Origin of the sequence: Moorena sp. SIO4A1 (assembly GCF_010672065.1) — a bacterium.
Taxonomy (GTDB): Bacteria; Cyanobacteriota; Cyanobacteriia; order Cyanobacteriales; family Coleofasciculaceae; genus Moorena.
Genome location: NZ_JAAHHX010000036.1, coordinates 1 through 57,671, shown reverse-complemented (window position 1 = coordinate 57,671; position 57,671 = coordinate 1). Strand labels below are relative to the sequence as shown.

Annotated in this window: 55 protein-coding genes and 2 pseudogenes (1 of these 57 running past the window's edge); 29 read left to right on the top strand and 28 right to left on the bottom strand. The window is 43.8% G+C overall.

Annotated features, from left to right (window positions below; genetic code table 11):
* Positions 1 to 442: the 5' portion of a peptide deformylase gene (def, locus tag F6K53_RS22490; protein WP_293025277.1), read on the bottom strand. It extends 122 nt beyond the left edge of the window; the window shows 442 of its 564 coding nt (coding positions 1-442); the start codon lies at positions 440 to 442; the stop codon falls past the left edge of the window.
* 413 nt (positions 443 to 855) lie between these two features.
* Here def and F6K53_RS22485 point away from each other — a divergent pair, with 413 nt between their 5' ends.
* From F6K53_RS22485 to F6K53_RS22475, 3 genes are all read left to right on the top strand, one after another.
* Positions 856 to 1,767 (top strand): ABC transporter permease, encoded by a 912-nt coding sequence (locus F6K53_RS22485; RefSeq protein ID WP_293025279.1) that lies wholly within the window; start codon positions 856 to 858, stop codon positions 1,765 to 1,767.
* Positions 1,768 to 1,891: 124 nt separating this feature from the next.
* Positions 1,892 to 2,746, top strand: coding sequence for a DUF3598 family protein (locus F6K53_RS22480; protein WP_293025281.1), 855 nt, complete (start codon positions 1,892 to 1,894; stop codon positions 2,744 to 2,746).
* A gap of 542 nt (positions 2,747 to 3,288) precedes the next feature.
* Positions 3,289 to 4,122 carry a phytoene/squalene synthase family protein gene (locus F6K53_RS22475; RefSeq protein ID WP_293039323.1) on the top strand — a complete coding sequence of 278 codons (834 nt, stop codon included), beginning with the start codon at positions 3,289 to 3,291 and terminating at the stop codon, positions 4,120 to 4,122.
* Positions 4,123 to 4,899: 777 nt separating this feature from the next.
* Here F6K53_RS22475 and F6K53_RS22470 read toward each other — a convergent pair.
* Positions 4,900 to 6,072 (bottom strand): pyridoxal phosphate-dependent aminotransferase, encoded by a 1,173-nt coding sequence (locus F6K53_RS22470; RefSeq protein ID WP_293025285.1) that lies wholly within the window; start codon positions 6,070 to 6,072, stop codon positions 4,900 to 4,902.
* A gap of 586 nt (positions 6,073 to 6,658) precedes the next feature.
* Positions 6,659 to 6,808 (bottom strand): hypothetical protein, encoded by a 150-nt coding sequence (locus tag F6K53_RS22465; protein WP_293063779.1) that lies wholly within the window; start codon positions 6,806 to 6,808, stop codon positions 6,659 to 6,661.
* Positions 6,809 to 6,981: 173 nt separating this feature from the next.
* Here F6K53_RS22465 and F6K53_RS22460 point away from each other — a divergent pair, with 173 nt between their 5' ends.
* From F6K53_RS22460 to F6K53_RS22420, 9 genes are all read left to right on the top strand, one after another.
* Positions 6,982 to 7,413, top strand: a complete 432-nt coding sequence (locus F6K53_RS22460; protein ID WP_293025287.1) for a hypothetical protein — start codon at positions 6,982 to 6,984, stop codon at positions 7,411 to 7,413.
* On the top strand, positions 7,410 to 9,080 hold the full coding sequence (locus F6K53_RS22455; protein WP_293039317.1) for an ATPase domain-containing protein: 1,671 nt from the start codon (positions 7,410 to 7,412) through the stop codon (positions 9,078 to 9,080). Before F6K53_RS22460 ends, F6K53_RS22455 begins: the two co-directional genes overlap by 4 nt.
* Before the next feature lie 66 nt (positions 9,081 to 9,146).
* Entirely contained in the window at positions 9,147 to 11,327 is a 2,181-nt protein-coding gene (locus F6K53_RS22450; RefSeq protein ID WP_293063782.1) for an ATPase domain-containing protein, read from the top strand.
* 590 nt (positions 11,328 to 11,917) lie between these two features.
* Positions 11,918 to 12,286 carry a hypothetical protein gene (locus F6K53_RS22445; protein WP_293063784.1) on the top strand — a complete coding sequence of 123 codons (369 nt, stop codon included), beginning with the start codon at positions 11,918 to 11,920 and terminating at the stop codon, positions 12,284 to 12,286.
* Between the two features lie 53 nt (positions 12,287 to 12,339).
* Entirely contained in the window at positions 12,340 to 12,939 is a 600-nt protein-coding gene (locus tag F6K53_RS22440) for an IS607 family transposase (RefSeq protein ID WP_293082244.1), read from the top strand.
* The gene (locus F6K53_RS22435; protein ID WP_293063788.1) at positions 12,917 to 14,044 is read left to right on the top strand and encodes a transposase; all 1,128 of its coding nucleotides are present in this window, start codon (positions 12,917 to 12,919) and stop codon (positions 14,042 to 14,044) included. Before F6K53_RS22440 ends, F6K53_RS22435 begins: the two co-directional genes overlap by 23 nt.
* Before the next feature lie 137 nt (positions 14,045 to 14,181).
* On the top strand, positions 14,182 to 15,378 hold the full coding sequence (locus F6K53_RS22430) for a GNAT family N-acetyltransferase (protein ID WP_293082241.1): 1,197 nt from the start codon (positions 14,182 to 14,184) through the stop codon (positions 15,376 to 15,378).
* A 294-nt stretch (positions 15,379 to 15,672) separates the two neighbouring features.
* Positions 15,673 to 16,137 carry a GIY-YIG nuclease family protein gene (locus F6K53_RS22425; RefSeq protein ID WP_293025295.1) on the top strand — a complete coding sequence of 155 codons (465 nt, stop codon included), beginning with the start codon at positions 15,673 to 15,675 and terminating at the stop codon, positions 16,135 to 16,137.
* Between the two features lie 135 nt (positions 16,138 to 16,272).
* Positions 16,273 to 16,851 carry a PspC domain-containing protein gene (locus F6K53_RS22420; RefSeq protein WP_293063791.1) on the top strand — a complete coding sequence of 193 codons (579 nt, stop codon included), beginning with the start codon at positions 16,273 to 16,275 and terminating at the stop codon, positions 16,849 to 16,851.
* A 135-nt stretch (positions 16,852 to 16,986) separates the two neighbouring features.
* Here F6K53_RS22420 and F6K53_RS22415 read toward each other — a convergent pair whose 3' ends face one another.
* Entirely contained in the window at positions 16,987 to 17,709 is a 723-nt protein-coding gene (locus tag F6K53_RS22415) for a TPM domain-containing protein (protein ID WP_293063793.1), read from the bottom strand.
* A gap of 142 nt (positions 17,710 to 17,851) precedes the next feature.
* On the opposite strand from F6K53_RS22415, the gene F6K53_RS22410 reads away from it, so the two are divergent.
* Entirely contained in the window at positions 17,852 to 18,598 is a 747-nt protein-coding gene (locus tag F6K53_RS22410; RefSeq protein WP_293063408.1) for a Uma2 family endonuclease, read from the top strand.
* A 92-nt stretch (positions 18,599 to 18,690) separates the two neighbouring features.
* Here F6K53_RS22410 and F6K53_RS22405 read toward each other — a convergent pair whose 3' ends face one another.
* From F6K53_RS22405 to F6K53_RS22395, 3 genes are all read right to left on the bottom strand, one after another.
* The gene (locus tag F6K53_RS22405) at positions 18,691 to 20,949 is read right to left on the bottom strand and encodes a PBP1A family penicillin-binding protein (protein WP_293025298.1); all 2,259 of its coding nucleotides are present in this window, start codon (positions 20,947 to 20,949) and stop codon (positions 18,691 to 18,693) included.
* A gap of 112 nt (positions 20,950 to 21,061) precedes the next feature.
* Positions 21,062 to 21,514, bottom strand: a complete 453-nt coding sequence (locus F6K53_RS22400) for a DNA-binding protein (protein ID WP_293063797.1) — start codon at positions 21,512 to 21,514, stop codon at positions 21,062 to 21,064.
* A gap of 84 nt (positions 21,515 to 21,598) precedes the next feature.
* Positions 21,599 to 21,865, bottom strand: coding sequence for a hypothetical protein (locus tag F6K53_RS22395; RefSeq protein ID WP_293063800.1), 267 nt, complete (start codon positions 21,863 to 21,865; stop codon positions 21,599 to 21,601).
* A 305-nt stretch (positions 21,866 to 22,170) separates the two neighbouring features.
* Between F6K53_RS22395 and F6K53_RS22390 the strand changes: the two genes are divergently transcribed.
* A complete protein-coding gene (locus F6K53_RS22390) occupies positions 22,171 to 22,434 on the top strand; it encodes a DUF4278 domain-containing protein (RefSeq protein WP_293063803.1) in 264 nt (87 codons plus the stop codon).
* 480 nt (positions 22,435 to 22,914) lie between these two features.
* Here F6K53_RS22390 and F6K53_RS22385 read toward each other — a convergent pair whose 3' ends face one another.
* Entirely contained in the window at positions 22,915 to 25,584 is a 2,670-nt protein-coding gene (locus tag F6K53_RS22385; protein WP_293063804.1) for a hypothetical protein, read from the bottom strand.
* An 820-nt stretch (positions 25,585 to 26,404) separates the two neighbouring features.
* On the opposite strand from F6K53_RS22385, the gene F6K53_RS22380 reads away from it, so the two are divergent.
* On the top strand, positions 26,405 to 26,620 hold the full coding sequence (locus tag F6K53_RS22380) for a hypothetical protein (RefSeq protein WP_293063806.1): 216 nt from the start codon (positions 26,405 to 26,407) through the stop codon (positions 26,618 to 26,620).
* A gap of 116 nt (positions 26,621 to 26,736) precedes the next feature.
* Here the strand turns inward: F6K53_RS22380 and F6K53_RS22375 are convergent, their stop codons facing one another.
* Positions 26,737 to 27,189, bottom strand: coding sequence for a DNA-binding protein (locus tag F6K53_RS22375; protein WP_293063808.1), 453 nt, complete (start codon positions 27,187 to 27,189; stop codon positions 26,737 to 26,739).
* Between the two features lie 586 nt (positions 27,190 to 27,775).
* On the opposite strand from F6K53_RS22375, the gene F6K53_RS22370 reads away from it, so the two are divergent.
* Entirely contained in the window at positions 27,776 to 27,982 is a 207-nt protein-coding gene (locus tag F6K53_RS22370; protein ID WP_293063810.1) for a hypothetical protein, read from the top strand.
* Positions 27,983 to 28,138: 156 nt separating this feature from the next.
* Here F6K53_RS22370 and F6K53_RS22365 read toward each other — a convergent pair whose 3' ends face one another.
* On the bottom strand, positions 28,139 to 28,726 hold the full coding sequence (locus F6K53_RS22365) for a hypothetical protein (RefSeq protein WP_293063812.1): 588 nt from the start codon (positions 28,724 to 28,726) through the stop codon (positions 28,139 to 28,141).
* Between the two features lie 124 nt (positions 28,727 to 28,850).
* Between F6K53_RS22365 and F6K53_RS22360 the strand changes: the two genes are divergently transcribed.
* On the top strand, positions 28,851 to 28,997 hold the full coding sequence (locus tag F6K53_RS22360; protein ID WP_293054676.1) for a hypothetical protein: 147 nt from the start codon (positions 28,851 to 28,853) through the stop codon (positions 28,995 to 28,997).
* Between the two features lie 150 nt (positions 28,998 to 29,147).
* On the opposite strand, the gene F6K53_RS22355 is transcribed toward F6K53_RS22360, so the two are convergent.
* A complete protein-coding gene (locus F6K53_RS22355) occupies positions 29,148 to 30,035 on the bottom strand; it encodes an NAD(P)-dependent oxidoreductase (RefSeq protein WP_293082253.1) in 888 nt (295 codons plus the stop codon).
* A 177-nt stretch (positions 30,036 to 30,212) separates the two neighbouring features.
* On the opposite strand from F6K53_RS22355, the gene F6K53_RS22350 reads away from it, so the two are divergent.
* The gene (locus F6K53_RS22350; protein WP_293063819.1) at positions 30,213 to 30,377 is read left to right on the top strand and encodes a hypothetical protein; all 165 of its coding nucleotides are present in this window, start codon (positions 30,213 to 30,215) and stop codon (positions 30,375 to 30,377) included.
* On the opposite strand, the pseudogene F6K53_RS22345 reads toward F6K53_RS22350, so the two are convergent.
* From F6K53_RS22345 to F6K53_RS45970, 14 genes and pseudogenes are all read right to left on the bottom strand, one after another.
* Positions 30,374 to 30,637, bottom strand: a pseudogene (locus tag F6K53_RS22345) (DUF2237 domain-containing protein); the annotation flags it as partial. The gene F6K53_RS22350 and the pseudogene F6K53_RS22345 overlap by 4 nt on opposite strands.
* Positions 30,610 to 31,860, bottom strand: coding sequence for a transposase (locus tag F6K53_RS22340; protein WP_293063822.1), 1,251 nt, complete (start codon positions 31,858 to 31,860; stop codon positions 30,610 to 30,612). The pseudogene F6K53_RS22345 and the gene F6K53_RS22340, both read right to left, overlap by 28 nt.
* Positions 31,861 to 31,994: 134 nt before the next feature.
* Complete coding sequence (locus tag F6K53_RS22335; protein WP_364300532.1) at positions 31,995 to 32,111, bottom strand: DUF2237 family protein; 117 nt, start codon at positions 32,109 to 32,111, stop codon at positions 31,995 to 31,997.
* Between the two features lie 50 nt (positions 32,112 to 32,161).
* A complete protein-coding gene (locus F6K53_RS22330) occupies positions 32,162 to 32,821 on the bottom strand; it encodes a DUF4230 domain-containing protein (protein ID WP_293082237.1) in 660 nt (219 codons plus the stop codon).
* 312 nt (positions 32,822 to 33,133) lie between these two features.
* Positions 33,134 to 34,273, bottom strand: coding sequence for a Gfo/Idh/MocA family oxidoreductase (locus F6K53_RS22325; RefSeq protein ID WP_293063827.1), 1,140 nt, complete (start codon positions 34,271 to 34,273; stop codon positions 33,134 to 33,136).
* A gap of 31 nt (positions 34,274 to 34,304) precedes the next feature.
* Positions 34,305 to 34,772, bottom strand: coding sequence for a DUF4870 domain-containing protein (locus F6K53_RS22320; RefSeq protein ID WP_293026201.1), 468 nt, complete (start codon positions 34,770 to 34,772; stop codon positions 34,305 to 34,307).
* Positions 34,773 to 34,832: 60 nt separating this feature from the next.
* Positions 34,833 to 35,816 carry a glutathione synthase gene (gene gshB / locus F6K53_RS22315; protein WP_293063830.1) on the bottom strand — a complete coding sequence of 328 codons (984 nt, stop codon included), beginning with the start codon at positions 35,814 to 35,816 and terminating at the stop codon, positions 34,833 to 34,835.
* A gap of 154 nt (positions 35,817 to 35,970) precedes the next feature.
* Complete coding sequence (gene grxC, locus F6K53_RS22310) at positions 35,971 to 36,234, bottom strand: glutaredoxin 3 (RefSeq protein ID WP_293063832.1); 264 nt, start codon at positions 36,232 to 36,234, stop codon at positions 35,971 to 35,973.
* A gap of 344 nt (positions 36,235 to 36,578) precedes the next feature.
* Entirely contained in the window at positions 36,579 to 37,130 is a 552-nt protein-coding gene (locus tag F6K53_RS22305; protein WP_293037796.1) for a YqeG family HAD IIIA-type phosphatase, read from the bottom strand.
* 671 nt (positions 37,131 to 37,801) lie between these two features.
* A complete protein-coding gene (gene mltG, locus F6K53_RS22300) occupies positions 37,802 to 38,881 on the bottom strand; it encodes an endolytic transglycosylase MltG (protein WP_293063834.1) in 1,080 nt (359 codons plus the stop codon).
* A 66-nt stretch (positions 38,882 to 38,947) separates the two neighbouring features.
* Entirely contained in the window at positions 38,948 to 39,526 is a 579-nt protein-coding gene (locus tag F6K53_RS22295; RefSeq protein ID WP_293026211.1) for a DUF3727 domain-containing protein, read from the bottom strand.
* A 751-nt stretch (positions 39,527 to 40,277) separates the two neighbouring features.
* Entirely contained in the window at positions 40,278 to 40,778 is a 501-nt protein-coding gene (locus tag F6K53_RS22290) for a hypothetical protein (protein ID WP_293026213.1), read from the bottom strand.
* A gap of 24 nt (positions 40,779 to 40,802) precedes the next feature.
* Positions 40,803 to 40,934 (bottom strand): YqaE/Pmp3 family membrane protein, encoded by a 132-nt coding sequence (locus F6K53_RS22285; protein ID WP_293026238.1) that lies wholly within the window; start codon positions 40,932 to 40,934, stop codon positions 40,803 to 40,805.
* Between the two features lie 288 nt (positions 40,935 to 41,222).
* Positions 41,223 to 41,339: pseudogene (locus F6K53_RS45970) on the bottom strand (YqaE/Pmp3 family membrane protein); the annotation flags it as partial.
* Positions 41,340 to 41,681: 342 nt separating this feature from the next.
* On the opposite strand from F6K53_RS45970, the gene F6K53_RS22270 reads away from it, so the two are divergent.
* Positions 41,682 to 42,665: a 3'(2'),5'-bisphosphate nucleotidase gene (locus F6K53_RS22270; protein WP_293026216.1), complete on the top strand. Its 984-nt coding sequence runs from the start codon at positions 41,682 to 41,684 to the stop codon at positions 42,663 to 42,665.
* A 125-nt stretch (positions 42,666 to 42,790) separates the two neighbouring features.
* Here F6K53_RS22270 and F6K53_RS22265 read toward each other — a convergent pair whose 3' ends face one another.
* The gene (locus F6K53_RS22265) at positions 42,791 to 42,982 is read right to left on the bottom strand and encodes a hypothetical protein (RefSeq protein ID WP_293037782.1); all 192 of its coding nucleotides are present in this window, start codon (positions 42,980 to 42,982) and stop codon (positions 42,791 to 42,793) included.
* 91 nt (positions 42,983 to 43,073) lie between these two features.
* Between F6K53_RS22265 and F6K53_RS22260 the strand changes: the two genes are divergently transcribed.
* The 5 genes from F6K53_RS22260 to F6K53_RS22240 all read left to right on the top strand — a co-directional run bounded on the left by F6K53_RS22260 (position 43,074) and on the right by F6K53_RS22240 (position 48,547).
* Positions 43,074 to 45,452, top strand: a complete 2,379-nt coding sequence (locus F6K53_RS22260) for a transglycosylase SLT domain-containing protein (RefSeq protein WP_293082234.1) — start codon at positions 43,074 to 43,076, stop codon at positions 45,450 to 45,452.
* Positions 45,453 to 45,589: 137 nt separating this feature from the next.
* Positions 45,590 to 46,567: an ABC transporter ATP-binding protein gene (locus F6K53_RS22255; RefSeq protein WP_293063840.1), complete on the top strand. Its 978-nt coding sequence runs from the start codon at positions 45,590 to 45,592 to the stop codon at positions 46,565 to 46,567.
* 254 nt (positions 46,568 to 46,821) lie between these two features.
* The gene (locus tag F6K53_RS22250; protein ID WP_293037767.1) at positions 46,822 to 47,073 is read left to right on the top strand and encodes an AbrB/MazE/SpoVT family DNA-binding domain-containing protein; all 252 of its coding nucleotides are present in this window, start codon (positions 46,822 to 46,824) and stop codon (positions 47,071 to 47,073) included.
* 9 nt (positions 47,074 to 47,082) lie between these two features.
* Entirely contained in the window at positions 47,083 to 47,514 is a 432-nt protein-coding gene (locus F6K53_RS22245) for a putative toxin-antitoxin system toxin component, PIN family (RefSeq protein WP_293037763.1), read from the top strand.
* A gap of 196 nt (positions 47,515 to 47,710) precedes the next feature.
* Positions 47,711 to 48,547 carry an Rpn family recombination-promoting nuclease/putative transposase gene (locus F6K53_RS22240; protein WP_293063843.1) on the top strand — a complete coding sequence of 279 codons (837 nt, stop codon included), beginning with the start codon at positions 47,711 to 47,713 and terminating at the stop codon, positions 48,545 to 48,547.
* A gap of 247 nt (positions 48,548 to 48,794) precedes the next feature.
* Here F6K53_RS22240 and F6K53_RS22235 read toward each other — a convergent pair whose 3' ends face one another.
* Together F6K53_RS22235 and F6K53_RS22230 are read right to left on the bottom strand one after the other, a co-directional pair.
* Positions 48,795 to 53,147 (bottom strand): caspase family protein, encoded by a 4,353-nt coding sequence (locus F6K53_RS22235; protein ID WP_293037756.1) that lies wholly within the window; start codon positions 53,145 to 53,147, stop codon positions 48,795 to 48,797.
* A gap of 158 nt (positions 53,148 to 53,305) precedes the next feature.
* Entirely contained in the window at positions 53,306 to 53,434 is a 129-nt protein-coding gene (locus tag F6K53_RS22230) for a hypothetical protein (protein WP_293037752.1), read from the bottom strand.
* A gap of 538 nt (positions 53,435 to 53,972) precedes the next feature.
* Between F6K53_RS22230 and F6K53_RS22225 the strand changes: the two genes are divergently transcribed.
* The 5 genes from F6K53_RS22225 to F6K53_RS22205 all read left to right on the top strand — a co-directional run.
* Positions 53,973 to 54,206 carry a hypothetical protein gene (locus F6K53_RS22225; RefSeq protein WP_293037747.1) on the top strand — a complete coding sequence of 78 codons (234 nt, stop codon included), beginning with the start codon at positions 53,973 to 53,975 and terminating at the stop codon, positions 54,204 to 54,206.
* A gap of 861 nt (positions 54,207 to 55,067) precedes the next feature.
* Positions 55,068 to 55,394 (top strand): tetratricopeptide repeat protein, encoded by a 327-nt coding sequence (locus F6K53_RS22220; RefSeq protein ID WP_293082231.1) that lies wholly within the window; start codon positions 55,068 to 55,070, stop codon positions 55,392 to 55,394.
* A gap of 920 nt (positions 55,395 to 56,314) precedes the next feature.
* Entirely contained in the window at positions 56,315 to 56,629 is a 315-nt protein-coding gene (locus tag F6K53_RS22215; protein WP_293037735.1) for a hypothetical protein, read from the top strand.
* A gap of 3 nt (positions 56,630 to 56,632) precedes the next feature.
* Positions 56,633 to 57,157 carry an ATP-grasp domain-containing protein gene (locus F6K53_RS22210; RefSeq protein WP_366511361.1) on the top strand — a complete coding sequence of 175 codons (525 nt, stop codon included), beginning with the start codon at positions 56,633 to 56,635 and terminating at the stop codon, positions 57,155 to 57,157.
* A gap of 219 nt (positions 57,158 to 57,376) precedes the next feature.
* Positions 57,377 to 57,671: filamentous hemagglutinin N-terminal domain-containing protein (locus tag F6K53_RS22205; RefSeq protein WP_293082247.1), on the top strand; the 295-nt coding region annotated here is incomplete at its 3' end.

Genomic DNA, 57,671 nt, shown 5'->3' with positions numbered 1-57,671 from the left:
GAATGACGCGAGATAGTAATCCATTCGCCTTTAAGGTTCTAGGGCGTCCGTTCTCATCCTTGTAGGCTACTTCAATGTCGTCTGGACGGGTGACATCTAAATATACACCGGGGATGCTCAAACAACCTTCCTGGCCATCACACGGGGTGCTACCAAAACTCTTGATTTCTGGGTTAATTAACACCAGCGGTGGGTTATCTTGGTTATTAGGTTCACAGTCAACCACAATTATTTGCTTATTAATCCCGACCTGAGGGGCTGCCAAACCGATACCATCTGCACTGTACATGGTTTGCAGCATTTGCTCAGCTAATTTTCGGATGTTGTGGTCTACTTTAGCAACCCGCTTGGCAGGCTGACGCAGGACGCGATCGCCTAGATAATGAATTGTTAATGGTGGATTCTCTAATTTTTTCTTTTCAACGATAAGTTCAGCAGTCATGGGGTTATTGAGTTGTGAGTCAGGGTATGGTTAGGGTTAGACGCTCAGCTGCTAAAGGATTAGAACACTCAACATACACATTCTTCAACAGAGTGCCTAAGACAGAGTGCCTAAGTTGGTCTATTATTATAGTCTTGCCTCGCTTTCTTAGTTTATCATGCCCCACGCCCCAAGAGCCTTTGCGCTGCGGTGCGACAAGGCGCTGCCTGAACCTCCTCAAGGGAACGCACACCAAGAGAGGGGATGGGGAGCGCGTTGCAATGATTTGATTGACTCTCCCTGGTCGCCCATAGGTGGGTATTATGTCAAAATCGTACGTTTCAAGTGATTTCTTGGTATCCCACAATTCTTTTACGCTGGAAACTAGCAGCTCTATCGATTAGAACCCAAAAGTAACACCAAGTCAGGGACTGATGTTTAAATTTCTCACTCAACTGGATTACCTGCTGCGGGAAACTTTCTTAGGTCTACAACGTGGCGGCTGGATCAACTGGGCGGCGGTTAGCACGGTGACTGTCCTATTGTTTCTCTTTGGTATAAGCTGGCAAGCCTCCTGGCAGTTAGGTGGGCTACTCAATCAGTTGGGGAATCAACTAGAAGTAGCTGTTTATCTCGAACCAGGGGCTGAGGCAGAAATGGTCTTACCAGCAGTTCAGAAACTGCCCAAGGTGATGGCGGTTCAAACCATTTCCAAAGAAAAAGCTTGGGCATCCTTGGTTGAGGAACTGGGAATTTCGGAGATTGCAGCTGCTACGGAACAGTTGGAAGGGAATCCCCTAGTGGATGAACTGAAGGTAAAGGTAAGCAAACCAAAGGATGTGCTAATTCTTGCCCAGCAGTTGTCACAGTTGCCAGGAATAGATCAGGTGCAGTATATGGATCAGACTCTCAAACAAATGCGACAGCTTCATCATGGTTTAGGCTGGGTGAGTCTGATCATTACTACCATTCTCAGTCTGACCGCAGTGGCAGTTGTCACCACCACAATGCGCCTGATTGTGATCGCAAGACGCCGGGAAATTGAGATTATGCAGCTAGTTGGGGCAACCAGATCCTGGATTTATCTGCCGTTCATGTTGCAAGGAATTACTTTTGGTGTAGCTGGGGCAGTCCTAGCCTGGGTTTTGTTGATCGGTCTGCGGCAATTTCTGACTAATCTGCTAGCGACTGGACCTGATTTTATCGAATTTATCGCTACAGTGGTACCACCGGATCCACTTAAAATTGTTGTGCTACCCTTACTGTTGTTGATTCTGGGGGGTTCAGTGGGTTTGCTCGGTAGCTGCCTAGCTGTTAGTCTCGAAAGCATCGCTATCGGGAAATGAGGTTACCAAAATTTGGTCTAATTCTGGTATTTTGTCAGTGGTTAGTGTCATGGCAAGTGGTTAGAGTAACAGAGGACTGATGACCAATGACTAATGACTCACAGCTAATAACTAAGGACTACTTATGCGATCGCAATGGGAATGTTTTTTGCAAAATCAAGGGAGTTGGCATGGTTCCTTTACCACATTCTCACCAAAAGGGCAACAGTTAAAAGATATTCCCTCTGTGCTCACCATAGAAGGACTCGACGATAACCAAAAAATTCGTTTGACTCTTCGCTATCTGCCACCTGAACAAGCTATATTCAACCGAGTTCTGGAATACACCCATGTAGATCGCTATCTTATGTTCTTTGACACTGGTGCGTTTTCCCAAGGCGCACTACAGTGGGCTCCTTATTCCGAATTTGGGGCAGAATTTGGCTTGATTGAGGGTAACCGTCGTCTGCGGATGGTGCAACTGTATAACAGGGAGAGTCAGCTGAAACAGTTGACCTTAATTCGAGAAAAACTGGCGGGTACGGATACACCAGAACGTCCAGCATTAACCTTGGAACAGTTGCTCGGAGAGTGGCGTGGAGAGGCGGTAACGCTTTATTCTGATTTGCGTACGCCTAACATCTATCCTACTCACCTTAAACTTCAGCATCATGAAAGTAACCGCTTAGTACAACAACTCACATTTGGCACAGGAGAATCATTAGGTACCATCACCTCTAGCGCTAAGATTGATGGCTCAATTCTGTATTTTGACGAGGGTGCTGTTTCTACTCAAGTCTTATTATTGCCCGATGGGGCATCGTCTACTTGTCCAATAATGGTTAAGTCAGGTCATTCTTTCTTCCTAGAAGTAGGTTGGCTGTGGCAACCTAACCAACGTCAGCGGCTGATTCGCTCTTTTAACGATAAAGGGCAATGGGTTAGTCTTACTTTGGTAAGAGAGCACAAAGTATCTTCTGGGCCTTATATAAAAGGATAAAGTATCAAGGATGAAGTAGGTGGGCTTGTTTACAACCCAGTCAATCTGAATCGATATTATATACAGCATTTTTAAAGGAGATGTGAAATTAGGATTGATGGATAAAGATAACTTCGGATCAGTAGGAAAGAAATACAAGTATTTTTTGATGTTATGAGCAATCAAAGATTTGGTTTGGAAATGCTATATAGCATTTTAATTTTAAATATAAACATAGCGGTGCGACCCAAGGGCGATTTACTCGCCCTAGGAGGCGCGCACCGTGGATTGATCTAATAAAGTGATGCAGCGCTATTCCCTATTCTAACTCAACTAGCCCTATAGCTTGTTTAACCTGTTAAGTGGTTAAAGTTGCGCCTACGTTTTTTTTGTTTCTATTCCACAGCGGTAACTACCAACTTACGTTAAAGTTGTAAATTTTTGTATCAAAATTCAAAATTATGGATTGAATCTGAAATAAAAGTGGTATAATACCCAGAAATTTCAGTCAGATCCAAAAAACTTGTTCAAATTTGCCCCATAGGGAATATGGATTGGTAAAGATGACCTATAAAGGTAGCTTAGAGATTCTCAAAGAGACTAGTCGGACTTTTTATATTCCAATTAGTACTCTGCCTAAAGACCTTCAAGAAGCTGTCGCTTCTGCCTACTTATGCATGCGTGCAATTGATGAAATCGAAGATCATCCTCAACTTGGTAAGTCTACCAAAGCAGCGCTGTTAAGAACAATTAGCTTAAACCTACAAACAATGGGCAGCAGTTATAATGCTAGTTCTACTAATAGTTATACTAATGATGAACTTCTTGCAGTTTTAAGTAAATATGAAACACTTCCAGAGGTAACAACTCGTATTGGTGATTGGGCAATTCTAGCACCAGAAACCATTGCACCTCGAATTTGGGAAGCAACTTCAGCAATGGCAGATAGAATGGCTTACTGGGTTGAGTGCGGTTGGAAGATTCGTACAGAGGGTGATTTGAATGGCTACACTTTCAGTGTTGCTGGTTCTGTAGGATTATTACTTTCTGATTTGTGGGCTTGGTATGATGGAACCCAAACCAATCGTCACCAGGCAATTGGTTTTGGTCGAGGCTTACAGGCAGTTAACATTCTACGTAATCGAACTGATGATTTGACACGTCACGTGGATTTCTTTCCCCAGGGATGGAGTTCAGAAACTATGCAAAGGTATGCCCGTAGAAATCTTTCTTTAGCTGATGCCTATACTAACGCTCTTCCCAAAGGTCCAGCTAGAAATTTTTGTCAAATTCCTCTTGCTTTGGCTCATGCAACACTTGATGTTTTAGCTCTCGGACAAGCTAAACTTAGTCGTGAGGCAGTGATTGGTATTGTTGAGAAGTTGACTGTGAGGTAGTGCTAGATCTTAAGGTTCAATCGCTTTGCTACCAGTCAAAATTATAAATTAAAAATTCAAAACTACCCCATAAATTAATTCAGGAGCTTTTATCCGGTGGAAAAAATTCAAAATTAGAAGACTATTCATTTGAAATTTTGAATTTGGCATTTTGAATTTAAAAATGCTCAAGTCCCCATGACCAATTATCCATTACCCGAGAAGGCAATGATAATTAGTCAACCGGATTTGGCATGATATTTCTTTCCCGGTGCCCTTGACCTAGGTGAATTAAATTCGCCACGGGTCGCACCGCACTTTCCCCGAATTCGCAATAAAACTTATTATAAGTTAACTATAAGTATCACCAGAGTAGAGAAATCTTTACCATAAAAACTACCCATAATTTGTTATCCGGAATAGACTTAACTCATATTGAAGTATAAATCTAGAGGCTTTAAAAAGCCTGAGTCGATAGTAAAGAGGTAAGACCTATGGATAGCGAACTGAGCCAAGTTCTATTACTGGTGTTGATTTTTTCTATTTCCTGTATGATTTTGTCTCCGGTGTTATGGTGGATTCTGCCAGACAGAAGCATCAATAACGCCTAACCAGACTTTGCCAAAACCAAGCCAGTAAGCAGGTTTAGATGACATCAGTCTCAATCAAAATGTATTATGAACCCACCAAGCACAGGTGGGTTCACTAGAAAAAAAACTGGTATGATACCTCGCCCCTTGTGGCCAATTTGTGAGTCAATTTTTCTACAAAATATTTTTTGCATCTCCTGCCCTTGGGTCAAACTTTTTGTAAAATTTCGTTAAGACCTGCAACGAATCGTTCAATACCTTCTGCTGCAGTTTCCTTTTGCAAAGCACCATAAGCAAGCCTGAGGTAACACCCGTCCTCAATACCAAAGGCGCTACCTGGCATCACAGCTACCCGATGTTCCCGAATCAGTCTCTGTACCAACTCAAAAGCATCCAACTGAGTATCCACTTTTAGGAAAACATAGAACGCTCCATCCGCAGAACCAATGGTACACAAACCCTCTAGACGTTTCAGGGAGTTCAATACCACCTGTCTTACAGACGCGATCGCATTAATATGAGGTTGACAGTAATCTTTTCGAGTACTCAATGCCCCTAAAGCCGCATACTGAGAAATGACTGGGGGACAAATTAGGATTGTATCCTGAACCTTTTGAATTGCTTCAAACAAGTGTTCTGGAATAATCATGTAGCCAATCCGCCAACTGGCAAAACCGTAGGCTTTGGAGAGACTGTAGAGAGAAATAGTGTGTTGACTACTTTCGGGAAAGGCACCTGGAGAAAAGTGTTTTACCCCGTTGTAGGTAAAATACTCATAAGCTTCATCACTGATGTGGTAAATTCCGTGATCGCCACAGAGTTGATTTACCTGACGCAATGCCTCTTCGGAATATACCGCCCCAGTAGGATTATTAGGTGATATGGTCACTACTGCCTTGGTTCTGTCGGTAATAGCCTGTGCGATCGCGAACGGATTTAGCTGGTAATTATCATCGGTTGGCACCAGCACTGGATCACAACTAGCCATCTTAATCGCCATTTCGTGGTTGAAATAGTAAGGCCTTTGAAGAATAATCTCGTCCCCGGGAGTGGTAATTGCCAGAATCGCGTTCATAAACGCCATGTTGCTTCCTGCGGTGACAACGATGCGGTTGGCGGAGTTAATCTCAATTTTGTTATCAGTTTGCAGTTTTGCCTCAATTGCCTCTCGCAAAGTCGCAATTCCCTGTACCGGTTTGTACTTATGATTACCTGGTAAGCTGTAGAATTCACGCAACATTGCCATTGCCTCTGGAGGGGGATCATAATATACCACCCCCTGTCCTAAGGATATTGTGTCAGGATATTTACGGATCAGTTCGCCAACCATGGGAATGACTGGCAACTGCACCGCCTCCATGCGGGAGGTCAGGGTTTTCATGGTTTCTTCTTTTTTTTGAGTGAAGGTACCCGTGGTTCATACTAGCGAATCTCATACCAAATCCGCTTGGTCATTACCCCTTTATAAAAATCGACCAAATCTTTTTATCCCAGGAATATAGGGCTATGCGGATCAGGGGGGTATGGAAACAGGATTTGGTATCAGCAGTTAATCGAGATAAAAAAAAACTGAATTTTTCTATTGCTTCAGTATTGTGTTGCTATCCTTAAAGGCGTTGTTTACTTTTCCTTTAAGAAAAGTTATGTTAATTATATTTAAATACTTTTGTATTAATTTTTGTTTGTTTTTAATTCGGTATTACTAAAAAAAATTTAAAAAAATCTAAAAAAAGAGATAACCAATCCCATTACTTTTGATAATCTAATAATCTGTGGAAATTGATGGGATAAACTGGTAGTTATCCATAGATAGCCATGAATAGAACTACTGGGGGGGCGACATGCAAGCTGAAATCATTACTGGGTAATAATTTCAGCTCATAAGTAACAGAAAGATACATGCTGTTTTGGGCTGACATTGCACCTAGTTATAAGGGTTTAAGCTTCCAGAAAGCGATGCAGTGGCCTCACGGGGAGGCAGTGCGGTCAAAGGAGGCAGCGCGGTCAAAGGAGGCCACACCATGAGCGACTGCCGTTCCACGGGGCAAACAGCGGTGCGGACGCAGGTTCCGTACACAGACCCATGCGCCATGAGCAACTGCCGTGGTTTTCCCCACTCGCGCTTTGCATGGCTGACAATGAATCCAGGGTCAATTTCGGACTGTATCTTGCCTGAGTTATTGGCATCAAAGCCTTATATAGTCGGCTTTTCAGAGCTTATATAACCCCCTCAGCTAGAACTAATAGTTTTCTTAACCTTAACTGGGCACGAAAATTTGAGGAGAGTGCGATGAGCGATCCTAATAGAGAAATGGAGATGCGATCGGCACAACCATTAGCTGAACAGCCAGTCCAGGATCAAGTTGACCAGGCGAAGACAGAGGCCCGTAAGGAAGAAGTTATCGACATTTACGAAGATTTGCTCACCACGATCTGGAACCGGATTATGCCGACCTTAGGTAGAGTGACAGTAGTGTCGATTATGGAAAGATCTCTAGCTTTGACAGCGGAAAAATATCCCCTGATTGGCTACATAGAATCAAGTGCCGAGGGAGTTTCGTTTGAGGTGTTTCGCCAAAAGGTTTCACCAGAACAACGGTTGTTAATTCGTGAGGCGCTCAAAGAGTTAGTCACAACCCTAATCGATATTCTAGCCATCTTGACGGGCGACATTCTAGTCAGACAATTACTCAAGGAAATTGAAGGGAAAAAACTTATATGATCAGGCCTCGGACAAAGCCCTTAGGTAAACTGCCTACTAGTATTCCTGGTCTAGACTCGATTCTCGCTGGTGGTATTCCGGAATTGTCCATTAACATCATCACTGGGCCACCCGGATCTGGTAAGACGATCTTTACCCAGCAAATACTATACACCAATGCTAGTACAGAGCACAAAGCCCTTTATCTAGTCACCCTATCTGAACCTTCAGTCAAATTACTGCACTACCTACAAAAGTTTGATTTTTTTGACCCCAGTAAGGTAGGTACTGCAGTAATTTATCTCGACATCGGCGAGATTATCCGAGAGCAGGGTCTAACAGAAGCGATCGCTGCCATTATTAATTACGTAAAGGAGTATCGACCTGCGCTGATCGGCATTGATAGCTTTAAAGCTATTCATGATTTGGCAACGGATCCCGTAGAAGTACGTAAGTTTGGCTACGACCTCTCAGTGCGTCTGACCACTTGGGGAGTAACAGCTTTTTTAGTAGGGGAATACACTGACGAAGAAATTAAACATCAACCCATCTTTGCCATCGCCGATGGGATTATTCGTCTGCAAAATCAGCCTCTGGGGTTACACTACCAGCGTTATTTAGATGTGCTCAAACTCAGGGGGGAAAATTATTTTACCGGGTTGCACCCCTTTGAAATCAGTAAGACTGGCATAGAAGTTTATCCCCGGATTAAGATGCTGGAAAACTTATCGAAGCAGACCCAGGCCAGCCAAAACAAACTTTCCACTGGCATACCTGAACTGGATAGGATGTTAGATGGGGGATTGCAGCATAGCACGGCAACTATGGTTGCTGGAGGCGCAGGCACTGGTAAAACCTTGATGGGACTTCACTTCATTGTGGCTGGAATTCTCCAAGGGGAGCCTGGAGTAATTGTTACCTTTCAAGAAAATCCCCAACAGCTCAAAGCCATTGCCCTGTCCTTAGGTTGGGATTTAGAGGCCATGGAAAAGCAGGGAATGCTAGTGCATCTGTATGATTCTCCCGTAGAACTACAGCCGGATATCCATGCTGCTAAGGTGAAAGCTGTTGTAGACAGGGTTAAGGCTGGCCGGATTATGCTTGATTCTCTCAAGGATATTGAGATTGCCACCCCAAATAAGGTTCGCTACAAAGACTATATTTACTCCTTAGTGAACCAGTTTAAACTTCAAGGTGTGACCACCATCGTAACCAACGAAATTGGGGAGCTCTTCGGACCGTTTCAGTTGAGTGAACATGGCGTATCCTTTGTGGTGGATAATGTTATCCTCTTGCGCTATGTAGAACTATCCGGTCGCATTGGACGAGCCATAAACATTATGAAGGTAAGGGGAGCGCCCCACAGCAAAGAAATCCGGTTTTTTGAAATTACCTCAGATGGAATTCGCATCGACGAGGTGATTCAAGCTCAAACTGGTGTGCTGACTGGAATGCCTGTCTTTAATAATAATTACTTCAATGACAATGGCTTTAAGGAGTTGCTTAACCAGAGTCGTAATATCATGGAAATCTTGCAGGGGGTGGAGGAGATGGACATCAATCAATTAGCAAATCGCACTGGATTCAGCCCTCAAGAGTTGCTCCATGAGTTAGAGAATCTGAAGCAGCAGGGTATGGTAATTACCTGGGAAAGTCAGAATACAACCTATTACAAAGCTACGATTTGATTGATGATTTTGATTGATTATTAGTTAAATTACCACTAATGACTAATGAATAATGGCTAATGACTAATGCCCAAAATCAAATTAATGCCTACAGGAGTGCCAAATCTGGATGCAGTTTTGGGCGGTGGCTTTCCCATCTACTCATTGAATATCTTGGCAGGGGCTCCTGGCACTGGCAAAACAATTTTGGTGCAGCAGATTCTGTTTAACACTATCAAGCACCAACCCCATAAGAGAGCTCTTTACCTCAGTACCCTTTCCGAGCCAACCCTTAAGGTGGTGCGTTATATGCAGCACTTCCAATTCTTCGATGCTCAAGTATTTGGTGAGCAGGTGATCTATAGTGATGTCGGTTCATTCTTAATTGAACAACCGATGCCTAGGTTGGCAGATCATATAGTGGGTTTGGTCAATCAACATCAAGCAGAAGTTATAGTCATTGACTCTTTTAAGGCCATTGCTGACCTGACCGAAAAAAGTGGTGACTTCCGCCGTTTTTGCTACGAACTATCGGTTCGCCTCGCCAGTGCTCGTTGCACGACTTTTTTAGTGAGTGAATCCGATCCCTCTCAGATTAACTACAGTGCAGAATTTGCTTTGGCTGATGGCATCATTTACCTTTCGACCCATGAGGAGGCAGGGGAGCAACGCCGTTGGTTACAGGTTCATAAATTACGGGGTCTGGCACCGTATATGGAACCATTTCCCTTTGTGATCACTAATGTGGGGGTGCGGATTCTCAGCCCTACCCTAACCCTCAGGCAAAAGTCGGTGAGTTGGTCAGTTCCAGCAGGGCGTATGGTGATGGGAATTCCGGGTTTGGATCAACTGTTGCGGGGAGGTATCCCCTACGGTCGTTCAATCATCCTCTCGGGAGTTGCTGGCACTGGTAAAACTACCTTTGGCCTACAGTTTCTCATGGCTGGAGTTGACCGAGGGGAAAAAGGCTTGCTCTTTTCTTTTGAGGAAACCCCCTCTCATCTGTCCCAGATGGCAGCCGGTTTTGGTTGGGACTTAGAACGTCTGATTCAACAGGAAATGCTGCGCATTGTCTTTGTTACCCAAACTAACATCCGGGTTGAAGAACACCTAGATCAAATTGCTCAGGAAATCGCCTCCTTCCAGCCTCAACGTTTTGTGGTGGATTCAATATCAGTCTTGTTCTACAAAGTCAATAACCGAGCCATCCAGCGAGAAAAAACCTTCCAATTAGCAACCCTGATGCAACAAATCGGTGGAGTGGGTATCTTTATCTCAGGTATCCCTGCTCATGAAACTGGACACCTATCCAGCTTTGGTGTGGAAGAAACCATTGTCGATGGCATGATTGTGCTATCAAAAGAACTGGTTGGTCGTAGACGCGATCGCTATCTAGAAGTATTTAAAATGCGAGCATCTGACCATGTCTGTGGTTCTCACCGCATGGCAATCACAGAAAACGGTATTGAGATATTGTACAGTGCCAGCCAAATATCTCCCCCCTCAACCACCGAATCATTAAAATTTATTGAGGATGCTCCCTATTTAGTGTTTGGGTCACTCGAAAAATTGCTCCCAAGCCAAATCCCCTATAACACCGCTTGCTTGGTGGAGGGCGCTCCCGGACTGGGTAAGAGTACCCTAGCCTATCAGTTTTTGCTCTCAGGCTTGCATCGCCAAGAATCAGTGCTATATATTAGTGCCGATATTCCCAGACAACAAGTTTATCAAACCCTCCCAAGTTGGGGATTGCTCCCTGACCCCTACCTGGAAACAGGGCAGTTGGTGATCCTCGATACCTTTAGTCCCATGGTAGAGACATTGCCAACAACCTCTGTACACCTGAATCTGAATGACCCGGAGATGCTTTTGCTCAGGATTGCCCAACAGCTCGAGCAGATGCCTAAACCCTGTAGAGTAATCTTTGACTCCCTCACGCCTCTATTAATCAGCTGTACTCCTAGAGAGTTTATTAAGCTGGTCTACCGCAAAAATCGCCAACTCCGTCAGCCTGATGTGGCAGTGTTAGATATTTTTGCTCAGGACGGCATGGAAAAAAGCGATCTCTACAATTTACTGAACCTTTATGATGTCGTAGTAGACCTTTATTCACCTGACTGGGATCAAATGAATAATGGAGCAGACATTGGCTACAAAAATTGGCTGCGAATTAGTAAAATTCGTGGCGCTAAGGCAGATCAGCGTCCCTACCCTTACAGTATCTCCCCCACTAAGGGGATTGTGATTGATAGCACCGATACTTTTTAGCTACCAAAATCTACTTTGCCGATTTTAGCCCACTAATGCAAGCTGCTTAAGCAGCCAGGGGGTATCTCCCAAGGCCAAGATAGGTTTTGTTCCGCTCAAGGCGCAATTATCTGTGTTTAATAGAAAACGCAACCACTATCATGGTTTGCTTTGGTTTTCGGCTTCAATTCAAGGAACCAGAATGTTTTCAATGACACTATAAAACTAATCATTGTCTAACATATTTTTGGAGATAATGCAAGATATTTGGATAAAATCGTCAACAGTGGCTAGCCTTGAGCCCTCATCCTCTTAGGTTAGGGATGAATTAGCCCTCTGTTGTGGTGTTAGCCACAACTGCCACAATCTACATTAATCTACATCCGCCATCTAATTTGTTCTGTCGGATGACTTGAGATAAAATATCAGGATTGGAGTGAACAAGGTCTATCCTCCTTTCGTCGGATTTTACTTTCGCGCCTTCTGCTGTTAAGTGTGCCAGTATTACTAACAGGAGTGGGTAGTGTTACACAAGTAGTGATTTTAGCTCCCGAAACCTCCATCAGACCGTAGCAAAATCACTACATCTTTATCACTACCCAGGAGTGTATGTGACTTACACAAAGGCACGCTCATTGCTGTTGGACAGTGCTCGCCAAAATCTTACCGAAATTGCTGTACTCCAGGCACAGAGCATTCAAGAGTCAATTGCTGCCCTGAAAAGCAACTTGGTGAGTGCCAGTGAAGCTGTAGCCCTAAAGTCGGAATCCCCAACCGCCTATCAACAATTTGTAGAACAATTGGCTCAACTGTTACCACATCCGATCGATTGTGTACAGTTGATGGATCTAGAGACCAAAGCAATCGCCGCCAGTACTTGTGTTAACCCATTGCTAACTAACCGACCGACTTTTGTATCGTCGGTGCAGCAAAGTCAATCATTGGCTAACCGTAATCATGTTGAGGCTTGCAACAGCTAACTAAAATATCAACTTATCTACCATTATATCTGAAATTGTGGTAGATTATACCTATGGCACTTGTACCACGACCTAAGGCGGTCGAACTTACGGGACTCTCTAGGAACACGTTGAGGAAGTATGGGGACAATGGGACGATCAGATGGGAAAAGACTCCAGGAGGAACTAGACTTTTTGATTCAGAAAGCCTACTCAGGTTCGGCTCAAGACATACAGAACATAATAGACTTCGTCAATTCACAGTGTGCTATTGCCGAGTCAGTAGTACCAAACAAAGAGACGACCTTGCTAGGCAAGTCGCCTACCTCCACTCCCTCTTCCCGGAAGCAGAAATCGTCAAAGAAATTGGTTCAGGACTCAACTACAAGAGGAAAGGACTTAAAACCATATTGGAGCGAGTCGTGCGCGGAGATAAGCTCACGATTGTTGTTACCTGTAGAGACAGACTCACCCGATTCGGATTTGAACTCATTGAGTACTTGGTCGGTCTCAACGGTGGAAAAATCCTGGTTCTCGACCAACCTGAAAGTTGTCCAGAATCCGAGCTTACCGCAGATCTTCTCTCCATCATTCATGTCTTCTCATGCCGTGTCCACGGACTCAGAAAATATGGGAAGAAAATCAAAGAAGATGCGACTGTTCCTAAACCCTGAACAGCGTACGCTTGTTCGCCAATGGTTTGGAGTGTCCCGTTATGTGTTCAATAAAACCATCAAAATACTCCAGGTAGGCATTGTAAAAGCTAACTGGAAAGCTATCAAAACCGACATATTAAACGACCTCCCTGAGTGGTGTAAAGTAGTACCTTATCAAATTAAATCTATAGCGATTAAGGATGCTTGCACTGCTGTTCGGGAGGCCAAAAAGAAATACAAAAAGACCTCACAAATAAACAGAGTAAGGTTCAGGTCTCGCAAAAACCCCATTCAGTCTTGCTATATCCCAAAATCAGCAGTTTCCGTTGCGGGAATATATCATACAAAACTGGGAAAGATAACTTATACTGAAGGTCTTCCTGATGATATTTGCGATTGCCGACTAACCAGTAACAATGGGAACTATTATCTAGTTGTTCCCTATAAAGTAACTAAAAATAAAACCGAAAACCAAGGCAGAGTAGTTGCTTTAGACCCTGGAGTTAGGACTTTTATCACTTTCTTTAGTGAAACATCTGTAGGAAAGATTGGAGATGGAGATTTTTCTCGGATTCAGCGATTATGTCAGCACTTAGATAATTTGATGTCTAGGATTAGTAAATCTAAGGGTGGACAGAAACGCCGAATGAGGAAAGCTGCCCGACGGATGGTAATCAAAATCCAGAATCTAATAAACGAGCTTCATCATAAGACGGCTAGATTTCTGGTTGACAACTTTGATGTTATTTTACTCCCAACTTTTGAAACAGCTCAAATGTCTAAAAAAGGGAATAGGAGAATAAGATCTAAGACTGTCCGGAACATGCTCAACTTTGCTCACTATCGATTCAAAGAGTTTCTGAAACACAAAGCTCAAGAGACTGGAAAAATCGTCGTAGACGTTTGTGAAGCTTATACCAGTAAAACTGTCAGCTGGACAGGAGAACTGGTCAATATAGGCGGAAGCAAAATTATTAAATCAAAAGTTGATGGTCGAACAATGGATCGAGATATCAACGGCGCTCGTGGAATATTTCTACGAGCTTTGGGAGATACCCCCTGGCTGAGTGATTCGGCAAAGCCGACACTTCGTGAACAGCTTGCATTAGTGAGCCAGAATTAGCCTTTGGTAGATTCTGGTAGCTAAAAAGTATCGGTAACAAACATTCCAGTTTTTCAGTAATTGATCCCAGGAATTGTTTCAGACTTCAGACTTTAGATTTTCCAAATCTCAAGTTCCCCTAATCCTAGATTACCCCAATGGTTCAACAACCCAAGCTTGACTATTCCGTTATCTGGGTCAACCGCATGGCAGATATTCCCCAATCCCCTTGGGATGACCTTGCCCAACCCCTAAAAACCCCTTTTTTGGAGTGGGAGTGGTTGAATAATATTGAAACATCTGGTAGTGCTACTGCTAAAACCGGTTGGTTGCCCAATCACCTAACGGTCTGGCGAGATAGACAGCTGATCGCTGCTGCACCTATGTATGTCAAAGGTCACAGTTACGGAGAGTTTGTCTTTGACCAACAGTGGGCGGATTTGTCCTACCGCTTGGGCATTTCCTACTATCCAAAGTTGTTGGGTATGACACCATTTACCCCAGCGGTAGGCTATCGGTTTTTAATGGCACCAGGAGAAGATGAAGATCAGCTGACACAGATCATGGTAAGTGCTATCGATCATTTTTGCGATCGCAATCATCTGTCTGGTTGTCACTTCCTCTTTGTTGACCCCGATTGGCGACCAGTAATTGAACGCAATGGTTTTAAGGGCTGGCTACATCACAGCTATATTTGGCAAAACCAAGGCTTTAGTAGTTTTGAGGATTACCTAAAGGTCTTTAATGCCAATCAACGCCGCAATATTAAACGAGAACGTAAGGCTGTAGCCAAAGCAGGTCTAACCCTGAAAATATTAACGGGGAATGACATTGAAAAATCCTTGTTTCCCTTAATCTACAGCTTCTACAGCAGCACCTGCGATAAATTTATGTGGGGTAGCAAATATCTCACGCGCCAATTTTTTAAGCAATTGTATCCTAACTACCGTCAGCGAGTGGTACTAATTGCTGCTTACCAGGAGGAGGATGACCAAAAACCAGTGGGAATGTCCTTTTGTATCAATAAGGGCAATCATTTGTATGGTCGTTATTGGGGCTGTTTTGAAGAATTTGACTGCCTACATTTTGAAGCCTGTTACTATGCACCGATTGAGTGGGCAATCGGCCAGGGCATCACCATGTTTGACCCTGGTGCTGGTGGGCGTCACAAGAAGCGTCGTGGATTCCCAGCAACTGCTAACTATAGTGTTCATCGATTCTATGATAAACGCTTTGACCGGATTTTTCAAAACTATATCGATGAGGTTAACTTAATGGAACTTGAGGAAATTGAGGCTATTAATCAAGATTTGCCCTTTACCAAACGGGAAATTAATTTTCAGCTTCCGGATTAATTAGGAGATGCACGAGTATTTTGAATAAACGCGCCTTTTGCACAAAGCACAGATCACAGGGTAAACGCATCTTATTTTGAAATGCCTAGTGGATATGAGATTCATAGGATAAGTATTTATGCTTATGAATTTTCAAATATCTTCTGAGTAAGGCTTCTAGAATTTAGATGCGTTTGCCCTGGCACAGATCAGATTTCCCAGATGTGGCTTGACACAAGGTCATGGAGTGTGGTAATATAACGACTTCGTAGCAGACAAATCAGGTATTGCTAAGCCGAACTACAACAATAATGAATGAGTAATTTTCGCCAATGCTCACCCTATGACTTGCTAGCTCTGGCTGTGGATGAAGCGTCGGAGGGAAGACACGCCGCCGCATTGCGTTATATGACCATGGCCGTAGAGCGTTCTAAGCTTCCAGAATACGCTAGTGACGCTCAAACCTTTATTCGGTTGCACAAAGCCACAGGGACTTTAGTACAAAGCTGCCTATCCAGCTCTGACGAAGACAATCCAGCTAGGCTTTTCTTTATCTTAGACAAGGGACGCAATGCGATTCGGATTGGTTACACTACTAACCCCAATGGTAAGATTAGAGGGCTTGAAACTAAGAGTGTAACCACTTTAGAACTAATAAAAATTATCCCAGGAAGTGCTAAGATGGAAACAGAATTTCACAGAAAGTTCCAACATCTTAGGATTTCTGGGGAATGGTTTGATGCGACTCCAGAAGTGATGAGATATATATCATCTCTTTGAGACTATTAACCCCACAGGAGCTTCACATCTTTCCCGATCTGGGAGAGATTGGGCTAGCATAGGAGTAGTTCTTCACCAAGGGTGCTAACACCAAGGGCTCTAAGGCTGTGGTTTTAGCATGCCATTAACTCTGGCATGATTTACCTTCCTTTACTCCTGTTGTTATTTTTCATTGGACCAGCACTAGCTGCCATTCCTGTCCGTCGTTCTGTTACACTTTCGCAACACACGGATCTGATCGCAGGTTGTATTCTCTACGGTATTCTACCACTTTTGCTCACTTTTGGCGGAGTCCAATTGGCACTGTTCTTTGGCTGTGAATCTGTTGGAATGGGAACAATGTCATTTACTTGTCCGCAACAGCCTTGGCTTGGGAATATTATTTCGTTCATGACTTTTGCTTATGGGTTTGCCATCTTTACAATTCCCTCCGCATTTGTGGGTACTGTGGGATTGGTGATTACCTTAGTAAAGCGTTTTAAAAAGTCAGAAGATCAGATTTCAGGGAGCACAAGAAACCGGTTTACGAGGAGCAGACGCCATAAGGTAATTGCAGGGGTTTGTGGAGCCATTGCTCAACGGTTTAGGATTTCAGTTCTGGCTGTACGGATTGTAACGGTCGCCCTTTCGATTGCTATGCCCATTATTTTCCTGCTACTCTATTTCTGGATCTGGTTAGCATTTCCCTTGTCCTCTTCCACGGACAATACTTAATTACAGAATTCAACTACTACGAAGTCATCAACAAAAGATTTAATGGTAATAGGCAAACATCTAAATCATTGCCCATTACCAATTTAACCAATTTATGAGTTTTAAAAAAAACTCGCTGTTCGCTTACCTGATACTTTAGGAAAAACCTTGGTAGAAAAAGTAGGTAACCATCGGCACAACTGTAGCAACAACCAAGATCACTACAACCCAAAGGGTAGCATTGCTCTCTTGAGTTTCTTCTGCACTCTTAAAGTTGCCAGCAATGTTGATTTCTTCTTCAACTACAGGAGGACCGGGATCAGGTTCGCCAGATAAAACAGCTACTATGCGATCGCTTACATCTAAGAAACCCTGATTATACTTGTTACCATCCCGCAGCGGCACCTGTAGGGTTTCAGAAGCCACACTTTCAGCAATGTCATCGGACATAATTTCCTTAACGGCATTGCCAGTAACGATAGCACTGTTATTGGTGACAGTATCGAGCACTATCAAGGTTTGATTAGCTTGGTCTTCTGGAGTATTATACCATTTTTCAAACAACCCTTGGGCAAAAGTTGCTGCTGTTTCACCATAATCTAGGCCATGGACAGTGACCAGTCTAACTTGATTGCCCGTTGCTTTCGCTAAATCCTCTAAGGATTGAGTCAACTTGCCTTCTGTAAAGCGAGACAGAACCTCTGACTTGTCAATTACCCAAGTCGGTTCTCCAGCGCTAATGTTAGGCATTTGATAGACATTGATGGCATTGGCTGGTGCTGCAATTATTCCGCTTGCTAACAAGATAGCTAAAAGAGGGATAATTAGGGATTTTATGTATTTGCGTTGGTTGTGTAGTTGGTTGAGGAGCTGTTTCATAAAAAACCTGACAACAAAGCAAAATTGGCTTTTCCCCAAAATACTATAGAACTGCCAATCAACCTAATCTTATTTATGGCCAAGATAATGGTACTTCGTGAAACTGCTAACATGTCACCAGTCAGGTCTAGCCAATGGAACCATGTTAAACTATGACCCGTTACAATACCTTCCGAGTTCAGAAGAATTACCCTCTTCTGATGAAACCCCTGTGGATAATGAACTGCAAGATACCATCCCTCACTTATTGAAATCGATTTTATCGATAATCTGGTCAGAGCGCAGGGATTGGTTTTTTGGTATAGATATGGGATACTATTACAATCCCAAACAGTCAGCCATAGTGCCTGATGGATTCCTGAGTTTAGGAGTACAGAGATGGAAAACTCGCCCTAAGGGTCGTCAGGGACGTTTAAGTTATGTGTTGTGGGAAGAAAATGGTGTTGTGCCAATTCTCGCGATCGAGATTGTCTCTCAAACCTATAACGGCGAGTATGACCAGAAAAAATTAGACTATGCTGACTTAGGGTTATTATATTACGTTATTTATGATAGCGATAACTTTCAACCTCGAAAAGGGGATAGCTTTGAAGTGCATCGCTTGGTAGATGGAGTGTATGTGCGTCAACCAGGGAATCCGGTCTGGATGCCGGAAATTGGTTTGGGCATAGGCACAGCAGAAGGAACTTATCTTGATTGGACTAGGGAGTGGTTGTATTGGTACGACCAAAATGCTAGACGGTATCCCTCCGAAAATGAGAGAACTCAACAGGCTGAGCAACGGGCTACTCAAGCTCAACAAGCTGCTAATCAAGCTCAACAAGAGCTTGAAGCTTTGAAGTCTCGACTCAAACAAATGGGAATCAATCCTGATCAGCTTTTGGATTGATCACCTTTGATACCAAGTTGCGGTCAAAGCAACAACTTTCTCTTCTCCCAATCTCCCCATCTCCCCATCTCCCCATCCAACCAATTTCGGTATCAACTCTGTTTCTCTACCACCTGACCCATATACATCCCCCACAACTGGGCAGCTTGGCTACTACTGCCACTAGTAGGAGAATTATTATCATTACCTAACCAAATCCCTGTAACGATCTGATGCTTGGGAATAAAACCGATAAACCACAAGTCTACATTTTTATCAGTAGTACCGGTTTTTCCCCCTTCTCCTTGACCAATCCGAGCACTGCGACCGGTGCCACTAGTGACTACACCCTGAAGCATTTCTGTCATGGTGTTGGCTACCGCTGGTGAAACCGCTTGCTTGTTGATAGTTGGCTGATCAGCGAAGTTGTAGATTACTCGACAGGTTTGGTAGTCTTGGTTATCGGTGCAATCACTACTGTCGAGAATTCTGACAATACCATGGGGACGATACCACAGACCTTGATTTGCGATCGCACCATAGGCTCCAGTCATTTCTAACAGAGTAACCTCACTTTGACCTAAGGCTAAACCAAACACAGGCTCGAGTTTTGAGCTAATACCCAACCGTTGCGCCAGCCGTACTACTCTATCTAAACCAGCATCTTGAGCTACTCTGATCGCTACTGCATTTTCCGATTGAGCCAGACCAGCATACATATCAATATTAGTAGCATCTCCAGACCGCTCACAACGTCTAATCCGTTTAATCCCAGAGCAGGAGTAGGTTTTGCTTGGTAAAATCCCTTTTTCTAAGGCAGCAGCATAGGCAAAGAGTTTAAAGGTTGAGCCTGGTTGACGCTTGGCTTGGATAACCCGATTAAACTGGCTTTTTTGGTAATCGGCACCTCCAACCATGGCTAGAATCTCGCCATTACTGGTATTCAGGCTTGCGATCGCTCCCTGGGAAAATCCTAAGCGGCTACCAGTATTTTTGACATAGTCCCGTAGAGCTGCTTCAGCTTTGGCCTGAGACTCGGTATCTACAGTAGTTTCTACAATAAAATTACCTTCCTTAGCCAACTCTTTGCCCAGTAACCTCCTCAATTGCTGGAAAACGTAGTTATAGAAATAGGGTGCCTTGGTGCTAGAAAGAATTTGTCGGGCTTTCGGGCTAACTTCAATCCGCGATCGCCTAGCTCGATTAGCCTCTTCTCGACTAATCATTCCCAAAGCGTGCATCCGGTCAATCACCCGATTCCGTAATTGTAATGACGTATCATAATTCTGGATCGGGTTATAGCTATTGGGTGCTGGTAAACTTGCTACCAGAGTTGCGGCTTCTTGGATATTCAGATTAGCTGCTGATTTGTCGAAATAAAATTGAGCAGCATCTTCAAAACCAAATGCTTCTATACCCAAGTAAACTCGGTTTAAGTAAGCCTTTAAGATCGCGTCCTTACTGTAAACTGTCTCTAACTTCAGGGCAATAATTGCTTCCCGCACTTTCCGGTCTGCGGTATTGGCTCGACCGACATACTCCGGAAATAGGCTTCGTGCTACCTGCTGAGTTATGGTACTAGCACCTTCGCGAATGCCTCCCCCTTGAAGATTCCGCACCACAGCTCGCATAATCCCATAGGGGTCTACTCCAAAGTGCCAGTAAAAGCGGCTGTCTTCTGAAGCAATCACTGCTTTGGGCAAATATGGGGAAAAATCCGATAACCTCCTCAGTTCTCGGTGAGCATCGGTCCGGGGTTGCCGTAGGGGAATTTGGTCACGAGAGTAAACAATCACAGGACCTGTAACTCCCTCGGGCAATGGCCTGACTGATGGTGCTCTCAGGGTTTGAAATCCAATTAGTAATACCACTAAGGCAATTAAGCCACCGATGCCATAGAGAAAGTAACGAATTCCTTGGATATACCAGGGGGGAGGATAGACGTACTGTAGCTCAACTGATGCAGCTAGTTCTGGTGGTCCGATGGTAAGGGTGTCTCCGTGATACAGAAGCAAGGAGGAAAGTCGGCGTCTGCCACGATAGATACCATTGGTAGAGTTTTGGTCTTTTATGATAAACCTACGCCCACGCCTACCATACCGTTCTAGGGAGAGATGAACTTGACTGACTACTGGGTTGCGAACGATTATGTCACAGGATTTGGAACTGCGCCCGAGTACGTAACGGTCCCCAACCAGGGGATAGACATCGGATTTGTTGGTATTAGCGTCTTGCACCCAAAGTTCCGGCACTCTAGCATTAGGCTTTAGTGCTACTGCTTGAAGATTGACCTTCGCATGAATGGTCTGTACTACCTGAGTTAGCTGACTAAGTATGGTTTTTGGTGGTTTGGAGGGTGGTTGAGAACTCATGGTTGTCAGCGATAAGCGATTCTTGGGTGCTTATTGAACCATTCTAATCGCTCTAGCAATCAGCTCTTTTTCCCTGTTCCCGATTCCCGATTCCCGATTCCCGATTCCCGATTCAGGGACTAGCCGGAAAACTTCCACCAATAAAGTGAATATCACTAAAGGTTTCAATCCACAAACGAGCGCCACAATCGAGGGGATTATCTGGGTTATAAACAATCTTACATGGACCAAGGATTTCCACTTCGTTGCCGTAGAGATTGGTACCACTGCGTTTTACTGAAATTACTGGCTTCCGGTCTTTGGGGCTTTTCTTGATATTCGAGCCAATGTGATTGCGATTGACATTAATCTTGGCTAAAGCGGGAGGACGACTAGTGCGCCATTTTCCTTTTGGTCCACGAGACCCTTTGGTAATTTGTGGCAAATGGTTGAACAGAGGAATAATCCAGAATTTCCCAGTTTTATAAGCACCGCGAACGCGACCCTTCTCTAGGAGTTGGCGCAATCGTCGAGAAGAAATTCCTAATAGAGATGCCGCTTCAGTAGTTCCAACGCACTTGTTCATGGAGTGTTTTTAACTCTTCCTATAATCCTATTTTAATAGATAAAAAGAAAATTGGCAACTTTTTTTAAATAGGGATGAAAGTAGCTAAAGTGTGGTAAGTGTGGAGAGGGTGGAGAGCAAATCAAGTGCTGTGGTTTCCAATATTAGCGACTGCGTCAATATCGGAATAGTTGGAAAATTGGGAATCGGGAATGCGATCGCATAAGCGCGGAAGCTTCGCTTCATCGCGTAGCGTGACCAAAGGTCAATCGCATATGATATGGAAATGCGATCGCTATAGCTGTTGGAAAATGCGTTCGCGTAGCGGCTCCAAAGGAGCATCGCGTAGCGTGACATGCAGGTCAATCGCATTTGTTAATCCCCGTCCACAACTTCTGAACAAGCGGAAGAGTTGAGCTATGGTCGGTCATGCCATCCCGTAACGGCTCCAAAGGAGCATCCCTTGGGAGTGCTCCCAAGTAAGGGCATAGAAACTATTAGTAAATTTATTAATAAAAAATTTTATTTGTTTATGTATAGTTATTTAAATGGAACCCTGATCAAGCAACGGTTTCAGTCATATTTTTATCGGAATTATAAGGTTAAAAAAATATAACCAGGATTTAACAGAAAAATAGCCTTAAATCCATAAGTGTTTTTTAAAATTTAATATAAGTTTGACAAACTTAACAATCGGAGGAGATATGAAACTTAGGTATCGTGGTCTAAGTTACGACGTTCAACCCTCTCTACTAGAAGTAACAGAGGGTGAAATTGGAGGGATTTATCGAGGACAAAATTGGAGATATAACTATCCCAAATATGTGGCTAAATCCTCAAGTGTAAATCCTCTGACATATCCAGAATCAGCAACGCCCAATTTTTATATTGGCTTACATGGGCAAACATGGTTTGAGTCTTTGCAATTATTCGCGCTTTAGAGCTGATTTGTAAACTCGCTGTAATCCTTGTAGGATAAGGCTTGGGCTAAACTAGAACAATTGAACTATTTAATACCCAAAAGACAATCATAGCAAGGTTTTCAGGCTTCTTAATATTTACTTTACAAATTAGCTCTTAAACTCAGGCATTAATGAAATTAAGTCGCCAGAAATGGGCCAATTATCAGCGAGGGTTGAAGGCTGCAAGTCTTATCCATCTACTTTGTGCTTTCCTTGTCACCCCCGTAGTCTCGTAATCTGTCAATGTTAATCCTGTCTCCTGTATCCTGTCAGTGTATTTTAATGGAATCCCAAAGCCATTCTATACTTATCGCCACGGACTTTATTAACATTTTTATGGCTCTTTACTAGTGCGTTAAACATATTGAAAAATAGCACTAGGATTTATCGATTTTTTGCAGACAATAAAAACGCCGAATGAGAGGTCATTCGACGTTTTTAAGGTAAATTAGGGTATATTCATATCAGAGATTGGGCTATGTTGTTCATATACTTATATAACCCACCGCTCATTGCCGGATGAAGCTGTACGTTAGGATGTTGATCTATCCATAACGCGCCCATTGTTGTTACTTTTGTTGCAATGTTGTAGTGGAGATTTGCCCTGATACTGAATAAATTAAGATCTTTGTCATTTCTGGCGGGGTTGTAGTAAGCGTTTTCCCAAATAAATACTATTTTTGAGTTATTTGTTACGTGAGCTGTAGGTTGGTGTCGTTTATAATATTTATTATCCAGCCAAAAATTAAGATCATTTGATACATTACCTGTTGCCGTAATGGCACCTAAATCGTCTGGGGAAGGGTTTGGATCTTTATTAGGATCATAGCCTTGATAGTTTGAATCTGAATCTGAATCGTCTGCTGGATCGTAATATGGGTGGTCTCGATCAACATCAGCACCTGTCACCATGAGATTCATCATAGGGCTTCTTCGTAGAGTTGGAGAAGCTGGAGCGTTAGACTGTTGTAATTCTGCAAGGGTTTTCACATACTCTTTAATTGATTTTGTGTTTGTCTCTGATGTGTCGGCAGAAATCGGTTTACTCTGGTCTTCAGGAGCAAATTGGAGGAACCATCCAATTATTTGTGGGACTCGAATATTGATTGTCACCACTTTCTCCTTAATGGATGAACTCACCCTTTTATCATCAGAATGAGATGCTTCAGAGTGTGAAGCGCTAAAACACAGGAACCCTCCACCTATTGAGGATTTGCTGTCAAGCATTGAATGAATTGCACTGAGACTGTTCTCATTTGCTTTGAAACGGATAGTAATGTCTTTTGCCACTAAAAAAGAACTTGGGAAGCAAGGGATTAAAGTTTTCCTAGCGTTCTCAAGTGCATCATTAAGAGCTTGTTGAGCTTCTTCAGGTTTTTCTTTTGCAAGCTTACGTGCGTTTTCGAGTTCGTTAAATCCGAAAGTAACCTTTTGGTTGGACAGGCGATCCATTGTAGAGGTCAGATTGAAAATACCAGGTTCAAACCAGTTGCGTTCAATGTTAACTTTTGCAACTTTCATTCCGATCTCTATTGCTGTACTGATCTCTGTGAATTTGTCAGTGCTATGAAGCGTTGACTTTTCTTTGTGTCCCCCGGCGCTTCCAAAAAACAAGCTAACGTGCCAATCGGTTTGCTCGAAACTTGTTTGGAGGGTAGTGGTATGATCCATTGCTTCAGAGGTGACATACATTGTCAGATCCATAAAACGGTCTGAGCCTTCCGATTTATTGGATTTATGTTCTAATCTCTCTCCTACAGTAGGTAGCGGTGTTTCGTCTTTTTTTTCATCAGCTTTTTTGGCTGCTTGCTTTAAATTTTGCTCCAGTTCTTGAACTTCATTCAGTAATGCTGTGATCCGATAAAGCAGAGGTTCCAGATTACCGAAATCTCCGGCTTGAAGATTAAGATAATTAACACCTTTTGTTGCTACATCCAGAGCAGAATTTGTGAGTGCCTGTTGCTTTTCGTCAAGGTCTTTTTGTCCCTTTTTTAATTCTTCAAGATCTTCTTTGGAGATGGTTGATGATTGATGATCACCATCTTTATCAAGAGTATTCTTTATGTTATTGATTTCTTCCAGTTCCTTTGTTTCTTCACCACTTCCACCGGATTCCATATAGATATTGAATGCAAGTACAGCGTTATCAGAAAACTGTCCGGTCAGGTCAGTTTGTGCTTGGCTATATGCTTTTTCAGCTTCTACCAATGCATCGTTTGCTTCCTTTAATTTTTCGTCGCTTACCTTTCGTTTTATAAGCGCATTAACTTGGCTTATGGCAGCATTTAAAACTTTTCGTCTGTTCGACAGTTTACTTATGATGTATTTGGGTGATTCCAGTAAATCTTCTGGATTTATGTCACTTGTTAGATCTATAAACCAGTCTGAGGGAGTTAGCTCAACGGGATAAGCGTACCCACCATCAGGTAAAAGCTCTCTAATATTCAGAAGGTTCTGTCGTGCTTCTTGAATTGAGCCACCAGGTCCCGCTTCAAGAACACCGAGAATTGCATTCATGTCTTCCGGACTGAAGAATCCAAGTACATCTCCCATTGTTGCATTTAGCTCAGCCATGTGACCTTCAGCACTTTGTTCATACCACTCGAAGAATGCTTCATTGGCTGCCTTTTCGTTGATTTTCCCCGTTTCGTTGTCTTTGTATTCTTCACGTAGCCGATCCTTTGTGTCTTGCTGTAGTTTTTCCCATTCCTGTTTCTTTGCAACCCATTTTGCAAATAATTCGGAATACAGTTCAATAACACTGCCTCCATAGTCTTTACCCTTTAATCGGTAGTCTGGTTGAGAGCTGAGGAAGTTTCTGAGTTCGGCCTTTGTTTTCATTAGTTCCTCATCAAAACGGGGAACCAAAACGCTTAATGCCTGTAAATACTGATAGCCGAGATGGTGACCGTTGGAACTCCCTGTGACTTGAACAGGATAAAACATCTGATTGACCAGTTCAGATTCAGCCGCCCTCACTATCGCTGGTTTTACACCATTTGTGTTCCATGAGAATCTTGATGGATCAAGACTTGTCCCTGGAATCATCATACAAAATCGTTCAGTAATGCCGCTCCCGAACAGTTCACTAAGTTGTGCGTAAATCTGGTCGATTACTGGTGTAGTCATGTTTAAAAAAATATCTTGCGAATGAACTAACTAAAAGGATTACAACCTATTGCATAGAGACCTAATTATATATATGGCAGACATCCTAAATGCCATTAATAGCATTTAGCATTTAGATGTTTTTGTGTGCGTTATTTAGGCCACATTTATAGACTATACGACATGATTCAGGTTTGAAAGTACCCTTGAGGGTACCTTTTATGGCGTTCCTGAAAGGGTAATTTTTTTTGCTCTCCTAGTGTGGCTAAGCAGGTGCACAAAATTAATTGCACATTTTTCAAAACTCAAAGCCTTACAATGTAAGGGTTACAGAGATTCAGAGTAGGTAATTAATTTTGTGTAGGTGCTTATGATAAATTTAGTATAAAATAATCGCTATAGCGCTTAATAAGTAAGGCTTTAAGTAATTTAAAAATGCAATTTTAATAAGCAGGTGCACAAAATTAATTACACAGTAAGGATTCAGCTATCAGCGTGTCGCGTATCAGCGTGTCGCGTATCAGCTATCAGCGTGTCGCGTATCAGCTATCAGCGTGTCGCGTATCAGCTATCAGCTATTAGCTTTGGGCCAAGGCTCACGCTACGGTAATGGCTCAGGGCTGACGGCTGACCGCTGATGGCTGAATGCTTACATTACACATTTCATAAAACTCAAAGATTTACAATGTAAGGGTTACAGAGATTGCGAGTAGGTAATTAATTCTGTGTAGGTGCTTAAAAATGTATTTTTAGTTTATTGAATCCCTTGCTATTGAAGGGGTTAATCTCATTTAAAATACTCATTTAGCTGCCAAGATAGCTGTTAGGTCATCGGGCGATCTTGGTAGCTAAAGATTTGCTTGAGAATGAGAAGATGGTAACCAGTGTGACCACTCCTTTAGATGTGGTAACTCAGAAGTATGACCAGGATGGGAACCTCATCCATACAGAGATTAAGAAGAGCAAGTCTACTAAAACCGTTACCACTTTCCCTACACCAGAGTCATTGATTCGTTTGAAGTGCAGAATACCGATTGAAAACACGCCTGTTGGTTGACCTTTGGTGATTACCCTCTGTACCTCAACTTATCGTGCAATCCTTGGCATGTGAGCGACATTAAGTATTCACAAAACCCGTAGTTACCCAAAATAGTCCCAAAACCCTTGACCCCCTCACCGACTCGCCGGAAAACTCCCACCAATAAAGTGAATATCACTAAAGGTTTCGATCCACAAACGAGCACCACAATCGAGTGGATTATCGGGATTATAGACAATCTTACATGGACCAAGGATTTCCACTTCGTTGCCGTAGAGATTGGTACCACTGCGTTTTACTGAAATCACTGGCTTCCGGTCTTGAGGGCTTTTCTTGATATTCGAGCCAATGTGATTGCGATTGACATTAATCTTGGCTAAAGCGGGAGGACGACTAGTGCGCCATTTCCCTTTTGGTCCACGAGACCCTTTGGTAATTTGTGGCAAATGGTTGAACAGAGGAATAATCCAGAATTTCCCAGTTTTATAAGCACCCCGGACGCGACCCTTCTCTAGGAGTTGGCGCAATCGTCGAGAAGAAATTCCTAATAGAGATGCCGCTTCAGTAGTTCCAACGCACTTGTTCATTAGTGGACTTAATTTTTAACTCTTCCTATAATACTATTATAAGGGATAAAGAAAAAATTGGCAACTTTAGGGAGTCGGGAGTCGGGAATCGGGAATCGGGAAGAAACGGAAGAGTTTAGGGTGTGGTAGGGAAATGCGATTGACCTTTGGTCACGCTACGCGATCGCAAAGCCGACGCTTCATCGCGTAGCGGCTCCAAAGGAGCATTGTTTGGCCTGTCCTAAGAATCCCTTAAGGTAGCTTGAGTCCACGCAGCGGCTAGCTACCATCACACATAGTCACTTACAAAATTAATTAATTAATGGTTGGGGAAACAGGATTTTTCCCGACTCCACTACTCCCGACTCCCGATTCCCGACTCCCGACTCCCTCACAAGTTTGTTACAAAAATTTTCAAAATATGTTATAATATAAGATTATTTGTGCTATAATGAAATTACCGTGGGCGCTAAAGCGATGCAGCGCGGTCTTGGGGGTTTCCCCCACTCGCTATTGCATCAAGAAACGTTCCACGGTAAGAGCCAGCCTACAGAAGTCACACGGAAGGCTGGCTCTCGTCCCCCAGTTAAGGAGATAACTTATTATTATGACGTACTCTCAACGCCTATATCCATGGGCGGTAGTTCGGCTATTGCCCAAGATGCAAAGAGTAGTTGTTGGTCGTTTCCGCAACCGTTCGGATGCGGAAGGTCACATGGAGGCTCTGAAGCGGTTAATGCCTGATGGGAAATTTATCATTGTATTTGATATTGGGCAGGATATAGATGAAGAATCTGAGGAGAATAGGGAGTAGGGAGTAATTAGCTTTCAGCTTTCAGTTATCAGTGATCAGTTATCAGCTTATGGGTTAGGTCACAGGCTGGAAGCCTGTTCCACCCTACTTGAGGGGTTAGGTCACAGGCTGGAAGCCTGTGCCACAGCTGACCACTGACCGCTGACCACTGACCGCTCATTTACTACTCACAATAGTCTCCCAATTCTGAATCACTTGCTGCAAAGCTTCCGGGAGCTGGTTATGACCAATATCGGCATAACGTGTGGTACCAGCATTGCTGCTCAGAGTAACACTGATGTAATCAGCAGCACCAATAGGAGCAGGGTAACTGAGCTGATCAAACTGACCAAAGTCTACGTCTTTGTTGAGAAACTCTTCAAAGCCTTTGACATCTTGACGGGAAATGCGAGCAATCTCGGTGGGAGTGCTATTCCCATTGATCCGTATGTACTGCTGAATCACTTGTCCATTGTTGAGCAGACGGGTTTCAACGGTTTGACCAAAGAAACCACCATTTGCGATCGCACGAAATACGGTATTCTTTTCTAGGGCTGGTGGTAATTCACTGCTGGGAATCGGTACTGCTGCCAGTAGGTCTTGATTGTCTACTGATTCAACCTGAGCGGTTGCGGTAGAGTTACCTGATGGTAAGAACTTACTTTGACCAGCTTGGCTAGTTACTGCACTAAAGGATAAAATTCCGGTTAATGCACAGGCAGCAATAATATAAGAGGATGGGGTGATTGCACGCAAGTTTTTCATCTGATTCCCTTTTTTAGTTGAAGGTGTACCGATAGGCCAAGGTAGAGAAGTTAGCAGCAGTATCAAGACCAATTGCTGGTGTTTGCCTCTTCACTTAGGACTATTGACTTGTGGGAGATTTGTTTTGTTTCGTGGTAACTACCGCACTAACGGTAGGGAAATCACGTCTTCTGACCGAAAAAGGCAAAAGGCAACAGGCAAAAGGCAAGAGGGGCAAGAGATCGGAAGTTTAATTGTCCAATCAAAAAAGACCATACAGGTTTACATCTGATTCAGAACGCTAAATAAGCGCGTTTGTATCTAGGTCCTAAACACACTTTTTGCCTTGGGTGTAGCGTTATATATTTGATTAACTCTTGCCTCTTGCCTCTTGCCTCTTGCCTTGACCTAAGGGATTCTGTTCACAACTCAAATATAAATGCTAGAATTTTCCGACTTTCCCCCGTAACCCTTCCAATTCCTCCCGCACTGATAACGGTTGATACCCCAAACTAAATGCTAATGAACTATCCAATGACGTATCCGGAGATCTAGGGGCAGCCATCGGTACATCCTTTTGTAGACAGCGTCCCAAGTTATCTTGGGAAAGCTCAAATACCTCAGCCATCAGACAACCAAATTCATAGCGGGAGATCCTTTCTTTTCCCCCCAGATTAACTAGACCTTGGACTTTCTCTAGCGCTAATAACAGTCCCTTGGCTGCTGTTGTGCCACTGACAGGGGTTCTAATTTCATCGGTAAATAAGCTCAATGGTCGCCCTTCTCTCAGGATTTTGAGGAAGGGTTGGATAAAGCTACTGGCAGTAGGGGGAGTGATGCCAAACATTAAGGGCATGCGGCAAATCGCGACTTTAGGATAATGCGATCGCATCCCTTCTTCTGCCATAACTTTTTGCTCACCGTAATAGCTGATGGGCGATACCGGATCAGTTTCTAGATAAGGAGGATTTAAACCATCGAAGACCAAGTCAGTAGAGGTAAACACGCAAGGGATATCATAATCTGCACTTAGTCGAGCAATATTGATAGAAGCTGTAACATTAATCGAGTATGATTCCTCTCGATGGGTCTGACAAAAATTAGGTTTAGATTGAGCTGCGGTATGAATTACTCCTGCTGGCTGAATCTCAGCAAACAGATGCTTCATGTCTTGGAATTCCCTCAAGTCAGCCTTTACTAGGCTTATTCCCGGAATATCTATTTTCTGGGTAAAATACGTTCCATAAATATCCCATTTTTCTTTAGCGAGCTGGCAAAGGTTCCATCCAAGGAAACCGCTAGCTCCTGTCACTAAGAGTTTTTTTCTCATCAAAATTTAGAGTTAGTAAGGGGGGAAAACAGATATCCTTGTTACTGTTCTATCTTTTGATTTCCTTAAGTGCCCATTAAATAAGCTGACAGCAATCAGCGTTCAGCAGTCAGCTTAGATGGGCTTTTCCCAAGACTTTCAATTGGGTGCATCTCCTAAAAGCTGTTTGACCCATTGGTGCGTTACGGGACGGACTTTCCTAACACTGGCTACCGAGAAAATGAGAGCTCGCCCGTCCCTAACGCACCCTACCTAACTATTCTCTGCTCCCTACTCCCTACTCCCTGCTCCCTAAAAACATGTATACCTTACCTAATTGAAAACGGCTATATCAACGATTAGCCGTTCATAACAGCGTGTTCCTTAAATACCTCCAAAGGAATGTAATCAAGGGCTGCTTCATGGGTTGCTGACAAAATCACTGGTGGCGCAACCCCAGCATCCAGCGCCTCCTTCCAACGACTGAGACACAAACACCATTGATCTCCAGGTTTAAGACCAGGAAAATTATAGACTGGGGATGGTGTACTCAAATCATTCCCTCTTTGCTTAGTAAAAGAGAGAAACTCTTCCGTCATTTCTGCACAAACGATATGTACACCAACTTGACACTCCCCATGGCGCTTATGCCAGGGGATTCTCGGTTCAGCGAGCCAACTTGCTCAACCAGGTCGGAACCAAGCAGAGTAGAGGTCGAGTCTCCCCGAGCGTTTTGATAAGTTCCGGTGTGCCCCACCGTACCTAAGGCTCTCGTTAAGATGTTTATGGCGGCATTGTGATCACGGTCTAACTGACATCCACACTTGCAAACATGGGTTCGAGTGGATAATGACTTCTTGACCACTTCTCCGCAACTAGAGCAGTTTTGGCTAGTATAAGCAGGATTTACTGCAACAGTTATCCGACCAAACTTAGTGCCAAAGTGCTCTAGCCATTCCCGAAACTTGTACCAACCTGCATCATTAATAGATTTGGCAAGGCAATGGTTTTTAACTAAATTTTTAACTCTCAAATCTTCGTAGGCGACCAGGTCGTTAGACCGGATTACGCAACGCGCCAGTATCTTGGCATGTTCTTCACGCTGCCTACTTATTTTGAGGTGTGTCCTGCCTAGCCTATTAATAGCTTTCTTTCGGTTAGTAGAGCCTTTCTTTTTTCGGGAAACTCTACGTTGATGAAACTTTAAGCGTTTTTCGCCTTTGCGATAGAATCTAGGGTTAGGTTCTGAATATCCATCAGAGTCGGTGTAAAAGTCTTTTAGTCCAACATCCAGGCCAATGGTATATCCAGTAGCTTCCAGTTGTTCTGAATTGTCAATTTTTACGCAGAACTGAACGTAATACCCATCGGCTCTTTGTACTACACGAACTCGCTTGATGAGTTTTTGGTCGAAGCACCATAAGTCCCACGTACCTTTGAGTTTAACTTTTCCTATCCCTTTCTTGTCTGTAAACTTGATTGACTTTTTGTCGGGGGATAGTTTCCATCCTGATTGCTTGTACTCAACAGACCTGGAATGCTTCTTGAATTTTGGGTATCCTTTTTTTCCTGGGACTTTCTTCTTGCAATTGTCGAAGAACCGCTTAATAGCACGCTCTACATTCTCAACAGAGGCTTGACAAGCATGGCTGTTAAGATTCTTGACAAATTCAAATTCGTCCCTTAGTTGAGTGTTGTAGCGATAGAGTTCTTTCTTCCCTACTCCGCGATTGTCCATCCAGTACCGAAGCACTTTGTTCCTGACAAAGCGAGCAGTTCTAATAGCTTCATTGATTGCCCACTCTTGAGGCTTTTTCAACACAGCCTTGAACTCCATAACTAACACTTCAGTATCACCTCCTTGTCTTCTATCTTTACTTAATATTGTAGTCGGTTAGCTGAGATAAAAGTTCCCGAGCAGTTAGGGAATAAATTCCTGCTCGGGCTAACCCCATAAATAGAATTTAGGGGCTTGCGCCCTCAGGGTTTTCGGTCAGTTGGTCCTGTGTCACATTTTCCGTTCCGAAAAAATCCCGTCATCGGAGATGTGCAGCACACCTTAAGTGTTCCGCCAAGAACGTTTTTGGCATTGTTCATGATCCGGTAGTTAACTCTAATTACTACAATAATCTTGCTTATGTGTTGTGCTAGGATGGTGTTTGGAAAGCTGTCAAACACATCGATGGTGATGAAGGTTGAAGCTTTACGTCTACGGTTTTGTAACCAGCTGTCATCAATAAATTAGTCACCACTAATTGCGCCCTTTGATTAGCTTGCTCTAGCACACCTTGCTGACAAGCAGTAGCCTGAATTTTTCGGAGGGTTTCCTGTTGAGCTAGCATCTGTAATTGAGGGGCAACATCGGGTCCAAGACCCAAAAATCCTCGGTTGTAGTCGTAGACCTGGGAACGGGTAACATCAATCTTGCTATCCAGTAATTGGGGTGGTGGCAACTGCACTTGGATCGAGTCATTGCTGATTTTGACATCATCCACGCTTAATTTCCCTAAATCAACCCCAGCTCTAACTTCCCCATAAGCAATGTAGAGTAATGTCGTTGACGCTAAGCGATATTGTCCTAAGTTTCTATCTTGACGAGTTGGAACAACTGCCTCCATGCTAAACACAGCAGTGGTCAATTCACTAACATTACGAACTTTATTAACCACAACGTTTCTCACATCCACCTCTGGTTCTGGCTGTGATAAGTTTAATTGTGATAAGTCGAATAGACCATTAACTTGTTCAAACAAGCGGGAGCTAGTGCGCCACATCACCACTCCTAAAATTAGGGTCGTGAGTATCATGCCCCCTGTGCTCATCAAAATCAAACCTCTAGGTATACTAGAGATAATGCTGAGTAACTGATGCTTTCGATGCTGACTCTTCATTTTTGTTTACCTTAAAATTTAATTATTAACAGTTATTTATTCCTAATTTATGCTATTGTTTAATAACAATGAAATGCTATTTGGTGTCAAAAATCTATTTTAAAATTATCAAAGCGATATATAGCAATTTCTAGCCTAATGAGGTAGACAATTTTTTTTGCCCTATTCCCTATTCCCTATTCCCTATTCCCTATTCCCTATTCCCTATTCCCTATTCCCTATTCCCTATTAAAAACCGCTATACTTATGCTTATCTACCTCAACCCAACGTCTAGTTTCATGAGACTCATGGGTTAAATCCATTAACATCTGGGAGTACACTCCTTCTTTGAGAGATAGTGTGGTAACGCTACCATTGTCAATGGCTTGCACCCAATAGTCAACCACCCGGATAAATGGCGCTAAACGACCATCGAGATAGGTTTCAGCAAATGCTAGTCGTTGGGGAATTTCTACTTCCATCAGGGATTGACCGGCGGTGGCTGCCCACAGGCGAAATCCATGAACGTAGTCTTTGAGATTGTTACTGCCTAAGACTAAGGTACCGCGATCGCCATAAACCTCTACAAAGTGACCTCGCCCGTGATAGGTTACGGAACTAATAGTGAGTTGACAAGGGGTACCATCTGCCAATTCCAGTAATAACAGACAGGTGTCATCAGCATCTACTGGCTTAAGTAAATTGCTAGCGTTGGGGTCTGGTCGTGCTGGAATTGCAGTACTCAGTTGAGCACACAACCGCTGCACTGGTCCAAATAGCCAATGAATATAATCAAAGGCATGAGAACCAACTGCCCCTAGTGCTCCGCCACCCTTATCCTTTTGAGCATACCAGTTCCAGGGGCGTTCAGGATTAGCTCGGCTAGAGACTAACCAGTCAATTTTAATCAGACGCTTTTTACCCACATAGTCTTTTTCGAGATATTCCGCTAACAGCTGCCATGAGGGGATAAAGCGGAATTCAAAATCAGGTATAGCGACAACACCCTTTTCTGTAGCGAGTTGGTAAAGCTCCTGGGTTTCGGCTGCCTTTAAGGTCATCGGTTTCTCTAGTAGCAGATGTTTGCCTGCTTCTAGAACCATTTTCGCCATTTCGTAGTGCAGAAACGGGGGAGTACAGATGCTAACCGCTTCTACTTCCGGTAAAGCTAGGATGTCTTCTATGCGATCGCATCCATGGGGAATATCATATTGGTTTGCGATCGCATTTGCCTGATCCGGGTCGCGGTGATAGACAGCCACCACTTCCGTTCGGGAATGAGCGTTAAAGCCAGGGATATGGATTTTTTGTCCAAATCCAGTTCCAACTACCGCCACACCAATTGTTGGTAGCTGTTCAGTTGCACCTGTTGCAGAAAACTCAGCCATTATCGACTATCTTGTGACTTATATTAGGGACTTATCGTAAAAATCGCAGGGTAAACGGATAACGGTAATGCCTACCATATTGAGCAGCGATTGAGGCCATAGTCACCAGCAGTGAATCAATGATTCCCAGGATACTAGCTATACACCATAACCAGAATTCTATGAGTTTAAACAGCTCCAACCAAGAGTCAGGGTCAAAATCTTTTATTGCACCAATTAGGATGAAAAACGCCCAGGCAAAGGCAGTAAATATGGTCAGGATAATGGTAGCGTAAAGGGTAATCGAGATTTGAAAATTAATAGATTCTTTACCGTGAACCTTTACAAAGCGGTATTTATTTCTCTTGTTTAACCAGATCATCAACGGGCCTGCCAGGTTAGCCAAAGGGATAGGTAGACCCATAATCAATAGGGGAATCCATAGCAGGGAGGATAGATGACACAGCATCCCCCAGATTCGAGCTTTCCTATCGTTCCGTGGCACTGTTACTTGATCCATAAAACTGACCCAAAACCGACATTACATCCCATGACTTTGCTCAAGAGTCTGGTTAAGCCATTATATTGTTTCACCGCCGTTGTTTTTAACTGCTTCAACCCAGGTAATTACCTGTTTAGCCAGATGAGTACCATCTAAGCGGTCAATTTCCCGGATGCCAGTAGGACTGGTGACATTAACTTCGGTGAGGTAGCCGCCGATAACGTCTATGCCTACAAAATATAAGCCATCTTGCTGCAGTTTTGGCTTGAGCAGGGAACAGATTTCTTCCTCTCGGGGAGTAATTTCCGTAGCCGCTACTCGACCACCCACAGCCATGTTACCCCGAAATTCCTTACCTGTGGGAATGCGATTTACTGCTCCAATCGGTTCACCATTCAAGAGGATAATCCGCTTATCTCCATCTTTCGCCGCAGGCAGATAAGCCTGAACCATCACTGGCTCACTACCCTGTTTAGTGCTAATTTCCACCAAGGAGTTAAAATTGCGATCGCTTGGCTGTAGAAATATAATCCCCTCACCAGCTTTGCCTCCCAGAGGTTTTAGTACTGCTGTCTCTTTTTCCTCCAGGAATTGCCGAATCACCGATTTATCCTGACTGACAATTGTCTGTGGCATCACCTCCTGAAACTGGAGGGCATACATTTTTTCGTTAGCTGTCCTGATGCCAGTTGGTGAATTAATCACCAACGTTTTATCTGGATTGATGTAGTCTAAGATATAGGTCGCATACAGGTAAGGTATAGTAACAGGCGGGTCTGTCCGCATCCAGACAGCATCCATCTCCTCTAGAGGTTTCAACAGAGCCTTACCAGTCTGGTACCACTGCTCGATGACGACCCAATGCCCGTCATCGAGTTTGGCTGGAGTTAGTTGCACAGGTTCTAGAAGCCCCCAAGCCTGACCCTGAATAACACTCAATTGTTGAGCCTGAGTGACCCAAACCTCATGACCTAATTCCTGTGCGGCTTCCATCAGCGCCACACTAGTATCGTGACCGGGATCAAGTTTCGGGAGAGGGTCTATGATAAACGCAAATTTCACGGTTGAATTCCCCTGTCAGGCAATTACCCTATGCTACAGCAATCCTATTTGATTCGGTAACATACTGATCAAGATCTTGAACGGGGAACGAGTAACAGCGATATACCAATACCCAAGAGCGATCCTACAGACTAGATTGTCAATCACCTAGTGGTTAGCTTGCCTTGAGCAGGTTGTCTAACTCACCCTGAAATTCCAGAGTGTGAAGCTCATCACAGCCACCGATATGCTGGTCATTGATAAAAATCTGTGGTAATGAGCGTGCTCCATTTGCCCTTTGAGCCATCTTCGCCCGTGCCTGGTTATCACCATCAATAGAGTATTCAGTAAATTCAACTCCCTTCTTGTTTAGTAGACCTTTAGCACGGATACAGAAGGGGCAACTGCTCCAGGTGTAGATTTCAACGTTTGCGCTCATGCTTGGCGATAGTTTGTTAAGTAATGTTTCTTAAATTTTACCTTGGGGTTTAGCTTGGTGCAGATTCTTGAGGATTGGGCTACGTTACTTAGGCTAATAGGGGTCAAGGCTGGGTAATGTAATGGCAAATCATAGACAGCCCAGCTCCTGATTACCTCAAGGCTGGGCTGTCTATTAGTGATAAGCGTTTGTTATATCTAGGGTCTTTATATAAGCTGACCCCATTTAAAAGGTTGGTCATATATAGGGTCTTTATATAAGCTGACCCTCTTTCCAACTGTTATCTATTGTGTCAGACAAATTTTGGTTTAGTAATTTTTATAATATTTTCTTTATATTTCAGTTTATGTTGATTTGTCAGGTTTGTTGAAGTTTTGTTGCATGGTGGTCAGGGAAACCCCTAAGGCTTGAGAGAACCACACTTCTAAATCACGCATTGGGTATAAAGACTTGCTCATCGCTGGGTCCCGTATTGGTTCTACAAGAATGGTGAACATTCCCAGTCGATTCCCAGCTAAGACATCAGTGAATAAGCGATCGCCTACCATTGCCACTTGGTCTATAGGTAGGTTCATCGCATCTACAGCTATTTTCAGCTTGCGTCGCGAAGGTTTGCGAGCTCCATATATGTAAGGCAAATCTAGGGAGGAAGCAATACGGCTAATGCGATGTTCACTGAGGTTATTACTCACCAGCCACAGGGAAACCATCGGTCTAGTTTGCTCTACCCACCGTTCAATTTCCTGAGAAACACGGGATTTCGTCACTGGTATTAAAGTCTGGTCAACATCCAACACTAGACCTGACAGCTGATATTGCTGGAGAATATCTGGTGTCAGGTCTAAGATGGAGCCACCAAGGATTAAGTCAGGTTGTAACTTTGAGACCCAAGACATATTTAGTTAACTGATAAATTGAAAGTCGGTAACTCTGTTGATTTTTGATGCTTACCCGTCAATTGTCAATACACTAAGCCCGCTCAGCCTGATGATGGCAGCGGGCAACGGTTATAGTGATTCAGTTCTATTGAACCTTTGAACTTCCGATACTTTTTAGCTACCAAAATCTACTTTGCCGATTTTAGCCCACTAATGCAAGCTGCTTAAGCAGCCAGGGGGTATCTCCCAAGGCCAAGATAGGTTTTGTTCCGCTCTTGGCGCTATTATCTGTGTTTAATAGAAAACGCAACCACTATCATGGTTTGCTTTGGTTTTCGGCTTCAATTCAAGGAACCAGAATGTTTTCAATGACACTAGATAACTAATCAAAGTCTAACATATTTTTGTAGATACTGCAAGATATTTGGAGAAAATCGTCAACAGTGGCTAGCCCCATCCGTCGCAGGCATGGTGATTATATGGCACAACCTAATTGGCTGTTATCTCCATTGGCCTGACTTTCCCCCGCACGGTCGGTAGCTGAGTAGGGTCAATACCCAGTTTTTTGAGACCCTTATCTCCTAATATTAACATTGTCGAAAATGCATCCCCGTCATCTTAGGTCGGGGATGCATTTTCTCTCAACCTCCCCAGTAGATAAAGCTTCTGTGATCACGAGTTGTTATAGTTTATTGCTTTGCTCGCCGTTCTCTACGGATGGCATTTTTAGCTGCTTCGTGTTCTGTTAGGGTTTTGCTAAAAACATGAGTGCCATCGTAACGAGCCACAAAAAACAGGTATTCGGTGTCTTCGGGATCAAGGGTTGCTTTCAAACTCCCTATTCCAGGACTGGCAATCGGGGTCGGCGGTAATCCTGGGTTGAGATAGGTATTGTAAGGGGAGGGTTGCCGCACTTGCTTGTAGGTTAGGGGCTGATCAGCAGTTTGTCGAATCCCCAATCCATATTCAACGGTGGGATCCGTTTCTAATCTCATCCCTCGCCGCAACCGTTCAGTAAAGACACCAGCAATGCGATCGCGTTCTTCAGCAACTACCGCTTCCTTCTCGACAATGCTCCCTAATGTTACCCAATCATTGATACTAAGCTGGGTTTTGTCCTGACCTTTTTGGTATACTGGTAAAGCTACCTGTTCAAATCGATTAAGCATTTGTTGGATGACTGTTTGTGGCGAGATGCCATCACTGGGTAACTTATAGGTATCTGGGTATAAATAACCTTCGAGATGAGGCAGCTCACTGGGCAACCAAGGATACTTATCCCAGGGGATTTTGCTACTAGCAGCGATAAAGTCATCAGCCGAGAAAAATCCTAGGGATTCAAAATAATCCGCCATTTGCTGAATCGACCACCCTTCCGGTATGGTGAAAGACAGCTGCATCACCTTCCCTTTCCAAATGGTTTCGGCGATTTTGGTCAGGGGTTGAGTTGGTGATAGTTCGTAAGTTCCAGCTTTAAACTCACCATCTCGGTCTACCAGCTGCCGCCAATGAGTCCACAGTTTCCAAGCATCGGCTGAGCGAATTAAACCAGAAGCTTCCAGATCTCTGCCTATTTGCTGACCTGGGGTTCCTGGGGGAATCTCGATTTTTACGAGGGTTGGAGCGACATCTTCGGAAGATTGTGCTTTAACGGGTGGGGATACCACCCAACTCCACCACTCCCAACCCTGCCATGCACAAATACCAAGGGTCGCTGGCAATAGAACGAAATAAAAAAACCTATTGGAGATGCTTTTGAGAGTTTTCATACTCTAATACACCAAAACATTAGTTTCCCCTGAATCGTTTAAGGGGTCAACCCGAGTTCAAGTCTCCTACTCGAGATCATCGAATAGCAGTTCTTCGAGCATTGGCTGAACTTGTTTAATTTCCTGTGTAGACAGTAACTCGGGTTGACCAGATTGGTTCGAGCGAGCAAAAAACAGGAGTGGCTCTACAGGCGTATAGATTCCATACTCTTGTTCTTTGTAATAAAAGCTCGCTAGCTCCTGTAGTTCCTCTGCTTCCATCGGAACATTATCGTCTTCAATTTCCAGGGTGAGAATGTCGTCTTCGTCCACTGGTGGCAACTCACCAGCAACAGTTAAGGTAAAAGCGGTGCGCTTGAGCTGAAGATTTTGCTCTGCCAGAACAGCTTGGGCGTCAGGGAATATCAAGTCAAGCTCAGCTTCATCTTCAACTAGAGAGGCATCAGCTAAGTCTTCATCATCATCCTCATCCCAAGCAACAATTTCTATGGGTGAGTCCACAGGTAACAGCAGAAGGTATTCACAACCCTCCAGCTCTAGGGAATGCTCAATGTAACATTCGAGAGTTTTACCGTTAGCGTCCTTCAGCGTAATGTCCCCTTTTGGAGATTCCCCATTTTCTTGGGGGGATTGAGATGAAAACATGGCACTTAATGTGTCTATTAGTGGTCAAGTGGTCGTGGAAAGAAATCCAACCTCCCTTTTGACAGTACGCTTTGACAGTACGCGACAGTACGCGACAGTAAGCTCAAGTGTAGACTGCTTCCCATCAGGATAGCACCAAAACCAACGAGGATAGTTCCAGCAGTTGTCTTTGAATGGGTTTGTCTATACTATTTCTACAATGATCGGCTTTCTATGAGCATAAGCATTAGTTAACTATGGTATAGCTAAAAATTGCACATTCTTCAATCATAGCGAACGCGCCCCGCGTGACCTACGGTCAATCAGTTGTAAAAAAGTGTTGTTAGCAACCTATAAGTATAACTAATCAGTGGGACTTGACATTAGCATAAAAATGTGTTTTTCTAGGAAATCAGCTCAGCCAAAATGTTTTAGTGCCATGGGTTGCACCTCAAGTAGCGTGACCTACGGTCAATGCTCTTAAGGCCAAAGGCCACGCTACGCGAACAGAGTCGCTATCGGATGCTCTTAAGGCCAAAGGCCACGCTACGCGAACAGAGCCGCTACGGGAACGCATAATTAGCACTAGCAACCCCCTATCTTATAGCAGGAGTCCTCAATTTTGTAACAAATTATACTTAATTTCCCCGTAAACGGCTAGAGCTGTGATCCTGAGCAAGTATGAATTAGTAACTATAAACTATAAAGGATTAAAATCTAAGGGTGTTATTCTTAACAATACTCAGCACTATATTCAAGTTAATTAACAGAACTAACGACCCATAATTCGCTGCCGTCCAATTCTCAAGTACTCCCAAACTGGAAATTGATAAAATTCCATCACCAACCAGACAACGATTGCCAGATGGCATAAAAACGTTAACCCTACCCAAGCAGCTGGAAGCCAAGATACAGGACTATCTGGGGCAGGGGGAAACATATAAACGGCTGCCCCAATTAAGGTCGTTGGACAAACTACAAATGCCAAGGCTAATAACCAATTCACCCATCCCCATTCAACCCCCTCTAGATGCGCCCCTGTCCACTTTTTGCCATTCCAGTGCCAGGTCATTGGGGGCTGCCGATCGGTTATTTTGAGGATTTGCCTTTCGAGATCAGCAGTGAAAATGTGGCGGCACTCGTGACAGGCAAAAGCTTCCATTAACGATAAATTTTGAATCTGACCGACACGACAGACTGGGCAGGGGTAGACTCCCTGATAGTTCAAAGCCTTATACTTCACATTCACAGGTTGGGATGATTGTTTGGACATTTGTAGTCAGTCTAATCCTTTATTTTATCTCTTGGCAATCACCCAAACGGCATGGATAATACCTGGAATGTAACCCAATAGGGTTAAAAGAATATTTATCCAAAAGGGCCAGCCAATACCCACTTGCAAAAATACTCCCAGTGGTGGCACTAAAATAGCGCATAATAATTGTCCGAATTACATCCATTCTTGTATACCTTTGGTGTTTGTTAGGACAAGGCTGATTGGCTGAAGCACTGCTTTTGCCTACTCACTTCCATTGTGCCAAATTATTCTAGTCTTAGAGCCGGGTTACAGGAGCTATAATTCCTCCCTAGTCTGTGTTCGGTTAGGGCAGAGTCCCTAGTAAACAGTTTAATCCTGATATTGATTAGCAGTCACCCATACAGCATGGAGTATGGCAGGCACTACACCATATTTGGGAAAACCAAGTTGAGTGCCTACAATGAAACCCAATACCATTAACAGAATATTAAGCCAAAAGGACTTGCCAAAACTCACTTGCAAGAACACACCGAGTGGTGGAAGGAAAATGGCACAGATGATCCGGATGAAATACATTATTGTTGTACCTCGATTACTGCTCTTAGTTAATTCCCTGGTAATTTCCTCTGAATCCGGAATTTCCTAGCTAAGATGCCAGCAATGGAGATTAGTTCCCCCTTTGTAAGGGTTATGACACCTATGAATGACTGCCAGTTCCTAGCTCTGTCTCTAAGGTCAGGGAAAAACATGCTGCTAGGCCACAAGCCTTTAAAACCAGGCAGTTCCTAGTCAGTAATAGGTAATCTCTAATTGCTAATGGTGATTACTCAAGGGTCTATTACCGATTAGCTATACCTATTACCCATGACCGAAAAAACCTTCCAAAAATCTTTTCGCCCTTAGGAGCAGTTATTTACAATGTCTTATCAACAAGAGAAACAGGTTGCGATTGAGGCAGCCTTAGCCGCTGCCAAAATTTGTGAGCAAGTCCGGAGTGAACGGGTGACTGAAGCTATGGAAAAAAGTGACAAAAGCCCTGTCACTGTTGCCGATTATGGTTCCCAGGCAGTGATTTGCCGCTTACTTGGCCAAGCTTTTCCTAATGTTCCAGTAGTGGGTGAAGAAGATGCTGCTGATTTGGTGGAACCAACCATGGCGAATCAGTTGGCACAGGTAACTAGTTATGTGCAATCTGTAACTAATGATGCTACTCCTGAGGCAGTGGTTAGTTGGATTAATCGAGGCAATGGTGAGATTGGACCTCGCTACTGGACCTTAGACCCGATTGATGGCACCAAAGGGTTTCTGCGTAATGATCAATATGCTGTCGCCTTGGCTTTGGTAGAACAAGGTGAAGTGAAAGTAGGAGTGCTAGCTTGCCCAGCTTTACCCGTCAACCTAGCCCAACCAGATGGGGAACGGGGTGTCCTATTTGTGGCAGTACGGGGTCAGGGAGCAACCATGGTACCTATTAGTGGTGGGGAACCCCAATCGATTCAAGTGACTGATGCTGGTAATACAGCAGAACTCCGGTTCGTCGAAAGCGTGGAATCTGGTCATGGTGACCATTCTCGCCAAGATTTTGTAGCTAAAGCGGTGGGAATTACTGCAGATTCCCTGCGGATGGATTCTCAGGCTAAGTATGGTGCGGTTGCCTCTGGTCACGCAGCCCTTTACCTACGTTTACCTTCCTCGAAGTATCCCAACTACCGTGAGAAAATTTGGGACCATGCTGCAGGCACTATTGTTGTGGAGGAAGCTGGTGGGCTTGTTACAGATATGCATGGTAAGCCTCTGAACTTTTCGATCGGTTCTAAGCTAGTTGAAAATCAGGGTGTGGTTGTCAGCAATGGTGTAATCCATGAGACGGTGTTGGCAGCACTGCGGGATACAGCCAAATAGAGACAGCTAAAGCACAGGGCAGATCAGAACCTGGGGCAACGATCCGGCAAGGGAATAGTATTTCTCTTGCCCAATCATCCCTGCGCGTAAACGCGCGGGGAGTTTCATTGACACTTATGGGTTTATTAAGTAATTAACCATTGGGCAAGATCTGGGTAAAAGTACCCGATCCAATATCCCCAGTCTAATGATTGGCTAACTGGAGCAGGGATCATCTCTCCTCGAAAATCCAGCAGCTGGACAATAATTAAGTAAGCGATCGCTAGCAATATCGATATAGCTCCAGTTATAATAGCGACTATTTTTCCGCGTTCCATAAGTCTTCTATCAAATCACAGCACGGTTGTTACAGAGCTTTCTATTCCCAAAATCTAATCCTACTATGGACGTGCATCACCAGGAGGCTCTATGAAACGGTCACGTTTGAAATTCTCCCGCTACTATCCTTTATGGCGCCAGCAATTGCGTCAGCGTACCAGACGACAAATCCTACTAGCGTCTAGTGTGGGATTGAGCCTACTGCTGATCTCGATCACCATTTTAGTGTTGATTGATCGCAAGAACCCGCTAGGATTAACGAATTGGGTAGTGTTGCTGCCCCAGCAAATCATGGGGCGCAGAAATCCCAAGGACACTACAGTCCTAAAACTAGCATCCCAATCCCCCGAGGAGCGGATGGCACAACTCGAAGCGATCGCAATTGGACCAAAATCCCTCAATCGTGGCCGTGCTCGTTACCTATTGGCGGTTGATGCCATAGCTGGGCAGCAGGGCAGGGAGGCACTGCGTTGGTTAGATAAGTTAGAGTGGGAATATCCAGTAATAGCCGGACATATTGTGCTCAAACGAGCACAGGCTTACCAACTCACTGGGGACAAAGCTCAAGCCCAAGAAGCTTGGCAGGAGTTGCTCCAACGCTATGGTAATCAGCCAGTGGCAGCTGAAGCGTTGTATGCCTTCTTGTCAGATGATTCACCCTACCGCAAACCAGAACAGGAATCTATTGCTCCGAAATATGCCAGAATCACCTCGACTTCTGAGCAGCCGTGGTTAGCAAAAATACAGCAGATGTATGACTTCTCTGCCGAAGAGGCAAAATACTGGGAACGAGCACTGAAAAAATATCCTTCTCATCCTCGCATCATTGAATTAATCCAGCAAAAGCTCAAGGATCAGCCCAATCAACCTGAACTGATGCTGTTATTAGCCAGGTATACCTTTGACCAACCAGGGGTTACCCTAGTGCTAGATAAACTAGTGAGTAACTACGGCAAATCTGTCGATGAGAAAAATCGTGCTATAATCCAGCCCCAAGATTGGGAAGCGATCGCATTAGCCTATTGGAAAGACCGCAAATATGCTCAAGCCAGTGCTGCTTATGCCAATGCTAAACCAATACCTAAGCATACTTACCTAGGGGCTAGAGCACTTCAGTATGCTCAAAAGCCCAAAGCAGCGAAAGTGGCTTATAAAAAGATGGTTGAGGAATTTCCCAATGCCAAAGAAACCGCTTTGGCTTATCTCCAACTCGCTGCACTAGAACCACCCATTGACAAGATACCGTATTTCGACCAAGTTATCGATCGCTTTCCCGACCGAGCTGCTGAGGCACTTTTGGCCAAAGCCAAAACTCTCGAACAACTCAAAAGTCCCAACGCTGCTGAGCAAGCCTATCAATTGTTAATCGACAACTATAGCAATTCTGATGCGGCAGCGGACTATCGCTGGCAGATGGCTAAAGAGGCTGCACAAAATGGAGACATCCTAACCGCTTGGCATAACGTTCAGCCTATCCTTAAGGATAATCCCCACAGTCTGATCGCCCGTAGAGCAGGGTTTTGGTCGGGAAAATGGGCAACTCAGCTAGGACGGAAGCAGGAAGCCGAAGCAGCGTTTAAGCAGGTGATTACCAACCATATTCAATCTTACTATGCTTGGCGCTCAGCGGTACAGTTGGGTTGGGATGTGGGAGACTTTAGCACACTGCGCCAGTCATCCCTTACTGTAAACTGGCCAACGGTGCGACCCGAGTTACCTGTGGGCTCAGCAGCTTTGAAGGAATTGTATCAGCTTGGTCAAGACCAGGATGCTTGGAGCCTATGGCAAGGGGAATTTCAAACTCGCCTCAAGCCCACTGTGCCACAACAGTTTACTGATGGCTTGTTCAGGCTGGCGATGGGAGAATACCTAAAAGGAATTTCCCTGGTAGAGACCCTCGAAGACCGAGAAACATCCCAAGAACAGGAGCAGTATCAGAAAATCAGGAAAAAACCGGCTTACTGGCAAGCCCTCTATCCCTTTCCCTATATAGAGATAATCGAAACTGAGTCAAAACAGCGTAACATTAATCCTCTACTGGTTATATCCTTAATGCGTCAAGAGTCTCGATTTGAGCCAAACATTACATCAGTTGCTGGTGCCATGGGCTTAATGCAAATGTTACCCAGTACTGCAGCTTGGGTAGGGAAATCCATCAATTTCAACGACTATAAATTAGCGGAACCCAACGATAATATTAAACTAGGAACCTGGTTTCTCGCCCATAGCCATCGCGTGTATGAGGATAACTCCGCATTCGCCATTGCTAGTTACAATGCTGGTCAAGGTAATGTAGGGAAATGGCTAAAGGAAAATGAACCCATTGATTTAGATGAGTTTGTGGAAACTATACCCTTTGGTGAAACCAGAAACTATGTCAAGCAAGTTTTGGGTAATTACTGGAATTACTTACGCTTATACAATCCTGAGGTTGGTCAGCAGTTAGTAGACTTTTTTGCTCAAGAGTGATCCAGCAAGACTGACCGTAAACATTCAGCCAGGCTCTACCGGATCAGATATCATGGATTTTATTCAGAATAGATTCAAAATCGGCAAAATAGGGAATAAATAAATATAGATTATATCCCTCATATCCCAGCAACAGGATGGAGCAATCTACTCTCACTTTACCCCTCCAACTCACCACCTCTGAACCAATCCCTGTGGTTCAGACCTCCCAACTGCGCAAAGTCTACCGCACGGGCTTCTGGCTCAATCAAAAAATTGAATCCCTGAAAAATTGCTCCCTCAGCGTCTATCAGGGAGAAACCTTTGGATTACTCGGTCCAAATGGAGCCGGGAAAACTACCCTGTTAAAAACCTTACTAGGAATTGTCCGTCCTACTGGCGGACAAGGATGGTTACTGGGACATCCCCTTGGTAATGTTAAAGTCAAGCAGCGCATTGGTTACTTACCAGAAAACCCCTACTTCTATGACTATCTCACTGGCTGGGAATTTTTGCACTTTACCGCTGGACTATTTGAAATTCCCCATGAGGTAAAACGTAAACGCATTCCTCGGCTGTTAGAACTAGTAGGATTGTCCCAATCAGCCGCACGAAAGAAACAATTACGTCAGTATTCTAAAGGGATGCTCCAGCGCATCGGTATGGCCCAGGCACTGGTTAATAACCCAGAAGTTGTATTTCTCGATGAACCCATGTCCGGTCTTGACCCGATGGGACGCTACCAAATCCGGGAAATTATTATGTCTCTTAAAGCTCAAGGCAAGACTATTTTCTTCAACAGCCATGTGTTGTCAGATGTGGAGAAAATTTGCGATCGCATCGCGATTCTCGCTAATGGGGAATTAATTTGTATGGGAGCGTTAGATGAACTTTTGGGTACCGATAACACCTACCGAGTTAAAGGCAAAGGTGGGAATATAGAGATTATCAAACGGTGGTTGATGGAATTGGAATTTGAGGATGATTGCTGGTACGGTCAATTGCGAGGGGAACCCCAAGAGTTTATGGCTTCCCTCCGGCTGATGGATGCCCAATTGATGAGTATGACTTTAAATCGTCCTTCATTGGAAGAGTTTTTTATGAAGCAGTTGAATAATCCGGGTTTTAGGGAGTAGGGAGTCGGGAGTCGGGAGTCGGGAGTCGGTAGGGTGGGAAGTGTGGGAAGTGTGGGGAGAGGGGGGAGTGTGGGAAGTGTGGGAAATTTTGATTAAGGGTAATTATCCTGAAATTATATTATATTATACTCTCTTGCCTCTTGCCTCTTGCCTCTTGCCTTTACCTAAGGGATTCTGTTCACAACTCAAATACAAATGCTATAGATTACTATTTAGTTAAAGTCCGGTTTGCCGGATTATGGTTATTTTAAATTATGGAAGTCATCAAGCTAGGAAAAAAAGGTCAACTCTCTATTCCCAAAGCAATTCTCAAGCGTTTAGGGTTGGAAGGTGAAACTATGCTACTGGTAGAAACTACTGCGGATGGTGGAATTATACTGCGTCCTGCGGGAGTGTATCCGATTGAGATGTATACAGAGGAACGGATTGAGGAGTTTTTATCAGGCGATCGGTTAACTAACGAAGAAGCCGAACAGCTAATGGGCCAACTTAAAGATGCTGAGTAGGAAAGATACATGCGCCTGTTCCTGGATGCCAATGTAATCTTTGCAGCCGCTATTAGTCCTGATGGTCGCTGTAGGGCTTTGTTTGAGTTAGCTTCTGCTGGGTATTGTGCTTTGCTAACATCGCCTCACGCCTTGGAAGAAACACGCCGTAACATTACAGCTAAGTATCCCGAAGCTTTGACACGATTGGAACGGGATTTAATCCCCAAACTAATTATTGTTGGAGAAGCACCGGTTTCACGAGTTAATTGGGCCATGGAGATGGGGCTACCTTTGAAAGATGCTCCTATTTTAGCGACAGCAGTAGAGAATAGGGCAGACCTTTTGGTAACCGGTGATAAGAAGCATTTTGGTTCGTTTTACGGTCAGATATTAGAGGAAGTAACGGTGGTGGATCCGGCAGAGGCGATCGCACTACTTCTCAACCAAGAAAAACTTTAGTGATTCCCCGACTTCTGAATCAAAAGTAAACACAGAGCGAACGCGCCCCGCGTGACATGCAGGTCAATCGCACTTCTTTCCCAACAGTTTTGAGAAAGCGAACGCGCCCCGCGTGACATGCAGGTCAATCGCACTGCTTCAGGAAAGTCCCCATCCAGCAGAATTCTTGATATGGGCACTCTGATATAATCGTTTAATGTTCGATAATACCTGCAAGTTCCTCGCTGAGAGCTTTTCGGAAGATTTTGCCTCCTGGTTACTTGGTGAACCCATCACCATGACCCAACTCAGTCCATCTGAACTGTCCCTTGAACCCATTCGAGCGGATGCTTTGATTTTGCTGAATTCTGATGATTTTGTCCTTCACGTCGAGTTTCAGACTCAACCTGACTCAACTATGGCCTTCAGAATGGCAGATTACCGCCTAAGAGTTTTCCGCCGTTTTCCAAATAAGCAGATGCGCCAAGTGGTCATTTACTTAACCAGTTCAACTTCTGAACTCGTTTATCAGACAGCGTTTGAGATTCCTGGTACTCGTCACGAATTTGAGGTCATTCGGCTATGGGAACAATCGACTCAGCCGTTTCTGGAATCGACGGGGTTATTGCCCTTGGCTGTGCTGACACAAACCCCCGACCCTGCTCAAACCTTGCGTCAGGTGGCTGCAAGAGTTGAGACGATTCCAGAAATGAGGATACAGAGCAATGTGGCTGCCTCCGCTGGGATTCTAGCAGGGCTATTATTAAAGAGGGATTTCATTAACCAGGTTTTACGCAGAGATATCATGGAGCAGTCTGTAATTTATCAAGATATTAAGGATGAAGGCCGTCACGAAGGGGAACAATCTCTCATCCTCCGCCTACTCTTGCGTCGCATTGGCGAAGTGTCCCCAGAAATGCGATCGCAGGTTCAAGCCTTATCCCTCCCTCAGCTTGAAGCTTTGGGGGAAGCGTTGTTGGACTTTAGGAAACCTGACGATTTGGATGAATGGATGCGTTCACTATCTGTTGCTGATAGCAAATCCGACTCGTAGGTTTAGCTTTCGGTGTGATTGGCCTTTCGGCCACGCTACGCGAACGCTTCATCCCGTAGCGTGACCTAGGGTCAATCGCACTTTTGTCCCAAAACTTTTTAAGAGGCTAGCACTTTTGTCCCAACACTTTTAAGAAGGCGATTGACCTTTGGTCACGCTACGCGAACGCAAATTCTTCGACAATTAAAAAAATGAGCCAATTGCAAAAAACACAATCGTGGCTACCAAAACTTTTACATCAAGGTAACTACTTGTTAACATTGTCGCAGAGATGGCGATCGCTCTCGTCAACATTGGGGTTATTCTCTAGATAGTCACGCACCCAATTGCAACCGCGTACGAGCAAATCATCCAGGTTTAAATTCCACAGAATCACCTTTCCGTTACGACTAGTCCAGACAAGGCTATTGCCATCAGGACTGAAATCTACTATAATCTGTTCGTGATCTGTATACCCTTTCAGGGTACTCAGCAAAGCGCCGTTTCTTTCCCAGAGTTTTACCGTACCATCCCTACTAGCGGAGGCAATCATCTGCCCATCGGGGCTAAAGGCTACGCTATTGACGTCATCATCATGTCCTTGGAGGTCGCGCACAAAGGTTCCGTCTGGCTTCAAGAGACTGAGTTTAGGCTCACTACTTCCTAAGGCAATCATCTGACCATCGGGGCTGAACGCTACGCTTCTAACTCCATAGCCATATGCTGGCAGGGTGGTTACAGGGGTGCCGTCTAGCTGTTGAAGCAAACCTTGACCCCACCCAGCTGAAGCAATAATCATCTGACTATCCGGGCTAAATACTATATAACTTACATACCCTTCGAGATTACGTATAAAGCTACCGTCTGGCTTCCAGAGCTGAATAACACCACTCCCCGCTGAAGCAATCATTTCGCCATTAGGGCTGAACACTACACTATCGACAGAATCCCTATGTCCTTTCAGGGTGCGTATTAAAGTCCCGTCTGGTTTCCACAGCTTTACCATTTTGTCGCTACTCGCCGAGGCAATCATTTCGCCATTAGGGCTGAAGACTACACTATTGACAGAATCGCTATGTCCTTTCAGGGTGCGTATTAAAGTCCCGTCCGGTTTCCACAGCTTTATCGTTTTGTCCCGGCCTGCTGAGGCAATCATTTCGCCATTAGGGCTGAATGCTACGCTATTGACAGTATCCCTATGTGCTTTGATAATACCTTCTTTAGTGTTGTCCAGCTTCCAAAGTTTGACAGTAGTGTCTGTGCTTGCCGAGGCCAGGGTCTTACTATCTGGGCTGAATGCTAGGCTGGTGACAGAAGACCTATGTCCATAGAGGGTGCGCTCCAAGCTGCCGTCCATTTTCCAGAGTTTTACCGTTGTGTCCCAGCTTGCTGAGGCAATCATTTCACCGTTAGGGCTGAATGCTACGCTATAAACCCCATCGTTATGTCCAACGAGGGTACGTATTAAAGTCCCATCTGGTTTCCACAGCTTTACCGTGTTGTCGAAGCTTGCTGAGGCGAGGGTGTTGCTATCTGGGCTGAATGCGACTTTCAAGAGACCACGGTTATGTCCTTCAAGGGTGCGTATTAAAGTCCCGTCTGGTTTCCACAGCTTTACCGTTTTGTCGCGACTCGCCGAAGCAATCATTTCGCCATTAGGACTGAAAACTACACTATAGACTATATCGCTATGTCCTTTCAGGGTGCGTATTAAGGTTCCATCTGCTTTCCAAAGTTGTACTGTACCGTCAGCACGAGCCACGGCAATTCTCTTTTGATCGGGGCTGAATACTACACTATTAACAACAATATAAGGCAAAACGTTCGAAGGCCGAAAATTAGCATCTTTGAGAGTTTGTAGCAAGGTGCCATCAAGCCTCCTGATTTCGATATTGTTCGTATTGTCCGAACTTACCGACCAGGTAAGAAACTTACCCTCTTGGGTAGTGAAAACCATTCCCCGCTGTTTTGAGTTGGCTTCTAAGATACCATTTCTGTTCCAAACTTTGACTGTAGTATCTCCACTCGTGGCAGCAATCCGCTCACCATTAGGACTGAAAACTACGCTCATCACCCGACTGCTATGTTCTTCCAATCGGTTGCTTTCTCTTATACCATGCACCGCCTGTAGTAGTGTTGCTCTTACTTGATTTTGTAGCTGATTTTTTGGCTTGAATAACAGCAAAAGTGGTTGCTGTAGTGACTTTGCTGCCCTTAAACTATCGACCAAGGCTTGTAACTGGTTCGAGGGCAAGTTGGCTTCTGAGGCTTCTTGAGAAGCCCTAACTTGACCTATCAGCGCCTCCCTTTGAGCAATCAAAGATAAAATGGTCAACCCGCTCAATCCCAGCATTACGCCCAATGCAATTCCCCAATTCCTTTGGGTATTTCGCCGTCTTCGCTTAACACTTCGTAGTACAAATTCCGCTTCTACTTGGTTTAACCAATTGTTATCAGGAGATTTGAGTACCTCCTTATTCAATACATCCAAATAGGGGTTCGCATTCCAAAGAAATCTGGTTTTTCCGTGATCATTCCACTCTAAGGCGGATGGAGTTAAACGACGTTGTAATTCCAGATTTTTCTCTTGTTGAACCCAATGCCGTAGCTTTTGCCAACCCCGTACTAAAGCATCATGGGCTGGTTCTACATAAAGATTCCGTACAGTATCTTCTCCTTTCACCAATAACCGTGCATTGGTAAAGCGCTCAATTACTTCCTTCACTAAACCATTTTTCTGAGGCGGATATTCTAGTTCTGATAAAAGTACGCGCCTACGGGCTAACTCACCCCCAGTCAGGGCAACCATCCGCAACATTACATGACGGATAACTTGGTCATAAGCGGGATTTTCTTTAACTAGCGCCTGATATTCCTGATCAGCCCTTTGAGTTAGCGATCGCATTACTCCCCCCAATTCAATATAATCGGCTTGAGTCAACGCCCGGTCAATAGTGATGCCTCTATATTGTGCCTCCCGTTGTCGCCTTAAGTATTTCAGATAAAGTTCGCTCAAGGCAAAAGACAGCAGTGGTAAGCATCCCGGCATATCCGCCACTTCATTAATCAATTCTTCTACAAGTTTGTGGGGCTGAAAATACATCACCCGTGCTTCTGCGGGTTTCTGAATCGCTTCGCCCAGTTCAGCTCGCGTCATCGCTGGTACAATAAATCGTCCCCAGTTAAGTTCTTCGCCGACAAACTTTAAGCCAGCATCCCTGACTTGGGGTTCAAAGTCAGAACGTAGGGATAGTACTACCCGTAATTTATCCCCATGGGCATTTATGGCTGTGAGTATCTGTTGGAAAAATTCCTGACGCTCATCTAAGTTTTGACAGAGTGTAATAATTTCTTCGCTTTGGTCAATAAACAGTAATAACTTAGAGTTGGGGTTATTTTTCGCCCAAACATCAATGCTCATTGCCAGGTTCTGCTCTGGGTTTTGTCGCTCTACCCTTGGTAACTTAGCATTACATAGCACATTATTTAACGGTTGCAAGGGAGTCTCACCAGGACGGATGGGTGACAAAATACACCATTTCTCAGTATTATCTTGCCGTAGTTTGGGAATTAATCCGGCTTTTACCAAGCTAGACTTACCGGAACCGGAAGCACCCAACACCACTGTCAAGGGATTAGCTTTGACAAAATCTTCTAACTTTTCTACTAGTAATGTTCTACCGAAAAACAGTGAACTGTGTTTCTCGTCAAAGGAGTTTAAACCGCGATAGGGATTTTGTGAGAGATCTAAAGGTGGTGCGGGGGGTAAATTAAGTTCATGTCCGGGAGAAAGAAAGATATATTCTCCCTTATCGTGCTTATTTAAACACCAAATACCAGGGGTTTGTCGTAGATGGCATTTTTCTGTGGGTATTTCGACTCGATTCCGTAAATGTAAATATAATTCGGTGGCTGTAATTACCCCATCTCCAGCGGGTTTGCCATTCGTAGCTGGAGGAATTATATCTGCTGCACCTTCGAGGGCTTCTAATAATGCTGCCGCAAAAGGGGAATGATTGCCGACTTGACCGCGTACGCTATCTAAATAAAAGTTATCGAGGGCTTTTTGGTCCGAGGCTGAGGACGTAATGATTTGCCAGGCTGGGTCAGTAATAAAACGGTCGTATCGTTCTTGGTGAATTACTTCTGGCGATGTTAGTAAATCCCTGGTGCTTGACCATTTAAAAGCACCAGCAAAACAGCAGTCGAGGATACCCAAGAAATGACGACAGGGTAATTTAATTAAAGCATCGTGTAACTTGGTCATGGGCAGATAACTATTAGTATCCCCTAAGGATGCATCTTGAGGAATTAAGTAACCAGCCGGACCATCATCCCCATTGAGGGCGACTCCATGACCAGCGAAGTAAAAGAATAAGCGGTCATTTTCAGTGACAAGTTCTGGTAAGGTATGAAATAAAAATTTGTGGAAGTTAGACAGAGTTGCCACTTCGTCTAGGCATTCCCAGACTTCGTAATCATGCTTCTCGCGGAGAATTTCCACTAGTTTTTTGGCATCGTTTACGGCGGTGTTCAGGGGAGAAATGCCGTTGGTGTAGTTATTGATACCGATGATAAAGGCGAGATTGCGGGAGAACATATAGCGTTGGGTGCATCTCATATTTGTAAAAAAGAAGGGGCGGGGGCGCGGGGAGTGTGGGGCCCGGGCGCGGGAATTTTATTATAATTTTTGCCTAATTTCAAAAGCGAGATGCACCCTATAGCCTTTCCTGTAGGAGATGTAAACTAGGCAGAAGTGTTGATTCTTAGAACTTAGAACTAAAAAAAAGCACCAAATTGTGTTATATAGCGGTTTTCAATTGGGTAAGGTACAGATTCCTGGGTTTTAGGGAACAGGGAACAGGGAACAGAGAAGAGGGAAGAGGGAAAAAATCCTGTGTACCTCATAGTTATGAAAAACGCTTTAATTAGTTCTATAATGATTTAAAAAAAGTTTCCAAAATTTGTAAAGGATATCTTAAAATCTCTCCCAAGACCGCGCTGCATCGCTTGTCGAAAATTCTCCCCATCTCCCCATCTCCCCATCTTCCCCCTCTCCCCACACTCTTACCCCTGTTCCCTAGGCAACACTTCTGCCTATTACCAATTACCATGCTTCATTGATAAATTGAACAAAATTGTTGGCTTCTCTAGGGCTGATACTAATAAAAATAACCAGATAAATAATTAGCATCAGGCTTAATGTATTGAATTCTTTCATTTCTAATTTCCTCAGACTACTTACTGATTGACTTAGTGATTGACTTAGTGATTGAAGGTATAATAGTAAGGATTCCTAAGTATTCAGCTATCAACAGCTGATAGCTGGCAAGGGTAGCTTTTCAACTAGCCCGTTAGCCCTAGGCTGAATCCTGACATTGCTGTCGTTTAGAACTCTTCAACTTCCTCTAGTTTCGTCGCTTTTTCAGGTTTTAACAGTACCCTTGTGGGTACTCTTAATCCTGGAACTCTCAGCTTTAGGACTGTGATTCGTCACAATCCCCATATCTACCCAAAGCTGGATAATCAGCTACACAGGATTTTTTCCCTATTCCCTATTCCCTGTTCCCTATTCCCTATTCCCTATTCCCTATTCCCTATTCCCTGTTCCCTGTTGTCTATTCCCTATTCCCTATTCCCTATTCCCTATTCCCGATTCCCGATTCCCGAACCCAATTGATAACTGCTATATTGGGTGGCACCGGTGCCTACAGGATTGAACTGACTATCTGCCTAGCTCATAACTCCCTTTGATTGTGCGGTCGTTTTCTTTTGTCTGTTAGTCTTGTTACCTTTTTATCTGTTCACAAATTTTTCACTCTACCCTGATAGGATGTCGTACTGGTAGTTAATTGTAATAGAGGTAATAACCTCTATTGTTGTTCACGTGTTATTCAGGGCTGATTGACTGACAAAACTCCTACAAACTATGGTATCTGCTATCCCGCTAGGGGGTCCCCTAGTTCATGTAGGGTTGGCAGTGTACCAGACAGATAATCAAGCTTGCAAAGGGCGTTGCTAGGCACTGCCCACCCTACCATTAATGACTAGCTAATAACTCAAGTTCATGTAGGGTTGGCAGTGTACCAGACAGATAATCAAGCTTGCAAAGGGCGTTGCTAGGCACTGCCCACCCTACCATTAATGACTAGGGGGTAAAACCCCTACCTAGTTCATGTAGGGTTGGCAGTGTACCAGACAGATAATCAAGCTTGCAAAGGGCGTTGGTAGGCACTGCCCACCCTACCATTAATCACTACGATTAATAACTACCTAATAACTCAAGTCTGTTAAAACGGACTAGAGATAAAGGGTTGTAGTCGGTTGAAACCGACGTTAGCTATGAGCCGTGGACTTAAATCCATGGCGGGTTTGATAGCAAAGCCCAAGATTTTTGAGTAAACCAGTATTCAAAGACAGACTACGCCAGACTCAAACCTCATCTTTATATGCCCAAAAACCGGGATTTTGGGGATTGGTCAATAACATCTAAATCGGTAGCTCCTGAGTAGTTTGTAGCTACCTAATAATTGAAGTAGCAATGGATAAGCCAATGGAAATTTTCAAGCAACGTCAGCAGCCAAAAAAAAACAATTCTCAAAGTGCTAATTTTTACTACTTTAGAGGAATTAGCCATCTAGTGGTGGGCAGATTTCAAGCAGCCATTCTGGAATTGAATGAAGCCATTGAGATTGACCCCAACCATGCTGCTGCCTATGACAACCGTGGCATATGCCTTCGAGAATTAGGAAAGCATCAAGAAGCCCTAGCAAATTTTCAAAAATCAGCTGCAATTTATCAAAAACAGGGTAAAAATGATGATTATCAGAAAATAATAGCCAAAATTCACCACCTTTACTCACGGTGATTCACTTAAGCCAGTGCAGTAGGCAAAAGTTAACTACAGCTGCGCTTTCCGCTTCAGGACTGACACAAAACTGGGCACTAAGCGCTACAAGCAGTAGGGTACGTTAATAGCGCACCCTACAGATATGGTTACTACGGAAGTCCTGAATTCTTACTCTCGCCTTTTTCATAAATTTTCAGAAAGCAGCTGATTAACTAGTGGGTTTTTCAAAGACCATGCACGATTGGCGAGGCTCGCCAACGGCATCCATTGATTAACTCATTTAACAATCATTTGTCAAATATTATTTTTATTTTTCCAAAGTTAATTGGAAATTGAATAATGACCAATGTTGGATTATTACTTGAAACAAAAGCACCCAGTCATGCAACTTGGTAAAATTCTGCTTCGTAAACGACTTATTTCTCCAAGTCAACTCAATAGAGCCCTTGAAATCCAGTCTTTAACTGGGATAAAATTGGGATAAATTTTGGTAACTAAAGGATTGATTGAATCTCAAGATTTGGACCAAGCACTTTTGGAACAATATTGGCGAATAAATGGGTTTTGGGTCATTGACTAGTACTCCTGGGCAAAATTCAAAATTCAAAATTATTCTGGGTTTTGATAGCTTTGAATGGGATCTTAGGATTAGCAGAGATTAGCTATTACCAGCAAGAGGAGCAATTTATCGGCTCCGTTTAATCATCCACCATACTTTATCCGTTACTACATCCGTTACTACATCCGTTACTATAGCAATTGCTGAGTTCACTGCTCCCTAAAACCGAGAGATTTATGACCGAATTTAAAACCGCTATATAACCATAGTTATAATTATTTAAATTGTCATAATTCATAATATCAAATTTGAAATGAGAGTAATATTTTGCGATAGCGTCTTTGACCATAAACTGATAGAACCTGATTACGAATAAGAGATGAAAGCTGCCCAATTAGCTGGCTTCATAACTTCCCTATTCAGCTTTGAAGACTTGACTGATGGCAAAGTAGGTCGTGCATTAAGGTATGTGGAAAATGCGGAAGTTGAGGAATTGGCTATTTATCGTGGATGGATGTTAACGCCTTCATCCTATGGGTTACTTTATCATGGACTTTTAAAAAAGAATATCAAACTGGTCAATACTCCAGCAGAATTTAAATATTGTCACTATTTACCTGAGTATTATCCAAAAATAAAGGCTTTAACTCCAAAATCGAATTGGACAGTGGGTCAGGAAATGAATAATTTTTAAGTAATTAATTCCCTGTTCGATGAGTTTGGTAACTCTCCTATTATTGTCAAGGATTATGTGAAATCAGAAAAGCACAACTGGCATGAAGCCTGCTTTATTCCAGATGCATCCAATAAAGAGAACGTGAAGAAGATAGTAGAAAGGTTCATAGAGCTGCGAGGTTCGGCCTTGAATGAAGGGCTGGTTTTCAGAAAATTTGAACAGCTGGAATTTTTAACGGAACATTCTAAAAGTGGTATGCCATTGACAAAAGAGTACAGACTATTATTCCTTTTTGGTAAATTGGTAAAAATGTTTAATTATTGGGATGAAGGTGACTATGGTGATACCATAACCGATTTCACGCCTTTTATTGATGTTGCCAAAGCAATAGATAGTAATTTTTTAACGATGGATATTGCCAAGAAGAATAATTATGAGTGGATTATTATAGAACTTGGTGATGGTCAAACAGCTGGGCTACCGGATAATGCCAACAAGGAGGAATTTTATATGGAATTAAACAAAAACATACGCCAGCATGTTTAATGCCCAACTGTAAGCTATAAATCAGGAGATCAATATGTATTGATTACTGAACCGGAACGGTTGGTAAATTAGGTGAAGCCATTTAGTGATAAAATTCCCCTAACGCGATCTCAAGACATAACAAGAAAGCTGAATATGGGAGCAGGAAAGCCGGTGCTCACCCTCACCGCAGGTTGGGCTAGGGCAATGTCAATCACCCTGGGTGGGGTAACCCTAGCCATGTCGGGAAACTGTGTTTTAGCCGACTATGCCTTGGCGGACATTGTTCCAGATCTGACATTGGGTTCAGAAGGGTCTGTGGTGATACCTAATACCACCGTCCGAGGAGAAATCGGGGATGTGATCGAAGGTGGCGCAACACGAGGTGCTAACCTATTCCACAGTTTTCAGGAATTTAATGTTGGGGAACTGCAACGGGTTTATTTTGCTAATCCCTCTGGGATCGAGAATATTCTAACCAGGGTAACTGGGGGGAATCTATCCAATATTCTAGGGACTTTGGGAGTAGATGGAC

What these genes read in the sequence shown, in the direction of transcription:
- F6K53_RS22250 (WP_293037767.1), top strand. Translation starts at nt 46,822, where the DNA reads ATGGAAGTCATCAAGCTAGGAAAAAAAGGTCAACTCTCTATTCCCAAA.
- F6K53_RS22405 (WP_293025298.1), bottom strand. Translation starts at nt 20,949, where the DNA reads ATGAGTTCTCAACCACCCTCCAAACCACCAAAAACCATACTTAGTCAG.
- F6K53_RS22230 (WP_293037752.1), bottom strand. Translation starts at nt 53,434, where the DNA reads ATGAGGTACACAGGATTTTTTCCCTCTTCCCTCTTCTCTGTTCCCTGT.
- F6K53_RS22415 (WP_293063793.1), bottom strand. Translation starts at nt 17,709, where the DNA reads ATGAAACAGCTCCTCAACCAACTACACAACCAACGCAAATACATAAAA.
- F6K53_RS22305 (WP_293037796.1), bottom strand. Translation starts at nt 37,130, where the DNA reads ATGTCTTGGGTCTCAAAGTTACAACCTGACTTAATCCTTGGTGGCTCC.
- F6K53_RS22375 (WP_293063808.1), bottom strand. Translation starts at nt 27,189, where the DNA reads ATGAACAAGTGCGTTGGAACTACTGAAGCGGCATCTCTATTAGGAATT.
- F6K53_RS22295 (WP_293026211.1), bottom strand. Translation starts at nt 39,526, where the DNA reads ATGTTTTCATCTCAATCCCCCCAAGAAAATGGGGAATCTCCAAAAGGG.
- F6K53_RS22470 (WP_293025285.1), bottom strand. Translation starts at nt 6,072, where the DNA reads ATGAAAACCCTGACCTCCCGCATGGAGGCGGTGCAGTTGCCAGTCATT.
- F6K53_RS22400 (WP_293063797.1), bottom strand. Translation starts at nt 21,514, where the DNA reads ATGAACAAGTGCGTTGGAACTACTGAAGCGGCATCTCTATTAGGAATT.
- F6K53_RS22410 (WP_293063408.1), top strand. Translation starts at nt 17,852, where the DNA reads ATGTTAAACTATGACCCGTTACAATACCTTCCGAGTTCAGAAGAATTA.
- F6K53_RS22455 (WP_293039317.1), top strand. Translation starts at nt 7,410, where the DNA reads ATGATCAGGCCTCGGACAAAGCCCTTAGGTAAACTGCCTACTAGTATT.
- F6K53_RS22215 (WP_293037735.1), top strand. Translation starts at nt 56,315, where the DNA reads ATGAAAGCTGCCCAATTAGCTGGCTTCATAACTTCCCTATTCAGCTTT.
- F6K53_RS22425 (WP_293025295.1), top strand. Translation starts at nt 15,673, where the DNA reads ATGAGTAATTTTCGCCAATGCTCACCCTATGACTTGCTAGCTCTGGCT.
- F6K53_RS22420 (WP_293063791.1), top strand. Translation starts at nt 16,273, where the DNA reads ATGATTTACCTTCCTTTACTCCTGTTGTTATTTTTCATTGGACCAGCA.
- F6K53_RS22450 (WP_293063782.1), top strand. Translation starts at nt 9,147, where the DNA reads ATGCCCAAAATCAAATTAATGCCTACAGGAGTGCCAAATCTGGATGCA.
- F6K53_RS22290 (WP_293026213.1), bottom strand. Translation starts at nt 40,778, where the DNA reads ATGTCCAAACAATCATCCCAACCTGTGAATGTGAAGTATAAGGCTTTG.
- F6K53_RS22220 (WP_293082231.1), top strand. Translation starts at nt 55,068, where the DNA reads ATGGATAAGCCAATGGAAATTTTCAAGCAACGTCAGCAGCCAAAAAAA.
- F6K53_RS22325 (WP_293063827.1), bottom strand. Translation starts at nt 34,273, where the DNA reads ATGGCTGAGTTTTCTGCAACAGGTGCAACTGAACAGCTACCAACAATT.
- F6K53_RS22385 (WP_293063804.1), bottom strand. Translation starts at nt 25,584, where the DNA reads ATGACTACACCAGTAATCGACCAGATTTACGCACAACTTAGTGAACTG.
- F6K53_RS22260 (WP_293082234.1), top strand. Translation starts at nt 43,074, where the DNA reads ATGAAACGGTCACGTTTGAAATTCTCCCGCTACTATCCTTTATGGCGC.
- F6K53_RS22475 (WP_293039323.1), top strand. Translation starts at nt 3,289, where the DNA reads ATGACCTATAAAGGTAGCTTAGAGATTCTCAAAGAGACTAGTCGGACT.
- F6K53_RS22335 (WP_364300532.1), bottom strand. Translation starts at nt 32,111, where the DNA reads ATGAACAATGCCAAAAACGTTCTTGGCGGAACACTTAAGGTGTGCTGC.
- F6K53_RS22270 (WP_293026216.1), top strand. Translation starts at nt 41,682, where the DNA reads ATGTCTTATCAACAAGAGAAACAGGTTGCGATTGAGGCAGCCTTAGCC.
- F6K53_RS22365 (WP_293063812.1), bottom strand. Translation starts at nt 28,726, where the DNA reads ATGAAAAACTTGCGTGCAATCACCCCATCCTCTTATATTATTGCTGCC.
- F6K53_RS22245 (WP_293037763.1), top strand. Translation starts at nt 47,083, where the DNA reads ATGCGCCTGTTCCTGGATGCCAATGTAATCTTTGCAGCCGCTATTAGT.
- F6K53_RS22235 (WP_293037756.1), bottom strand. Translation starts at nt 53,147, where the DNA reads ATGAGATGCACCCAACGCTATATGTTCTCCCGCAATCTCGCCTTTATC.
- mltG (WP_293063834.1), bottom strand. Translation starts at nt 38,881, where the DNA reads ATGAAAACTCTCAAAAGCATCTCCAATAGGTTTTTTTATTTCGTTCTA.
- F6K53_RS22355 (WP_293082253.1), bottom strand. Translation starts at nt 30,035, where the DNA reads ATGAGAAAAAAACTCTTAGTGACAGGAGCTAGCGGTTTCCTTGGATGG.
- F6K53_RS22435 (WP_293063788.1), top strand. Translation starts at nt 12,917, where the DNA reads ATGCGACTGTTCCTAAACCCTGAACAGCGTACGCTTGTTCGCCAATGG.
- F6K53_RS22395 (WP_293063800.1), bottom strand. Translation starts at nt 21,865, where the DNA reads ATGCGATTGACCTGCATGTCACGCTACGCGATGCTCCTTTGGAGCCGC.
- F6K53_RS22255 (WP_293063840.1), top strand. Translation starts at nt 45,590, where the DNA reads ATGGAGCAATCTACTCTCACTTTACCCCTCCAACTCACCACCTCTGAA.
- F6K53_RS22430 (WP_293082241.1), top strand. Translation starts at nt 14,182, where the DNA reads ATGGTTCAACAACCCAAGCTTGACTATTCCGTTATCTGGGTCAACCGC.
- F6K53_RS22240 (WP_293063843.1), top strand. Translation starts at nt 47,711, where the DNA reads ATGTTCGATAATACCTGCAAGTTCCTCGCTGAGAGCTTTTCGGAAGAT.
- F6K53_RS22330 (WP_293082237.1), bottom strand. Translation starts at nt 32,821, where the DNA reads ATGATACTCACGACCCTAATTTTAGGAGTGGTGATGTGGCGCACTAGC.
- grxC (WP_293063832.1), bottom strand. Translation starts at nt 36,234, where the DNA reads ATGAGCGCAAACGTTGAAATCTACACCTGGAGCAGTTGCCCCTTCTGT.
- F6K53_RS22440 (WP_293082244.1), top strand. Translation starts at nt 12,340, where the DNA reads ATGGCACTTGTACCACGACCTAAGGCGGTCGAACTTACGGGACTCTCT.
- F6K53_RS22485 (WP_293025279.1), top strand. Translation starts at nt 856, where the DNA reads ATGTTTAAATTTCTCACTCAACTGGATTACCTGCTGCGGGAAACTTTC.
- F6K53_RS22480 (WP_293025281.1), top strand. Translation starts at nt 1,892, where the DNA reads ATGCGATCGCAATGGGAATGTTTTTTGCAAAATCAAGGGAGTTGGCAT.
- F6K53_RS22265 (WP_293037782.1), bottom strand. Translation starts at nt 42,982, where the DNA reads ATGGAACGCGGAAAAATAGTCGCTATTATAACTGGAGCTATATCGATA.
- F6K53_RS22370 (WP_293063810.1), top strand. Translation starts at nt 27,776, where the DNA reads ATGACGTACTCTCAACGCCTATATCCATGGGCGGTAGTTCGGCTATTG.
- F6K53_RS22460 (WP_293025287.1), top strand. Translation starts at nt 6,982, where the DNA reads ATGAGCGATCCTAATAGAGAAATGGAGATGCGATCGGCACAACCATTA.
- F6K53_RS22320 (WP_293026201.1), bottom strand. Translation starts at nt 34,772, where the DNA reads ATGGATCAAGTAACAGTGCCACGGAACGATAGGAAAGCTCGAATCTGG.